At 50.8% G+C, this 56,489-nt stretch carries 60 protein-coding genes and 1 tRNA gene (2 of these 61 cut by a window edge); 44 read left to right on the forward strand and 17 right to left on the reverse strand.

The window, feature by feature from the left end; translation table 11 throughout:
- On the reverse strand, positions 1-44 hold the beginning of the coding sequence (gene narQ, locus EA58_RS01955; RefSeq protein WP_051641846.1) for a nitrate/nitrite two-component system sensor histidine kinase NarQ. It extends 1,684 nt beyond the left edge of the window; the window shows 44 of its 1,728 coding nt (coding positions 1-44); the start codon lies at positions 42-44; its stop codon lies off the left edge, out of view.
- A 226-nt stretch (positions 45-270) separates the two neighbouring features.
- Here narQ and napF point away from each other — a divergent pair, with 226 nt between their 5' ends.
- The 6 genes from napF to EA58_RS21250 are packed head-to-tail and all read left to right on the forward strand — an operon-like array spanning position 271 to position 4,933.
- Complete coding sequence (napF, locus tag EA58_RS01960) at positions 271-864, forward strand: ferredoxin-type protein NapF (RefSeq protein WP_081819528.1); 594 nt, start codon at positions 271-273, stop codon at positions 862-864.
- 3 nt (positions 865-867) lie between these two features.
- The gene (locus EA58_RS01965; protein WP_235199528.1) at positions 868-1,194 is read left to right on the forward strand and encodes a chaperone NapD; all 327 of its coding nucleotides are present in this window, start codon (positions 868-870) and stop codon (positions 1,192-1,194) included.
- A complete protein-coding gene (gene napA / locus EA58_RS01970) occupies positions 1,191-3,677 on the forward strand; it encodes a periplasmic nitrate reductase subunit alpha (RefSeq protein WP_036748371.1) in 2,487 nt (828 codons plus the stop codon). The genes EA58_RS01965 and napA overlap by 4 nt, the downstream gene beginning before the upstream one ends.
- Before the next feature lie 12 nt (positions 3,678-3,689).
- A complete protein-coding gene (locus EA58_RS01975; protein WP_036748857.1) occupies positions 3,690-4,193 on the forward strand; it encodes a nitrate reductase cytochrome c-type subunit in 504 nt (167 codons plus the stop codon).
- A gap of 14 nt (positions 4,194-4,207) precedes the next feature.
- Positions 4,208-4,783, forward strand: coding sequence for a NapC/NirT family cytochrome c (locus EA58_RS01980; RefSeq protein ID WP_036748374.1), 576 nt, complete (start codon positions 4,208-4,210; stop codon positions 4,781-4,783).
- Positions 4,784-4,795: 12 nt separating this feature from the next.
- Entirely contained in the window at positions 4,796-4,933 is a 138-nt protein-coding gene (locus EA58_RS21250) for a TIGR02808 family protein (RefSeq protein WP_081819530.1), read from the forward strand.
- A gap of 2 nt (positions 4,934-4,935) precedes the next feature.
- On the opposite strand, the gene EA58_RS01985 is transcribed toward EA58_RS21250, so the two are convergent.
- Positions 4,936-5,127, reverse strand: a complete 192-nt coding sequence (locus EA58_RS01985) for a hypothetical protein (RefSeq protein WP_036748378.1) — start codon at positions 5,125-5,127, stop codon at positions 4,936-4,938.
- 78 nt (positions 5,128-5,205) lie between these two features.
- Positions 5,206-5,547: a DUF2956 domain-containing protein gene (locus tag EA58_RS01990; protein ID WP_036748380.1), complete on the reverse strand. Its 342-nt coding sequence runs from the start codon at positions 5,545-5,547 to the stop codon at positions 5,206-5,208.
- Between the two features lie 390 nt (positions 5,548-5,937).
- Between EA58_RS01990 and EA58_RS01995 the strand changes: the two genes are divergently transcribed.
- The 3 genes from EA58_RS01995 (at position 5,938) to EA58_RS02005 (ending at position 7,985) form a co-directional block, all read left to right on the forward strand.
- Positions 5,938-6,381 carry a DUF2919 domain-containing protein gene (locus tag EA58_RS01995; RefSeq protein ID WP_036748382.1) on the forward strand — a complete coding sequence of 148 codons (444 nt, stop codon included), beginning with the start codon at positions 5,938-5,940 and terminating at the stop codon, positions 6,379-6,381.
- A 19-nt stretch (positions 6,382-6,400) separates the two neighbouring features.
- On the forward strand, positions 6,401-6,799 hold the full coding sequence (locus tag EA58_RS02000; protein WP_036748384.1) for a hypothetical protein: 399 nt from the start codon (positions 6,401-6,403) through the stop codon (positions 6,797-6,799).
- A gap of 292 nt (positions 6,800-7,091) precedes the next feature.
- Positions 7,092-7,985, forward strand: a complete 894-nt coding sequence (locus EA58_RS02005; protein WP_412177930.1) for a Dyp-type peroxidase — start codon at positions 7,092-7,094, stop codon at positions 7,983-7,985.
- A gap of 84 nt (positions 7,986-8,069) precedes the next feature.
- Here the strand turns inward: EA58_RS02005 and crr are convergent, their stop codons facing one another.
- The 5 genes from crr to cysZ form a co-directional block, all read right to left on the reverse strand.
- Complete coding sequence (gene crr / locus EA58_RS02010; RefSeq protein WP_036748389.1) at positions 8,070-8,579, reverse strand: PTS glucose transporter subunit IIA; 510 nt, start codon at positions 8,577-8,579, stop codon at positions 8,070-8,072.
- A 40-nt stretch (positions 8,580-8,619) separates the two neighbouring features.
- Complete coding sequence (gene ptsI, locus EA58_RS02015; RefSeq protein ID WP_036748391.1) at positions 8,620-10,347, reverse strand: phosphoenolpyruvate-protein phosphotransferase PtsI; 1,728 nt, start codon at positions 10,345-10,347, stop codon at positions 8,620-8,622.
- Positions 10,348-10,402: 55 nt separating this feature from the next.
- Positions 10,403-10,660, reverse strand: coding sequence for an HPr family phosphocarrier protein (locus EA58_RS02020; protein ID WP_036748393.1), 258 nt, complete (start codon positions 10,658-10,660; stop codon positions 10,403-10,405).
- A gap of 316 nt (positions 10,661-10,976) precedes the next feature.
- A complete protein-coding gene (gene cysK, locus EA58_RS02025; RefSeq protein WP_036748395.1) occupies positions 10,977-11,945 on the reverse strand; it encodes a cysteine synthase A in 969 nt (322 codons plus the stop codon).
- A gap of 239 nt (positions 11,946-12,184) precedes the next feature.
- The gene (gene cysZ / locus EA58_RS02030) at positions 12,185-12,946 is read right to left on the reverse strand and encodes a sulfate transporter CysZ (RefSeq protein WP_036748398.1); all 762 of its coding nucleotides are present in this window, start codon (positions 12,944-12,946) and stop codon (positions 12,185-12,187) included.
- 433 nt (positions 12,947-13,379) lie between these two features.
- Between cysZ and zipA the strand changes: the two genes are divergently transcribed.
- The 3 genes from zipA (at position 13,380) to EA58_RS02045 (ending at position 18,304) form a co-directional block, all read left to right on the forward strand.
- Positions 13,380-14,417 carry a cell division protein ZipA gene (gene zipA, locus EA58_RS02035; protein ID WP_051641847.1) on the forward strand — a complete coding sequence of 346 codons (1,038 nt, stop codon included), beginning with the start codon at positions 13,380-13,382 and terminating at the stop codon, positions 14,415-14,417.
- Between the two features lie 180 nt (positions 14,418-14,597).
- Positions 14,598-16,610 carry an NAD-dependent DNA ligase LigA gene (ligA, locus tag EA58_RS02040; protein WP_036748401.1) on the forward strand — a complete coding sequence of 671 codons (2,013 nt, stop codon included), beginning with the start codon at positions 14,598-14,600 and terminating at the stop codon, positions 16,608-16,610.
- A gap of 566 nt (positions 16,611-17,176) precedes the next feature.
- Complete coding sequence (locus EA58_RS02045) at positions 17,177-18,304, forward strand: porin (RefSeq protein ID WP_036748402.1); 1,128 nt, start codon at positions 17,177-17,179, stop codon at positions 18,302-18,304.
- 176 nt (positions 18,305-18,480) lie between these two features.
- On the opposite strand, the gene EA58_RS02050 is transcribed toward EA58_RS02045, so the two are convergent.
- Positions 18,481-19,116, reverse strand: coding sequence for a YccT family protein (locus EA58_RS02050; RefSeq protein ID WP_036748404.1), 636 nt, complete (start codon positions 19,114-19,116; stop codon positions 18,481-18,483).
- 277 nt (positions 19,117-19,393) lie between these two features.
- Between EA58_RS02050 and gltX the strand changes: the two genes are divergently transcribed.
- Entirely contained in the window at positions 19,394-20,818 is a 1,425-nt protein-coding gene (gene gltX / locus EA58_RS02055; protein ID WP_036748407.1) for a glutamate--tRNA ligase, read from the forward strand.
- A 75-nt stretch (positions 20,819-20,893) separates the two neighbouring features.
- On the opposite strand, the gene EA58_RS21855 is transcribed toward gltX, so the two are convergent.
- The 3 genes from EA58_RS21855 to EA58_RS02070 form a co-directional block, all read right to left on the reverse strand.
- Positions 20,894-21,067 (reverse strand): hypothetical protein, encoded by a 174-nt coding sequence (locus EA58_RS21855; protein ID WP_200872144.1) that lies wholly within the window; start codon positions 21,065-21,067, stop codon positions 20,894-20,896.
- Positions 21,068-21,349: 282 nt separating this feature from the next.
- Positions 21,350-21,426 (reverse strand) — tRNA-Arg (locus EA58_RS02065).
- A gap of 55 nt (positions 21,427-21,481) precedes the next feature.
- On the reverse strand, positions 21,482-22,624 hold the full coding sequence (locus EA58_RS02070; protein ID WP_036748409.1) for a flagella assembly protein FlgT: 1,143 nt from the start codon (positions 22,622-22,624) through the stop codon (positions 21,482-21,484).
- Between the two features lie 254 nt (positions 22,625-22,878).
- On the opposite strand from EA58_RS02070, the gene EA58_RS02075 reads away from it, so the two are divergent.
- Positions 22,879-23,514 carry a FlgO family outer membrane protein gene (locus EA58_RS02075; RefSeq protein WP_036748411.1) on the forward strand — a complete coding sequence of 212 codons (636 nt, stop codon included), beginning with the start codon at positions 22,879-22,881 and terminating at the stop codon, positions 23,512-23,514.
- A gap of 8 nt (positions 23,515-23,522) precedes the next feature.
- The gene (locus EA58_RS02080) at positions 23,523-23,951 is read left to right on the forward strand and encodes an LPP20 family lipoprotein (RefSeq protein ID WP_036748413.1); all 429 of its coding nucleotides are present in this window, start codon (positions 23,523-23,525) and stop codon (positions 23,949-23,951) included.
- Between the two features lie 81 nt (positions 23,952-24,032).
- Here EA58_RS02080 and EA58_RS02085 read toward each other — a convergent pair whose 3' ends face one another.
- From EA58_RS02085 to flgA, 4 genes are all read right to left on the reverse strand, one after another.
- Positions 24,033-24,674, reverse strand: a complete 642-nt coding sequence (locus EA58_RS02085) for a trimeric intracellular cation channel family protein (protein ID WP_036748416.1) — start codon at positions 24,672-24,674, stop codon at positions 24,033-24,035.
- Positions 24,675-24,981: 307 nt separating this feature from the next.
- Positions 24,982-25,407, reverse strand: coding sequence for a flagella synthesis protein FlgN (locus EA58_RS02090; RefSeq protein ID WP_036748419.1), 426 nt, complete (start codon positions 25,405-25,407; stop codon positions 24,982-24,984).
- 41 nt (positions 25,408-25,448) lie between these two features.
- Positions 25,449-25,760 (reverse strand): flagellar biosynthesis anti-sigma factor FlgM, encoded by a 312-nt coding sequence (gene flgM / locus EA58_RS02095; protein ID WP_036748859.1) that lies wholly within the window; start codon positions 25,758-25,760, stop codon positions 25,449-25,451.
- Between the two features lie 76 nt (positions 25,761-25,836).
- The gene (gene flgA / locus EA58_RS02100; RefSeq protein WP_036748421.1) at positions 25,837-26,544 is read right to left on the reverse strand and encodes a flagellar basal body P-ring formation chaperone FlgA; all 708 of its coding nucleotides are present in this window, start codon (positions 26,542-26,544) and stop codon (positions 25,837-25,839) included.
- A 137-nt stretch (positions 26,545-26,681) separates the two neighbouring features.
- Here flgA and EA58_RS02105 point away from each other — a divergent pair, with 137 nt between their 5' ends.
- From EA58_RS02105 to flgJ, 11 genes are all read left to right on the forward strand, one after another.
- Positions 26,682-27,599: a chemotaxis protein CheV gene (locus EA58_RS02105; protein WP_036748424.1), complete on the forward strand. Its 918-nt coding sequence runs from the start codon at positions 26,682-26,684 to the stop codon at positions 27,597-27,599.
- Between the two features lie 19 nt (positions 27,600-27,618).
- Entirely contained in the window at positions 27,619-28,449 is an 831-nt protein-coding gene (locus EA58_RS02110) for a CheR family methyltransferase (RefSeq protein ID WP_036748426.1), read from the forward strand.
- Between the two features lie 135 nt (positions 28,450-28,584).
- Complete coding sequence (gene flgB, locus EA58_RS02115) at positions 28,585-28,980, forward strand: flagellar basal body rod protein FlgB (RefSeq protein ID WP_036748429.1); 396 nt, start codon at positions 28,585-28,587, stop codon at positions 28,978-28,980.
- Between the two features lie 3 nt (positions 28,981-28,983).
- Positions 28,984-29,400 (forward strand): flagellar basal body rod protein FlgC, encoded by a 417-nt coding sequence (flgC, locus tag EA58_RS02120; protein ID WP_036748432.1) that lies wholly within the window; start codon positions 28,984-28,986, stop codon positions 29,398-29,400.
- An 18-nt stretch (positions 29,401-29,418) separates the two neighbouring features.
- Entirely contained in the window at positions 29,419-30,132 is a 714-nt protein-coding gene (locus tag EA58_RS02125) for a flagellar hook assembly protein FlgD (RefSeq protein ID WP_036748435.1), read from the forward strand.
- Positions 30,133-30,214: 82 nt separating this feature from the next.
- The gene (gene flgE, locus EA58_RS02130) at positions 30,215-31,516 is read left to right on the forward strand and encodes a flagellar hook protein FlgE (RefSeq protein WP_036748438.1); all 1,302 of its coding nucleotides are present in this window, start codon (positions 30,215-30,217) and stop codon (positions 31,514-31,516) included.
- A 232-nt stretch (positions 31,517-31,748) separates the two neighbouring features.
- The gene (gene flgF, locus EA58_RS02135; protein ID WP_036748860.1) at positions 31,749-32,498 is read left to right on the forward strand and encodes a flagellar basal-body rod protein FlgF; all 750 of its coding nucleotides are present in this window, start codon (positions 31,749-31,751) and stop codon (positions 32,496-32,498) included.
- A gap of 17 nt (positions 32,499-32,515) precedes the next feature.
- On the forward strand, positions 32,516-33,304 hold the full coding sequence (flgG, locus tag EA58_RS02140) for a flagellar basal-body rod protein FlgG (protein ID WP_036748441.1): 789 nt from the start codon (positions 32,516-32,518) through the stop codon (positions 33,302-33,304).
- A 16-nt stretch (positions 33,305-33,320) separates the two neighbouring features.
- Entirely contained in the window at positions 33,321-34,094 is a 774-nt protein-coding gene (gene flgH, locus EA58_RS02145; RefSeq protein ID WP_036748444.1) for a flagellar basal body L-ring protein FlgH, read from the forward strand.
- 42 nt (positions 34,095-34,136) lie between these two features.
- The gene (locus tag EA58_RS02150; RefSeq protein ID WP_412177931.1) at positions 34,137-35,234 is read left to right on the forward strand and encodes a flagellar basal body P-ring protein FlgI; all 1,098 of its coding nucleotides are present in this window, start codon (positions 34,137-34,139) and stop codon (positions 35,232-35,234) included.
- Between the two features lie 80 nt (positions 35,235-35,314).
- Positions 35,315-36,319 (forward strand): flagellar assembly peptidoglycan hydrolase FlgJ, encoded by a 1,005-nt coding sequence (gene flgJ, locus EA58_RS02155; protein ID WP_036748447.1) that lies wholly within the window; start codon positions 35,315-35,317, stop codon positions 36,317-36,319.
- A gap of 48 nt (positions 36,320-36,367) precedes the next feature.
- Here the strand turns inward: flgJ and EA58_RS02160 are convergent, their stop codons facing one another.
- Positions 36,368-36,775, reverse strand: coding sequence for a hypothetical protein (locus tag EA58_RS02160; protein ID WP_036748450.1), 408 nt, complete (start codon positions 36,773-36,775; stop codon positions 36,368-36,370).
- 212 nt (positions 36,776-36,987) lie between these two features.
- Here EA58_RS02160 and flgK point away from each other — a divergent pair, with 212 nt between their 5' ends.
- The 18 genes from flgK to EA58_RS20785 all read left to right on the forward strand — a co-directional run.
- Positions 36,988-38,871 (forward strand): flagellar hook-associated protein FlgK, encoded by a 1,884-nt coding sequence (gene flgK / locus EA58_RS02165; RefSeq protein ID WP_036748451.1) that lies wholly within the window; start codon positions 36,988-36,990, stop codon positions 38,869-38,871.
- Positions 38,872-38,885: 14 nt separating this feature from the next.
- Positions 38,886-40,076 (forward strand): flagellar hook-associated protein FlgL, encoded by a 1,191-nt coding sequence (gene flgL, locus EA58_RS02170; RefSeq protein WP_036748452.1) that lies wholly within the window; start codon positions 38,886-38,888, stop codon positions 40,074-40,076.
- Positions 40,077-40,396: 320 nt separating this feature from the next.
- Positions 40,397-41,545, forward strand: a complete 1,149-nt coding sequence (locus tag EA58_RS02175) for a flagellin (RefSeq protein WP_036748453.1) — start codon at positions 40,397-40,399, stop codon at positions 41,543-41,545.
- 338 nt (positions 41,546-41,883) lie between these two features.
- Positions 41,884-43,035: a flagellin gene (locus tag EA58_RS02180; protein WP_036748455.1), complete on the forward strand. Its 1,152-nt coding sequence runs from the start codon at positions 41,884-41,886 to the stop codon at positions 43,033-43,035.
- A 64-nt stretch (positions 43,036-43,099) separates the two neighbouring features.
- A complete protein-coding gene (locus tag EA58_RS02185) occupies positions 43,100-43,546 on the forward strand; it encodes a flagellar protein FlaG (protein WP_036748457.1) in 447 nt (148 codons plus the stop codon).
- A 21-nt stretch (positions 43,547-43,567) separates the two neighbouring features.
- On the forward strand, positions 43,568-44,941 hold the full coding sequence (fliD, locus tag EA58_RS02190; protein ID WP_036748460.1) for a flagellar filament capping protein FliD: 1,374 nt from the start codon (positions 43,568-43,570) through the stop codon (positions 44,939-44,941).
- A gap of 24 nt (positions 44,942-44,965) precedes the next feature.
- Positions 44,966-45,265 (forward strand): flagellar rod protein FlaI, encoded by a 300-nt coding sequence (locus EA58_RS02195; protein ID WP_235199529.1) that lies wholly within the window; start codon positions 44,966-44,968, stop codon positions 45,263-45,265.
- A 15-nt stretch (positions 45,266-45,280) separates the two neighbouring features.
- Positions 45,281-45,685 carry a flagellar export chaperone FliS gene (gene fliS / locus EA58_RS02200; RefSeq protein ID WP_036748865.1) on the forward strand — a complete coding sequence of 135 codons (405 nt, stop codon included), beginning with the start codon at positions 45,281-45,283 and terminating at the stop codon, positions 45,683-45,685.
- A gap of 229 nt (positions 45,686-45,914) precedes the next feature.
- Positions 45,915-47,378 (forward strand): sigma-54 dependent transcriptional regulator, encoded by a 1,464-nt coding sequence (locus EA58_RS02205; protein ID WP_036748462.1) that lies wholly within the window; start codon positions 45,915-45,917, stop codon positions 47,376-47,378.
- 174 nt (positions 47,379-47,552) lie between these two features.
- Positions 47,553-48,614 (forward strand): sensor histidine kinase, encoded by a 1,062-nt coding sequence (locus EA58_RS02210; protein ID WP_036748868.1) that lies wholly within the window; start codon positions 47,553-47,555, stop codon positions 48,612-48,614.
- The gene (locus EA58_RS02215; protein WP_036748464.1) at positions 48,611-50,008 is read left to right on the forward strand and encodes a sigma-54-dependent transcriptional regulator; all 1,398 of its coding nucleotides are present in this window, start codon (positions 48,611-48,613) and stop codon (positions 50,006-50,008) included. Before EA58_RS02210 ends, EA58_RS02215 begins: the two co-directional genes overlap by 4 nt.
- Before the next feature lie 115 nt (positions 50,009-50,123).
- Positions 50,124-50,435 (forward strand): flagellar hook-basal body complex protein FliE, encoded by a 312-nt coding sequence (gene fliE / locus EA58_RS02220; RefSeq protein WP_036748467.1) that lies wholly within the window; start codon positions 50,124-50,126, stop codon positions 50,433-50,435.
- 16 nt (positions 50,436-50,451) lie between these two features.
- Positions 50,452-52,188, forward strand: coding sequence for a flagellar basal-body MS-ring/collar protein FliF (gene fliF / locus EA58_RS02225; protein WP_036748469.1), 1,737 nt, complete (start codon positions 50,452-50,454; stop codon positions 52,186-52,188).
- Entirely contained in the window at positions 52,178-53,221 is a 1,044-nt protein-coding gene (gene fliG / locus EA58_RS02230) for a flagellar motor switch protein FliG (RefSeq protein ID WP_036748471.1), read from the forward strand. The genes fliF and fliG overlap by 11 nt, the downstream gene beginning before the upstream one ends.
- 18 nt (positions 53,222-53,239) lie before the next feature.
- Positions 53,240-54,055 carry a flagellar assembly protein FliH gene (gene fliH / locus EA58_RS02235; RefSeq protein ID WP_036748474.1) on the forward strand — a complete coding sequence of 272 codons (816 nt, stop codon included), beginning with the start codon at positions 53,240-53,242 and terminating at the stop codon, positions 54,053-54,055.
- Complete coding sequence (gene fliI / locus EA58_RS02240; protein WP_036748476.1) at positions 54,052-55,368, forward strand: flagellar protein export ATPase FliI; 1,317 nt, start codon at positions 54,052-54,054, stop codon at positions 55,366-55,368. Before fliH ends, fliI begins: the two co-directional genes overlap by 4 nt.
- Before the next feature lie 33 nt (positions 55,369-55,401).
- Positions 55,402-55,842, forward strand: coding sequence for a flagellar export protein FliJ (gene fliJ, locus EA58_RS02245; RefSeq protein ID WP_036748478.1), 441 nt, complete (start codon positions 55,402-55,404; stop codon positions 55,840-55,842).
- A 106-nt stretch (positions 55,843-55,948) separates the two neighbouring features.
- Positions 55,949-56,489 carry the 5' portion of a flagellar hook-length control protein FliK gene (locus tag EA58_RS20785; RefSeq protein ID WP_051641849.1) on the forward strand. It continues 896 nt past the right edge of the window, so 541 of the gene's 1,437 nt are visible here — the first part of the coding sequence; the start codon lies at positions 55,949-55,951; its stop codon lies off the right edge, out of view.

Genomic DNA, 56,489 nt, shown 5'->3' on the forward strand with positions numbered 1-56,489 from the left:
CCGTTTTTCGTCCCGACGGCTTTCAGGTTGGTCTTTGAGTACACCCCGGCTCCCTTGCGCTGAATAAAGACGTTCTGTTGTCGCTGATGTGTGACCTTTTGTGAAGGCTAACAGTGCACTTTCTTGATCTCAAACAAGCTTACCCCCGAATTACCCCCTTCGAGGTATATTCTGCTCTCAATAACCCTCATTAAACTGTGTCTATACTTTGACCAATATGTTTTGCATCCCCCGGGTCAGGCAAAACAAAGCAACCGCTGTGATGAATTTATGGCTGATTTAGCGCGACGTTTCTGGCTGAGGCGGCGCAATGCACCGCAAGCTCCCCGGCTTCCCTGGATGATCGATGAAGACGTGTTCACGGAACAGTGCACACGCTGTCAGGCATGCCTGAAGGCCTGTGAAACAGACATCATTGTCTCGGGAGATGGTGGTTTTCCTCAAGTCGATTTTCAGCGCGGAGAATGCACCTTTTGCTATCAGTGTGCGCAGGTGTGTCCGGAGCCACTGTTTCGTCCGCAGACAGAAGCGCCCTGGCAGGTACGTGCTGAAATTTCAGAAACCTGTCTGGCCTTGAACGGTGTGGAATGCCGGTCATGCGCAGAGCAGTGTGAGCCGATGGCCATCCGTTTTGTACTTCAGCAGGGCAAAGTGGCTCAGCCTGTGGTCAGCGCTGCAGACTGTACCGGCTGCGGGGCCTGTGTTTCCGTTTGCCCCGTTCAGGCGATTCAAATTTACTCAGACAATCATCACTCAGACAACTATCACTCAGACAACTATCACAAAAACAACTATCACAAAAACAACTATCACAAAAACAACTATCACAAAAACAGCGATGACCCAGACAGTCAGGTGGAATAACAGATGATGAAGCAACTCAGACAAGACGCGGAATCGCGTTTTCAGAAATCACCGTCGGCATCTTCCGGAGAGATCCATATTTCCAGCCTGGTTGTGCATGTGAAACCGGAAGGCCTTTCCCGGGTGAAAACCCGGATCAATGCCATACCGCAAGCTGAAATATACGGTGAAAGCCCGGCAGGCAAGCTGGTGGTTGTCCTGGAAACCGCAAATCACAGAGAAGTGACCGACATTATTGATGTCATTCAAGCATTTGATTATGTGCTGACGACCTTTCTGGTGTTTCACCAGGTTGAGCAGCAAGGACCTGACTTTGAGGATACACCATGAAAATGACCAGACGGGCGTTTGTAAAAGCAAACGCAGCAGCTTCGGCCGCCGCAGTGGCCGGCATTACCTTACCGGCGTCGGCAACCAACCTGATTGTCAGCTCGGATGAAACCAAGATCCACTGGGACAAAGCCCCTTGCCGATTCTGCGGAACGGGCTGTTCGGTGCTGGTGGGCACACAGCAGGGCCGGGTGATTGCGACCCAGGCCGATCCGGAAGCGGAAGTCAACCGTGGCCTGAACTGCATCAAAGGCTATTTCCTGTCAAAAATCATGTATGGCGCCGACCGTTTGACCACCCCTTTGCTGCGTATGAAAGATGGCCAATACCATAAAGACGGCGATTTTCAGCCGATCAGCTGGGATCAGGCTTTCGATATCATGGCGGAGAAATGGAAAGCGGCTCTGAAAGCCAAAGGGCCAACCAGTGTCGGGATGTTTGGTTCAGGTCAGTGGACTGTGATGGAAGGCTATGCAGCCTCGAAGATGATGAAGGCGGGTTTCCGCTCCAATAACATCGACCCGAATGCACGTCACTGTATGGCTTCGGCTGTGGTGGGCTTCATGCGGGCGTTCAATATGGACGAGCCGATGGGCTGCTATGACGACTTTGAGCACGCAGATGCCTTTGTCCTCTGGGGCTCGAACATGGCGGAGATGCACCCGATTTTGTGGACTCGGATTACCGACAGACGTCTGAGCTATCCCCATGTGAAGGTCAATGTGCTGTCAACGTACTATCACCGTTCTTTTGAACTGGCGGATAACGGCATGATCTTCCATCCGCAGTCTGATCTGGCGATTGCAAACTTTATCGCCAACTACATCATCGAAAATGACGCGGTGAACTGGGATTTCGTCAACAAACATACCCATTTCAAACGGGCGGATACTGATATCGGCTATGGCCTGCGTGATGACGATCCGCTGCAGAAAGCGGCTGCGAATCCGAATTCCGGTGCCATGCATGAGATGACTTTCGAGGAATATAAAGCCTCTGTGGCTGAGTACACGCTGGAGAAAGCGGTTGAGTTGTCTGGAGTGGAGAAAGACAAACTGCTGGAGCTGGCAAAATATTACGCCGATCCGAAGGTGAAAGTGATGTCGCTGTGGACCATGGGGATGAACCAGCACACCCGCGGCGTGTGGATGAATAATCTGGTGTACAACATTCACCTGCTGACCGGCAAGATTTCACAACCGGGGAACAGTCCGTTTTCACTGACCGGCCAGCCTTCAGCCTGCGGAACGGCTCGTGAAGTCGGCACGTTCGCGCATCGCTTACCGGCCGATCTGGTGGTGATGAATCCGAAACACCGGGCCATCGCCGAAAAAATCTGGAAGCTGCCGGAAGGGACGATCCCACCAAAGCCCGGATTCCATGCGGTGTTGCAGGATCGCATGCTGCATGACGGCGTTCTGAACGCTTATTGGGTGATGTGTAATAACAATATGCAGGCGGGTCCGAACATCAATCAGGAGCGGCTGCCCGGCTATCGTAATCCGGAAAACTTTATTGTCTGCTCTGACCCGTATCCGACCGCAACCGCACAGTCGGCGGATCTGGTTTTGCCAACCGCCATGTGGGTTGAGAAAGAAGGGGCCTACGGGAATGCAGAACGACGGACGCAGGCCTGGTACCAACAGGTTGCAGCGCCCGGTGAAGCCAAATCGGATCTGTGGCAGATCATGGAGTTCAGCAAGCGTTTCAAAATCGAAGAAGTCTGGGACGATGCACTGCTGGCGAAAATGCCGGAATACAAAGGCAAAACCATGTACGACGTGTTATTCCGCAACGGCCAGGTGGATCAGTTCCCATTAGCGCAGGCACAGGCATTGAATGACGATGCCAAAGCACAGGGCTTTTATGTGCAGAAGGGCTTGTTCGAGGAATATGCCAGCTTTGGTCGCGGACATGGTCATGATCTGGCACCGTACGATGCTTATCATCAAGCCCGTGGTTTGCGCTGGCCTGTGGTGGACGGGAAAGAAACCCGCTGGCGGTATGCCGAAGGTTCTGACCCTTATGTACCGGAAGGAAAAGGCTTCTATTTCTACGGTCAGCCAGACGGCAAAGCGAACATCATTTTTGCCCCTTACGAGCAGCCGCCGGAAGTGCCGGATGATGAATATGATTTGTGGCTCTGCACCGGCCGGGTGCTGGAACACTGGCATACCGGCACCATGACCCGGCGTGTTCCTGAGCTGTATAAAGCGGTTCCGGATGCGGTGTGTTACATACATCCGGATGATGCCCGCAAGCGCAATTTACGCCGGGGTGACGAAGTTTTGATGGCTTCCCGTCGCGGAGAGGTGCGTTGCCGGGTGGAAACCCGGGGTCGGAACAGACCGCCGGTGGGGCTGGTATTTGTGCCTTTCTTTGACGCAAGAGTCCTGATTAATAAGCTGGTACTGGATGCGACAGACCCGCTGTCAAAACAGACCGACTATAAAAAATGCCCGGTCAAAATTACCAAGGCGTAAATGGAGCTGCTCATGAAAATTACGAACAAATGGACGGGTGGGCTGCTGGTGCTGTTGCTTGCCTTGGGGACTGCCCATGCTGAGGCCGCCAGTGCCGAGGTCAGTGCAGAAAATGACGCGTTGGTGGGGGGAAATGGCGGTCTGCATTCCCTGCGCGGGCAAACGGAAATTAAAGATATTTTTCCCGGAGAAAGCTGGAAAAAATATCCGAAGGATGGCAAACCCATTGACAGTGACTATGTGTACCAGCCGCCCTTGATCCCTCATACGATACGGAATTATGAAGTGTCGCTGAATGCCAATAAGTGCTTGTCCTGTCATAGCTGGAAATATGCCAACGAAATGGGAGCCACAAAAATCAGCGTGACGCATTACCGTTCGCCGCGTCAGGGACAGGTGTTATCAGATGTCTCTCCCAGTCGGTATTTCTGTCTGCAATGCCATGTGCCTCAGGCAGATGCAACGCCTTTGGTCGACAACACCTTTAAACGTGTTGACGCTTTGGAAGAAAAATAACGACGGAGCCAGTTATGAACATCATGAAGCGTTTCTGGTGCCGTCTGAAATCGCCGAGTAAAGCTGCCGCAGGGTTGGTACTGTTTCTGGGTTTCATGGGCGGCCTGCTGTTCTGGGGGGCCTTTAACACCGGGATGGAAGCGACGAATACGGAAGCCTTTTGCTCCGGTTGCCATGCACCGATTGTGAAGGAAATTCGCTCTACGATTCATTATTCCAATCGTTCTGGTGTACGGGCAATCTGTTCAGACTGCCATGTGCCCCATGAGTGGACGGACAAAATTGTCCGGAAAGTGCAGGCTTCCAAAGAGCTGTTTGCGTTTGCGATGGGCACAATCAACACCGAGGAAAAATTTCAGGAAAGGCGGGGACATTTAGCTCACCGGGAATGGAGCCGTATGAAGAAGAACGATTCGAAAGAGTGCCGTAACTGCCACGAATTTGATTTTATGGATTATTCAGAGCAGGGGGAACGTGCGGTGAAACAGCACTCTCAGGCACTGGCAACAGGGGATAAAACCTGCGTGGATTGCCACAAAGGAATTGCACACCGGCTGCCTGACATGAAAGATGTTGAAGGCTGGCAATAAGGAGAAAGGAAGATGAGTACACTGGAATCTGTCATCTGGCATGTTTTGGGTTACGCTGCGATGCCTGTGATCATTCTGACCGGCTTCCTTGCCGTCGCCGTGGTGTCTTTGTGGCTGCTATCATTCGGGAAAGATAAACAGGAACATTAATCTTAAGCATCTCGCTGATTGGGCTGCCACCAGCTGATTGCCAGCTGAATGCTCCAGACGGCATATAGTGGCAGCCATTCAATCAGGAAGGCGGTTGGTCGGGTTGGGCCAGAGAACCAGATTTCACTCAGGTGAAGTAAAGCGATACTGGACAACCCCAACAGGCAAATCATTTGAAACACTCGCCGCGTCATCGACTTATCCTTTTAAAGTTTATGGATAAGTATAGTTGCAAATGCAAATTATTATCAAGTGGGCGGGTGTGATCCGAATCAGCTGAAAAATTGCCAGGCCAGAAAGCCACACCATGACACCGCCAAAAGCAACCAGGGTAGCAGGCTGTGTTTGATGATCACTTGTGGTTCTGCATCATCCTGGGGCGTATGACCGTGATTGACGGATGCGGCTTTTTCTTTCAGTTGCTTCTTGCGAAATTTGTCTCTTTCCCTTGCCTTTGCTTTTTGTTGTTTCTTATAGAGTTCAATCCCTTTCTGGATGCCCTGGGCGATCAGCTTGGTCTGTTCTTTGGTCTGACCGGGCTTCTGCGTGGCTCTGGCGATTTGTAGCGCCTCTGTCTGTGTCTCTGGCGATGGGCTGTTGGCTGATTTGCTCATAGCGTTCTCATTGGCGATGAATATCATGTGAAGTAAGCATTTTATCCCGGAATCCTTCAAAAGCAGGCTTTGAGATGATTTGTAGGAATTTTCCTACAATCTCGGAAGTGGTATTCAGTTGCGAAAGGATCCCAAGTCGTTCACTAAGCCTATCAAGTCAATGAAATATCATCAATTCTCAGAGAAATAGCCTGGTTCATTTCAGATATAAAAACTGATTCAGACGATTTGTTTGTTAAGTATACGTAAAAGCGTGATCGTGATTGCAGGTTAGGCAAAATATTCGTGCGTGATAACGCAGAACGAACGTCTATATCTTTGCCTATTGATCCATATCATTTATTGTCGAAAAAAATAAATACGTTGTTCAATACTCCGAGCGAAGGACAGATGTATTCGATTGATGCTTATGACAGTCATGGCCAGCTGAAACCTTCAGGCTTGTTATGGTTGAGCATGCTGTTCAGTGCAAGGGGCTGGGGCGCGTTTGTGATGGCCGGAGCAAGTCAGGCGCAGGGCGCCAATTTGTTACAGCTGTTTTTCCCCCAGACGCAGAGCCTTTATCTGTTGATGGGACTCGGTTTGCCAGCGGTTATCCTGATGTGGCTGAGTGGACTGAGACATAAAAAAAACAAAATAGTGAACGGGCTATGGCGATATGGCAGACCGATTCTGCTGATGACTTATGCCCTTGATGTTGTATTGCAAGTGTACCATCTGACATTAATGAGAGGCGCCTTTAGCTGGCCGGCAGCCGTGACGTTGCTGTTATCGCTCTGGCTGATGGCCTATCTGGTACGGAGTTCCCGGGTCAGACATACATTTGCCAATTAGCCTATGGAGAAAGTGTCTGATGAATGATTTTGGGAGAGGCGTGGTGCTTTTTAGTGCCTTACTGAGCCCACTGGCGATGGCAGACTGGTTGCTGAATGTGAACCTGGAACTGTCCAGCGCCGGTTACCATCAATCGGTCGCAACATCTTTACAGTTGCTGCCTGGTGAAGAGACGGTTATTTTTGGCTCCTCTGAAGGAGAACGACGGAAGTTTTCCGGTAGCGCTGAGTTGCTGGAAGTTTCGGCCGAGGAAGTGAAAATCGCCTTTAAGATACAGGAACAGCTGGATGACGGTGCCTGGCGCGTTCTGGCTGCACCGGTGATTTCGACAGGACTCGATACACCGGCGTCATTCGAGACCTGTGCAGACGATGCCCTCAATTCAGTGAAGTTACAAGTGGCTGTGATGTCAGCTTAATCTCGATTGCATGAGTGACCCAACAGGATAGGGAAGTCTTGTGAATCCAAGCGCCGTTTTTGCGGCGCTTTTTGTTATCTCTCCGTTCTCTCGTCAATGGCGATGCCGCCCATGCCAAGATAGCCCCTTCAATTGATTCACAATGTTACATGTAATCCTGTCTTGGCTGTTGATGATCAATATGTTTAACTCAGAACCGACTATCATCATTTTCTAGTCTTGGGCGTTGCAATATTGGGTTGCAGTGTCAGGGATTTGAAATGCAGAACGAGACAATCATGGGAGAATGAAGGTGACGCCACAAAGTGCCATATTACCAGAAGCAGGTCCGTTTTCTTTAGTCTGTGTATTCAACCTGGTCGGAAACAAAGAAAAAGTGATCCGCCAGTGCCAGGGGCTCCTGGAAACTGTGAAAAAGCTGAACCATCAGCATGTGAGTGCCGGTATTCACCTGGCTATCGGGTTTGGGAAAGGGTTCTGGCAGCAGTTTGAGCTGGGGTGCCCGGAAGATTTTGAAGAGTTTATCCCACTGGGGAGTGGTGATGTCACCGCTCCGGCGACGGGCGGGGATATTCTGCTGCATATCCATTCGAATCGGCATGACTTGAATTTCCATCTGCTGAGCTGCTTTTTACAGCCGATTTCTTCTGAAGTAGAGCTGTTGGATGAAACTCATGGTTTTCGTTATCTCGATGCCCGGGATTTAACCGGTTTTATTGACGGAACGGAGAATCCAAAAATGCAGGAAGCACGCCGTCAGGTTGCGATTATCCCAGATGGCGAATTTTCGGGTGGAAGCTTCGTGATGGTACAGCGTTTCGTGCATCAGTTGCCGGCCTGGCATGCTGTGAACGTTGACCAGCAAGAGAAAATCATCGGACGCACCAAGATTGACTCTGTGGAGCTGGATGATGTCCCAGAGAATTCTCATGTGGGTCGTGTCGATCTGAAAGAAAACGGCAAAGGTCTGAAGATTGTCCGGCACAGCCTCCCCTATGGGACGGTGAGTGGTGATCACGGTCTGTTGTTCATTGCCTATTGTGCTGAGCAGCGTAACTTCCGGGAAATGCTCAACAGCATGTATGGCGAGAAAGATGGTCAGACAGATAAGTTACTGGATTTTACCCAGGCCGTGACTGGGGGCTACTTCTTCGTGCCGTCTGAAGCCATGCTGAAGCAACTCTGATACTTTTCCGGCTAATTTTCAGAGACAAAAAAGCCGCCTCTTCAGGCGGCTTTCTCATGTTAGCTTTCAGTCTCTCAGGGAGCCTTACTTTTTGATGCGCAGTACTGGTGTTTCGCCAACAGTCACTGCACCGGACAGCTTGCTCAGCTCTTTGATTTCATCCATGTTAGAAATCACAACTGGAGTCAGTGTCGATTTAGCTTTTTCTTCCAGCACAGCCAGATCAAACTCAATGATGGTGTCGCCCACTTTCACGGTTTGACCTTCTTCTGCCACGCGGGTAAAGCCTTCGCCTTTCAGTTCAACAGTATCGATACCGAAGTGTACGAACAGCTCTACACCGTCATCAGACTCGATAGAGAACGCGTGGTTGGTTTCAAAAATTTTACCGATAGTACCGTTGACTGGGGCAACCATTTTGTTACCAGCAGGTTTGATAGCGATGCCATCACCAACGATTTTCTCAGCAAAGACAACATCAGGCACGTCTTCAATATTGACGATTTCGCCTGAAAGCGGAGCGATGATTTCAATCGCGCCAGCTTCATTGGTGTCGTCAGAAACCAGTTTCTTCAATTTGTCAAACAGACCCATAGCGTTGCTCCTAAGCGTTGTTATTCTATCTGCTGCTATCTTAGCAGATGGTTTTTTCTGCGATAAATGTCTCTACGTGTGCTTCGATTTCAGCAGCTGTTGGAAGAGCAAGGGCTTGCTCAGCCATTAGTTTTACATCAGCAAAGTTACTGTTACGAATCACTTTCTTGATACGTGGAATAGAAATCGCACTCATGCTGAACTCATCCAGACCCATACCAAGCAACAGGAGAGTTGCGCGTTCATCACCGGCCAACTCGCCACACATGCCAGTCCATTTGCCTTCCTGATGGGAAGCATCAACCACTTGCTTGATGACGGTCAGAACAGCTGGTGACATTGGGTTATACAGATGAGAAATCAGTTCGTTACCACGGTCAACAGCCAGAGTATACTGGGTTAAGTCATTTGTACCAATGCTAAAGAAGTCAACTTCTTTGGCCAGGTGGTGCGCAATTGCAGCGGCAGCCGGTGTTTCAACCATGACGCCGACTTCAATGCTGTCGTCGAATGCCAGGCCTTCTTCACGCAGTTCTGCTTTGTAGGTTTCCAGCTCGTTTTTCAGTTCACGGATTTCTTCAACTGAGATAATCATCGGGAACATGATACGCAATTTACCATGCGCAGATGCACGCAGGATCGCACGCAGCTGAGCGCGCAGGATGTCGCGGCGATCCAGGCTGATACGCACGGCACGCCAACCCAGGAACGGGTTCATTTCTTTTGGCAGATCCATGTATGGCAGATCTTTGTCGCCACCAATGTCCATGGTTCGAATAATGACTGCCTGGCCTTGCATGGCTTCTGCAACGTCTTTGTACGCCTGATACTGCTCGTCTTCAGTTGGCAGCGCATCGCGGTCCATGAACAGGAACTCGGTGCGGTACAGACCCACACCTTCACCGCCGTTGCGGTTGACGCCGTCACAGTCTTTGACAGTACCGATGTTACCGCAGACTTCGACCTGATGACCGTCCAGTGTGATTGCCGGCAGGTCTTTCAGTTTAGCGAGTTCGTCTTTTTCGGCCTGAAATTCATCGCGAATGGCTTTGAACTTCGCCATTTCACCATCAGTCGGATTGATGACGATCTGATTGTTGATCGCATCCAGAACCAGCATGTCGCCGTTCTTGACTTGTTTGGTGATGTCGTTTGTGCCCACAATCGCTGGCAGTTCCAGAGAACGTGCCATGATGGAGGTGTGTGAGGTACGGCCACCAATATCCGTGGCAAAACCTAACACGTAATTCAAGTTGATCTGAGCCGTTTCAGATGGCGTCAGATCGTTGGCCACCAGAATGACTTCTTCATTGATGGCACTCAGGTTGACGATATTGATACCCAGTGCGTTTTTCACGAAACGGTTACCGATATCACGGATATCCGTTGCACGCTCTTTCAGGTATTCGTCATCCAGGGATTCCAGCGTCATTGCCTGCTCTTCAATCACAGCGTGAATGGCGTAGGCAGCTGTCGCTTTGTTTTCTTTAATGAAGGCTATGATTTCCTCTTCAAGCTCTTCATCTTCGAGCAACATGATGTGGCCTTCAAAGATAGCTTCCTTTTCTTCACCGAAGGTCGCTCTTGCTTTTTCTTTGATAACTTCGAGTTGTTCAGAAGATTTCTGACGCGCATTGAAGAAGCACTCGATTTCTTTGTCGATCTGATCGGCTGAAACCGGTGACTTATCTAGAGTAATCTCTTCTTCCTGCAGGAGCAGCGCTTTACCAAAAGCGATACCAGGAGATGCCAGGATACCTGAAATCATAGCCTTACCTTAAAATTAACAAACAACTAGTAGGGAATTTTTGTACTGCGGCTGATTAGTGCAGTTGATCCATCAGGGCAACCAGGTGGTCAACAGCTTCTTGTGCTTGCGCACCTTCAGCAGAAATGGTGACCATAGTGCCTTTGACCAGGCCCAGTGTTTGCAGTTTGAACAGGCTTTTTGCACTGGCGCTTTTACCGTTAGAAGTAACAGTGATGTCCGCGTCAAAGCCTTTTGCTTCTTTTACGAACTGCGCAGCAGGACGAGTGTGTAGGCCGTTTTCTGCAGTAATCTCAACTTGCTTCTGATACATTTTTCACCCCGATTCTTGATATCGTCTAATGTAATAATCATGCACTGAAGGTAATCTTAATCCCAATAGCCAAAGCTTGCTAATTTAGGTGTTTAATTTCACATTCATTACATTGATTTAGTGTCGTTCTGGGTTCCATTCTAAGTGGTTTATCACCCAGCAAACATCGACCAGGTCAATTTTTGCCCCTTTATTTCGATGCTGAAAATAAAAGCGTGGTCGATTTATATTAAAGGTAAGGTCAAAAAGCAATAAAAAAGCCCCCGATGGGGGGCTTGACATTAACAATTGCTTATCAAAAATGGCAATTTTGTGATCACTGTTGGGTTTCTTTTTCAGTAAAGATGCCTGCAAATAGTGCAGTTGATAAATAACGCTCACCTGAGCTTGGTAACACGACAACAATGTTCTTCCCGGCGAATTCCGGACGTTCTGCAATTCGGTTGGCAGCGACAACAGCTGCACCCGAAGAGATCCCCGCCAGAATGCCTTCTTCTTCCATCAGACGACGAGCCATTTCGATCGAATCTTCAGAGCTGACGCGCTCGACTTCGTCGATCAGTGCCAGATCCAGGTTGCCCGGAATGAAACCCGCACCGATCCCCTGAATTTTGTGTGGCGCAGGCTTAATTTCTTCGCCGTTCAGAGCCTGAGTAATCACAGGGGATTCAACTGGCTCTACGGCCACTGTGGTCATCGCTTTCCCTTTCTGTTGCTTGATATAGCGGCTGACACCAGTCAGCGTACCGCCGGTACCGACACCAGAAACGAATACATCGATCTCACCATCCGTCGCATCCCAAATCTCTGGACCGGTTGTTTTTTCGTGGATCTCAGGGTTAGCCGGGTTGTCAAACTGCTGTAGCAGCAAGTACTTTTCCGGATTTGAGGCAACAATTTCTTCTGCCTTCTCAATGGCACCTTTCATCCCCTTCGGTGCTTCGGTCAGAACAAGGTTGGCACCCAGTGCTTTGAGAAGTTTACGACGCTCCAGGCTCATACTCTCTGGCATGGTGAGGGTGAGTTTGTAACCCCGGGCAGCGGCAACAAATGCCAGCGCAATCCCAGTGTTCCCACTGGTTGGTTCAACCAGCTCCACACCTTGTTTCAGAACACCACGTTTTTCCGCGTCCCAAATCATATTGGCGCCGATACGGCATTTGACACTGAAACTTGGGTTACGGGCCTCAATTTTGGCCAGAACATTACCTTTGCTGACTCGGTTCAGGCGTACCAGCGGGGTATTACCAATGGTCAGAGAATTATCTTCGTAAATCTTACTCATGCTTGTCGTTCCTTGGTGACACGTTATCAACAGATGATAGTCCAAGCATAATCGCTGCCTGTATATTGGAAAGTAATTTATTGTTATATCTTAGAGTTATAAGAAAAGGTGTGAACAGGGCCACCGAATTTATCGTTAGACCGTCGTGGGAAGGGATGGCGTCGTGTGGAGGAATCGATAGAGGAAGCGAAACAGCTTACCTCTATCTGTGTTATTGCCGTTGGGGAGGGCGCAGCCAGTTAGAGGCTAATCATCGGTTTTCGATAGTGATCTACCCACATGGCGGTTGCGCCGCAGACTGCAACTGGCATGACGAACAGGTTCAGAATGGGCGTCATGGTACATAGCATGACCAGGCTGCCAAAACTCAGGGATTTACCCCGGTACTGTTTCAGTGCATCCCGCATCGTAATAAAAGGGATTTTGTGATTATCAAACGGGTAGTCGACGTATTGAATGGTCATCATCCAGGCACTGAATAAAAACCACAGGACAGGCCCGAGGGTTTGTCCGATTGCCGGGATCCACAGCAAGATCAGCAATCCGATCGCTTTGGGCAGGTAGTATTTCAGTTTGACCCATTCGCGATGCAGAATGCGGGGTAAATCTTTCAGCATATCCTTCAGCCCACTGTCTGGTGGCGTTTCACCGGTGAGTTTGGCTTCCAGGTGTTCGGCCAGCAGCCCATTGAATGGCGCGGCAATCCAGTTTGCGATTGTGCTGAAAAAGTAAGAAAGTACCACCAGCAGGGCAATCGCCAGCAATGGCCAGAGCAAATAAGAGAGCCAGTCCAGCCAGCCTGGTAACCCTTCCAGCCAACTGGTAATCCAATCATCCAGTCGTGTCAGAACGAAACCAAAGGCAGCGCCAAAAAGCAGTATGTTGACCAGTAAGGGGATGACCACAAAGCGGCGGGTTCCCGGCTGCATCGCCAGTGAAATGCCACGGAAAAAATAGCCCGCGCCACCGATTGGGGTTGTATTTAAAGCAGTATTTGGCATTGCCAGTCTCCTTAAGAACTATCCTGTTATTGTGTATTCAGGCGACAGGATATTGATGCAGGCATAGTAACGGTTTCTTTTGGGTGTAATCAATCTGCCGTCATAGACCCGGCGAGCTGGAGATGCCAGTCAGTTGATGGAATTTTGTGCTCAGATGCACTATATGACATCAATCACAACTTTGAACTTCTCTTTAGGATTTGAGTTTTGATACATTAGGACGATACCTTCGTGAGATAGGGTTCCAGGACAACAAAACCGATCCTGGTTACAACAAAAATTTCTCAGGTGTGGCACGCTCAGTCAGGTCTGCCCCGAAGCCCGATGTTTCAGCCCAGTGCTTTAGCCAGTGCTTTAGATAGACAGATACACAGTTTCAGGCCGACTTTGTCAGGTAAATTGTCAGGTAAACAAGTTATTCAGAGTACTCATAATGCAGGAATTGCGTCTGGTTCTAATTATTGTCGGAGTGCTGGCTATCTCTGCACTTCTGTTGCACGGGTTGTGGTCGAGCCGGAAGGACAAGCCCGCCAAGTTTGGTGAAAAGCCAATTGGTCGTCTGGACGAAGGCAAGATGAAAGATAACGAAGGGTTCGATCAGGACGGTATCGGTTCTGTCCGGGTCATCGCCAATGGGGCAGAACCGGAAGGGCCTGCCAAACGCCCGGCGCGTAAAGAGCCAGAGCTGCATTTTGGTGATGAACTGGCCATCGATCCTTTATTCGATTCCCCATCGACCCCTGTGACAGCAAAAACGGAAGAACATTCTTCCGAGATCGTTCCGGGCTCGCAACCTGAGGCGGCCGCTTCGGTACAGGCATCGGTTCCTGTACAGGAAACGGTTATCCCTGAGGTTGAAGATCAGGCAGAACCTGGCGTTGCCCAGCCTCAGGTACAGCTGGAGCCGCAATTGATTTCCACAGAGCAACCTATCACGAAACCGGTCGCTCAGATACAACAAGCTGAGGGTGGCCAGATTGAGGACGTTCAGGTTGAACCGGAACAGCCGATGGCCCCAGAGATGGTGACTGAACCCGAGGTGCCGGCAGAAGAGGCCAAGACTGAGCCGGATTTTCTGGTGCTGAATGTACATGCCCGTGGTGGCGAATTACTGACCGGTGTGAAGTTATTCCAGTGCCTGGAAAGACATCATCTGATTTATGGCGAAAATTCTGTTTATCATCGCCATGCTGATCTGGCCGGGACAGGTCCTGCCCTTTTCACTGTGGCAAATATGGTCAGCCCTGGCTACTTTCCTCAGGATCAACTGGAAGATTTTGCCACGCCTGGGGTTGCCTTCTACCTGATGCTGCCTTGTCATGGTCGTGCAGATGATAATTTCAATCTGATGCTGCAAACGGTGCAGCGTATTGCTGATGACATGGGGGCCGATATTCTGGATCATGAACGCAATCTGATTACGCCGCAGCGGTTGAAAGCATACCGGGAAAAAGCTAAGCAGTATCTGTGATGATACCGTTTGCGTTGTGAATACGTTTTAGGGCCCCTGATTGGGGCCCTAAATGTTGAGAATAAAGCATCAGAAACGATCGGGTTGTGTGACTGTCAGCCGTGGGCATGACAGGCTGGCCGGCAATTCAGGGGCAATACCCGATGGTTTTTGCGACAAGAATTGATGTAGGAAAAAAGAATGACAGACATCCAAGTAAAGTTGGCATCTCTGCGTGAACAGCTCACTTACCATGGTTATCTTTATTACGTAGAAGATAACCCAGAGTTACCGGATGCTGAATATGATCGCCTCATGCAGGAGTTACTGAAGCTGGAAGCTGAGCATCCGGAACTGGTGACACCAGACTCACCAAGCCAGCGTGTGGGGGGAGAGCCTCTGGCTGCATTTACTCAGGTGAGCCATGAATTACCGATGCTGTCTCTGGACAACGCATTTTCTGATGAAGATCTGACAAACTTCAACCGTCGTCTGACGGAGCGTTTGGCCGCCAGTGCTGTGGTCTCTTATTGCTGTGAACCGAAGTTGGATGGCCTGGCGGTCAGTCTGATGTATGAAAATGGTGTGTTGGTCCAGGCCGCAACACGTGGTGACGGCACGACCGGTGAAAATATTACGGCGAATGTCAAAACTATTCGGGCCATCCCGCTGAAACTGAGAGGGGATAACTGGCCTGCACGCTTAGAAGTGCGTGGTGAAGTGTTCATGCCCAAGCAGGGCTTTGAAGATTTGAATGCCCGGGCTGTGAAGAAAGGTGAGAAGACTTTTGCCAACCCGAGAAATGCTGCGGCAGGTAGCCTGCGACAGCTGGATCCACGAATTACGGCGACACGTCCTCTGAGTTTTTACGCCTATTCGGTTGGTGTGGTTGAAGGGGCAGCACTGGCCGGCAGTCAGTATGAGCGTTTGTGCCAGCTGAAAGGCTGGGGATTGCCGATGTGTCCGGAAACACGTTTGTTGCACAGCCTGGAAGATGTGATTGATTTTTATCAGGGGATTGGCGAAAAACGTCAGCAACTGAGTTATGAAATTGATGGCGTTGTGATCAAAGTTGATGACCTTGTCCAGCAGCAGCAGCTGGGTTTTGTTGCCAGAGCGCCGCGCTGGGCGATTGCCTATAAGTTTCCGGCTCAGGAAGAGCTGACGGTACTGAACAACGTTGAATTTCAGGTGGGCCGTACGGGGGCGATTACCCCGGTCGCGAAACTGGAGCCGGTTTCTGTTGGTGGCGTGACAGTGAGCAACGCAACCCTGCACAACGCCGATGAAATTGCCCGCTTGGGGGTCATGGTTGGTGATACGGTGATTATTCGCCGGGCTGGCGATGTGATTCCACAGGTTGTTTCGGTTGTGTTGTCCCGCCGGCCAGAAGATGCTCAGCCAATCGAATTTCCGTCTGAGTGCCCGGTGTGTCAGTCTGCGGTGGAACGTGTAGAAGGCGAGGCTGTTGCCCGTTGTTCGGGTGGGCTGATCTGCCAGGCGCAGCGTAAAGAAGCCCTGAAACATTTTGTGTCGCGCAAAGCACTGGATGTGGATGGTTGCGGGACGAAGGTGATTGAGCAACTGGTTGATAAAGAGATGGTTGCCACCCCCGCCGATCTGTTTAAGCTTTCTGCCGGCAAGCTGACGGGGTTGGAACGTATGGGACCGAAATCGGCGCAGAAGCTGGTGGATGCTTTTCAGGCGGCAAAAACGACGACATTGCCAAGGTTCCTGTACTCACTGGGTATTCGTGAAGTGGGCGAAGCAACCGCTGCGAACCTGGCCAATCATTTCCTGACGCTGGACGCGGTGATGGCTGCTTCTGAAGAGCAATTGATTGAAGTGCCGGATGTTGGCGCTGTAGTGGCGGCACATGTCTATAACTTCTTCCGTGAAGCGCACAATCGGGAAGTCATTACAGATTTGCTGGCCCAGGAGATTCAATGGCCGGAGATTGAAAAACCGTCCGAAGATGTTGCGTTGCCTTTGGCGGGCAAAGTGGTGGTACTCACCGGAACCTTGTCTCAACTGAGTCGTTCAGATGCCAAAGCAGCACTTCAGGCGCTGGGCGCGAAAGTGACTGGCAGTGTTTCTAAAAAAACAGATTTACTGGTTGCAGGTGAAGCGGCGGGTTCGAAACTGGCTAAAGCTCAGGAACTGGGCATTGAGATTTGGGATGAATCGGATCTAATTGCACAACTCAACAGCTGAGTCTTTATTCTTGCTGTAAAATCTGAAAAAGCCCGTCAAACTGGTGACGGGCTTTTTTATACCCGCCAAAAAGTGCACTTTTTTTTCTTCATATTTTTTATATGGCACCTGATTTTTTTTAATTTCTTTTATGAATATAAAAGTGAGCTTATATGGTGGTAATTATATAAGAGGCCGTTTCTTACATGAAAATGAAACCAATTTCGCAACATGCAAAAAAATACAATCAAGATCTCACTAATAATAATAATGTTTTTTTAATTCATTGTATTTAAAGGATTTAATTCGATACCTGAAAGCGTTTTAGTGGAATCATGACTAGGATCACTGATACTGGATAAATTTGCACTGAATCATATTTTTTTAATGAAAAATTAACTTTCTGATTGATGTTTTGCGTCGCGAAAGTAGTCTTAAGCCTGAACTGAATCAGTTCTCAACCAAACAAAAATATGATTGCGCAAACTCACAATAAGTTTGACTGACATATTGGGGAGAAAAACCTGACGTCAACGGCGGCCAACCTTTTTGACGCAGGTTCACAGCTAGATTTTTAGGAGTTTTCCATGGGTAATGTGTTTAAGCGTTCGCTATTAGGATTAGCCGTTGCATCAGCTGCAGTGGCGACGACTGCTCAGGCTGCACCGGCAACAGATACGGTGGATCTGTATGGTCAGGTTGCGGTTTCAGTCTGGCAACTCGGCGAAGATGAAATTGCAGATGGCAATCAGCCGCTGAAAGTTGAAAACGAATCCCGCTTTGGTCTGCGTGGCTCGAAAGAGCTGGCTCGTGGTCCAAATCTGATCTGGCAACTGGAAGGCGGTAACGTGGGTGACGATGGTACAGGCTCTGGTCTGGGTGTTCGTGATACTTTCGTTGGTGTGAGTTTTGACGACGGTGGTAAAGTACGTTTAGGTCGTATGTTGACCCCGCTGTATGAAGTGATCGATTGGCCATATTCAGGTCAGCGTGCCGGTGCAATCTTCGATGGTGGTGGTGATGTTGTGGGTGGTGCGCGCTATGACCGCCAATCCAATATGGTTCGTTATGACTCGGGCAATTACAGCGGCTTTACGTTTAATGTCGCTGCTGGCCGTGGCACAGAGAAAGATAAAGATTCAAATTTCTATGGTGTTGGCGCTCACTACGCGACAGGTCTGTTGACGCTCCATGCTGCTTATGAGATGGGTTCCGACCGTTCTGTCAGCGCATCCTCAACATTTTATCGCGCATGGTTAGCTCAGCAGGGCGGTAATACACCGAAGTTCGATGAAGTTGAAGGGAGCACGACCTCAGATACCGATGCTTACCTGTTGGGCTTTGAACTGAATCTTGGTGATTTTGGCCTCTATGGTGCGTATAAGCATGAAGCGGCTGATTATGAAGATGGTAAATTTAAGGTCGATGGTAGTGAGGTGACCTTTACGGATATGGACATCGAGCAGGGCAGCTACTCTGTTGGTGTGGTTTACAATGGTGTAGAGAACTGGCAGTTCAAGGCGAACTATGCTGCAAACCTGGAAGCTGATGTCAAAGGTAAGGCTTTCTCTGGTAGTGAAGACTACATTGTTTCAACCAACGTGACGTACTTCCTTGATGATTCTGCAATCACTTACTTACGCCCATACATGATTTCCAAAGACGACTCAGATGCTGAGTTTGGCTGGGGATGGGGTGTCGAGTACTACTTCTAATTGCTGAGCGACAACTGCCTTTTTCATTTGACCGGCCTCTTGGCCGGTCCTTTTGTTTTGATGGCATCGTAAATAAGAGTCAAGAAATCGGCAGGTTTAGCGTGCTTGCAATGCATGAAAAAGCACCCAAATGGGTGCTTTTGCTTATTTAAGTAGAATTAATACCGCAATGGCGATTAATTCATATTTTGTACGGCCCAGCTTAAGAAGGCTTTTTGAGTTTCAGGCGTGGCTTGCTTAAACCAGTATTGCAGCATTTTTTCAGCTTCCGGGTTGCTGGAAACGTTTTCTTTCGGGTTGGTGGTATTCGCTGGTTTTGCGGTGTGTTTGAGAGAGGCGATGCGTTCTGTACGGTTGTACTTTTCAGTCAGGTCGACAAAATCAGGTGAAAGGGTAAACCCGACGGCTAATTTGTCTGACTTCACCTCAATTGGATGTCCTTGTTCCAAAATACTGAAGTGAGGGGATTGGTCATATGCCTGGCCTTGAGCCAGCGTGTTGATTTTCGGCACCTCAAGCGTCAGCGTTGTGTTTTTGGCATCGAACAGAGCAACAAGAGGGACTGAATCGTATTTGGTCTTGAGGCTGCCAGATTCCATCACAATTTTACCGATCCGAAAAACGACCTGGTTCTGGCCATCGGGTAAAGTCAGGACCGGCTGATGATTAAAACCCAGTGATGAGTAGCCGGCATCCTGCTCATTCACGACCAGCAGATGGACGCCTTTCGGCAGCTCCAGGTTGACCTGTGCAATCGATGGGGTGGTAAAAGCCAGCAGCGCTGACGACAGGAATAAATTTTTTAATTTCATTGAGGCAATCCTTTAGCGCTTGTGGGGATCCAAGAATTTATTTGCAAAAATACAGTTTACTGGAGTGGTTAGCCTGGTAAAGCACTAAAAATGTCAATATTGAGGAATCTGAAGCGGGTCACTTTCGTGCTATCTCCTTACAGCCTGCTTACATGACAGACATCAATCGCAGGTTGAGGATTGCCGTGTCAGTGGTAGAATGCCGCTATTGCAGACTGCGTAAAGTCTTACATCAGTTTACGCCTATCGTTTGAATCATTTGTTTGAAGGTCTTTTCATGACGGTTAAAACTCGTTTTGCTCCCAGCCCAACAGGCTTCCTGCACGTTGGTGGTGCCCGTACTGCGTTGTATTCCTGGTTGTATGCCAAACACACCGGTGGTGAATTTGTGCTGCGGATTGAAGATACGGATCTGGAGCGTTCAACGCAGGAAGCCATCGATGCCATTATGGAAGGCATGGAGTGGCTGGGTCTGAACTGGGATGAAGGTCCTTACTATCAGACAAAACGATTTGACCGTTATAACCAACTGATCGATCAGTTGCTGGCGGAAGATAAAGCCTACAAATGCTATTGCCCTAAAGATCTGCTGGATGAAATTCGTGAAGAGCAGATGGCCGCGGGCCTGAAACCGCGCTACGACGCGAATCACCCTCGTATTATTGAAGCCAATGCCGCAGCAACTGCTGACTCTCCTTTCGTTATCCGTTTCCGGAATCCGAAAGAAGGCAGCGTGGTATTTGACGATCACATTCGTGGCCGTATCGAGATCAGCAACAGTGAGCTGGACGACCTGATCATTCGCCGGACAGATGGCAGTCCGACGTACAACTTCTGTGTGGTTGTGGATGACTGGGATATGGAAATTACCCATGTGGTTCGTGGTGAAGATCATATCAACAATACGCCGCGTCAGATTAACATCTACAAAGCGCTGGGTGCGCCGGTGCCAGAATTTGCACATTGCGCCATGATTCTGGGTGACGACGGTGCCAAGCTGTCTAAGCGTCATGGTGCCGTGAGCGTGATGCAGTATCGTGATGACGGTTATCTGCCAGAAGCGCTGCTGAACTATCTGGTGCGCCTGGGTTGGTCTCATGGTGATCAGGAGATCTTCACGCAGGAAGAAATGATCAATCTGTTTAGCCTGGATGATATCAGTAAGTCAGCTTCTGCATTCAATACCGATAAGCTGCGCTGGTTGAATAACCACTATATCAAGACGTCTGATCCTGAGTATGTGGCCAAGCACCTTCAGTGGCACCTGGATCATCAGGGCATTGATACTGCAGGTGGCCCGGCCGTGACAGAGGTGATTCAGTTGCTGGCTGAGCGTAGTGATACGCTGGTTGAGCTGGCAGCCCAGTCTCGTTACTTCTTTGAAGATTTCTCTGCATTTGACGAAGCGGCTGCGAAGAAGCACCTGCGTCCTGTTGCCAAAGAAGCGCTGGCGCTGGCCAAACAGAAAGCCGAAGCTCTGGATAACTGGCATACTGAGTCGCTGCATCAACTCATTCAGCAAACCTGTGAAGAGCTGGATGTCGGCATGGGGAAAGTGGGGATGCCACTGCGCGTTGCCGTGACCGGTCAGGGGCAATCGCCATCCGTTGACGCTGTCATGAATCTGGTTGGTAAAGCGCGTGTGATCGCACGAATTCAGATGGCTCTGGACTACATTGCACAGCGCGAAGCGAACGCCTGAGTCATATCGTTCGCCTGAAAAGTGTTGAGAAGCGGAGGTTTTTAACCTCCGCTTTTTTTGTACTTGGATCGTGCGCTATTTGTGCTGACGTTCATAGGTGTCTACACAAACCCAAAAGTTTTGTGCACCGGCACAGTACTGCATGGCATCTTTCGGGATTTGAGTTGGTGTTCCGGACAATGTATAGGCGAGCGAATTAAAGCTGATGGCCAGCAGCGCTGCCGTGATAAACATTGCGAACTTTTTCATAGCTCTCTCCTTTTATGACGACGGAAAGTCACCCACGAAAAGCGAACCTTCATGCGGTATGACGCTGAATTTTGTGGATCACTCTGCCTTTATCACTAATAGCCTAGAACAAGATCATATTTTTCAATTATTAAAAAGAGTCGGAATCATTTCATGGATATAAACTGAATGGCCGATAAAAATTTCAAGATGAGTTGAGATAACAGCATTGTGTCTCATGGCTGAGAATTAGATCGGGCTAAAAAAATTTTTGGCGTTGCTTGAGAGATGCTGGCAAGGAAATGGCGCTCCCTGCAGGAGTCGAACCTGCGGCCTTCCCCTTAGGAGGGGGACGCTCTATCCTACTGAGCTAAGGGAGCCTTCCTGAAATAGCAGGAAGGCCATTATACGCAAAAGTTGAGACTTTTTAACCCTTTAGTGCCTGCGTTGCGGTTGCTTGGTCAGTAAATCACCAGGTTGAATGCTGGCGGCAAGCTCATTTTGCTGAACGCTGAGTTCGGCCGAGCTTTCATAGACGCGATCGACAATTAAGGTAATCTGCGTTTCAACCATTCGGTTGCGGGAAATTCCATACTGATCAATGAAGCCTGCAGTGTGCCACAGTCTCAGGAGATCCCCCTGCTTCACACCATGTGCTCTGCCGACGTTGACCTGAACCTGATTCCCGTGTGCATTCACGACTTCCGGCAGACTTGCACGACAGGCCAGAGATGATTCCAGATCCAGCATGATGTTCCGGCCTGCCCGTTGTAAGGCTGCGCCATAGGGCGACACCCAGAAGCGGGCACTTTGGGTATCTACCTGGCTGATCCGTGAAAATGGCCATTCAGCCACTTCCCGGTACTTGCGCTGAACCAGCACTTCACCGGTTTTGCCGTCCATGACCTGAACTTCTACTGAGAACTGGCGGTTAATCTTGTCGCTGGACAACAGGCTTTGATCCAGCGTTGAGGTCAAATCGGTAATCTGGCCACTGACGATGTACTGAGCGTCATAGTCTTCTGCCAGCATCATCATTGCACTGGGGTTATCTGGCTGAACAGGGACTGCACTGGTGCCAGTGACCACAAAACTTTGGGACTGTTTACCGATTTGCCGCTTCAGCAATTGGGTAAAATCTTTGCCCACCTGATAAATGCCACCGAGTGCAGCCTGTTGAGGAATGGCTAGTGAGAAGTCACTGATCAGCATTCCTTTCTTATACTGGATGTTGTGGCAACTTTTTGCCGAGGGGTAAATATCGACCCGCGCCGTGACGTAATAATTGCCGTCTTTGATGAAACTTTTGCTGATCTGAACATGACGGACTTCAGTGCCATTGAACTGATAGTCCTGCCGATCTTCCTGCAAGTAAGGTTTCAGGTTGGAAAAGCTGGAAAAATCGGCGCCTGCGTAATGCATGGCGCGGTATACGGCGTCTTCAACCGCATTTGTCCGGGCTGATGACTTACTTTCCAACACAATTGCCTGACCAGTCACTTCAAACCAGGCGGCCTGCACTGGCAAAGCGGTAAGGATCCCCAGACCCAGAAGGGCTTTCCTGAGCGTCTTTTTCATAGATTTTCCAATTTCTGGCGTTTTCGGTACGATAATTGCTATGTTTTGTCTGTCGTTCAGGTTGAAGCCACACAAGGTTCAAGCCAGTTAGCCTAACAGCTTTTTACATTGCCAACATCCTGAGTCGCATGCTGATGTATGCAAAGAGTGTTCCTAAAAAGTCAAAATGGGAGCGCGGCGATGAAAAGTCATAAAGTTTTCGAGATAGCGGACGATAAAAGGCCATTGTCTCGTTTCTTCCGGAGCAGGGTAGAATGAAAAAATGGACCATCTTGCTGTTGTCGCTGCTGACAGCATCATGTACTTATTCACCAGTTTATAATGGTAAAGAGAGCTATACCGGCAGCAATTTCTTGCTGACGGAGACGCCTCGCCATACCATAGACTTCTTTATTGAAGGGATGACTAAGCAGCTGGTGGCGTCAAACCAGTATCTGACGGCAAAAACGCCGCTGGCGGTGACATCCTTTGTTGATATCCAGCAGATGAATGAAACCAACTGGCTGGGTAATGCGGTCTCTGAAGGCTTCATGTACCATATGCAGCAAATGGGTTTCACTGTGGTCGACTATAAGGCGACCGGGGCGATTCGTGTGACGCCGGAAGGGGATTTTTCCCTAAGCCGGAACTGGAAAGAGCTGGCTTCCGAGCAGCCTGTTGATTACGTGCTGACCGGGACGATGCTGCGTCAGGGTGGCGGCGTGCTGATTAATGCCCGTGTCATTGGAATGCGTTCGCGGGTTGTGATTGCCAGTGCGCAGGGCTTCCTGCCGGAAGACCGGATTGGCCGTGACCTGGATACACTGAATAAAATGCGTCTGGAGAATGGATTGCTGATCCGTTCTGAAGCGACAAAATTTGAGAATAACTCAATTATTTTAAAACCTTAGGAGTCACTATGCGGTTTTGGTGGATGGCTGTTTTGCTGATTACCCTGTCTGGTTGCCAACCATTAACGGAATTTCGCAACGTTAATCTGATTACTGCGGTTGGGTATGCCTCGATTAGCGAACAGCGAGGCCAAACCATCGAAGAAAAGCGGATCCGAGCGATGCGTGCATCCAAGCTGGACGCTTACCGTGAATTGACTGAGCAGGTCTATGGGATGCGAATCAGTGCCAGAGCTGGCCTGACGGACCAGCAACTGGGCTCTGAAGAAACGGATGGTGCGGTTGATGGTGTGATCCGTGGCGCGGAAGTGGTTCGTAGCTACCCGGTAGGGGATAGCTATGTGACTGAAATGCAATTAGATCTCGGTAAAATGGAACGGATGAAACAGCAGGGTGAGGTTTATCATGTGCCTGCAAACCAGTCTGTGATGTTCTGATTCTCGAAAGTATCTACAAAAAGCGGCAAGGTGATGCAAAACCTTGCCGCTTTTTTATGTTTGCCGAAAGGAAAGTTCGAATTAGCTTTTGGCTTCTTCCTGCGCTTTGTCTTGCGCGTCATCAATTTTGAAAACCGGTAATTGCCAGCGATACTGCATTGCCGCAAGGCGTAACAGGAAACCGGTGACCAGCGTCACGCCAATGGCGATGTTTTCCGGGACTGCAAAATACAGCTGGGCCATGTACAGGCCCGCGGCAATAAAGGCGACGGAAGCATACAGCTCTTTATGCAGGACCAGCGGCGTCCGGCGGCAAATCAGATCGCGTAACAGGCCGCCAAATACGCCAGTGACGACAGCCGCCATCAGACAGATGATGATCGGCTGCTCCATGTTCATGGCTACCCGGCATCCCAGAATGCTGAAAACGATCAGACCCAGAGCATCTAACACAACGAAGACTTTATGGAAGCGCACCACTAAAGGTGCAATCCAGGTGGTCACTAAACCGGCTACACAGGTAATCAGCAGGTACTGTGGGTTTGCAATCCAGTTCAACGGGTAATGACCCAATAAAATATCCCTGACTGTGCCGCCGCCAATCGCAGTTGCACTGGCAACCAGCATCACACCAAACCAGTCCATGTGGCGTTTGCCGGCCGCTAATGCGCCTGTCATCGCTTCTGCAGTGATGCCGACAATATATAAAACGGTTAATAGCATGAAAAATCAGACTCTTAATGAAAAGTGAGGAGAACAGATCGCCATGGTAAATGTGATTTGTGTCAATATCCAATGAAATTTTTCAGTGTTTTCATGAGATGTCGTAATCCTGACACTGCGGTGGAGAGTGAACGGGGGGAGTTCATGATTGGCTGTAATATTCATGCTCATGCCATCATCAAAATGAATGCAGCAATGTTATGAATAGCGCTGAATCTACTGGATTGTTATCGGGTAAAAAGCTCGGAAAGGATAATGGCGCTATCGAGTCAATTTATTGACACTTGCGCCAGGCCAGATTGGGTCTTCAGGCTTTCAGATTCGTTCCGATGGAACGCAGGTTCTGAGCGACGCCTTCTTTGTTGTAGGTCTGATGATGTCCCAGACTTTGCTGAAAGAGATTATTCAGTTTATGAAAGCTGAGCTGAGCGCGTTGCAGCGCGGCACCATTGAGTTCATTGTGGTGCATGCATTCGCTGAGCAGGTTCTGAATGGTGTCGACCTGACGGGTGAAGTCAGGATTTTCTTTCAGTTGGTTGCTCTGGCTATGGCGGGCAATTTGCTGATCCTGGAGCTGAATTTTATCGACCAGCTCTTTTTTATCTTTGGCAAACCGGGTGATGTCGCCAGACTGACGTTTCACAATGGCCTCTCTTTCCTGTTCCAACAGGCGTAAGAGAGCCTCAAGTGTGGCATGTTGCTGGGCAAGTAGTTGTTCAATGGTCGGCGACATAGGTCAAACTCCGGCAAAACTGCGGCGAGCGACTGATCATATCAGAGCCCGCGCAGTTCGTCCTCAAAACGCATCATATTACTTGCCAGACGATCTGCATCGACTTTGTAGGAACCATTGCTAATCGCATTTTTGATCGCTTCGACCTTGTTGCGGTCGATACTGGGTTCAGCTGCCAGCTGCTGATGGATTTGACCAACGGCACGGGCCTGTGAACTGAGAGAAACGGCGTCCCTTGGGGCGTGACTGGTTTCTTCTCGGGTTTCAGTCCTGCTCTGATTGGTATTGGTACTGCTGCTGTTACGCAGATTGGCCAGAAGCTGACCGCTGCGCAGGGAATCAATACTTGCCATAATCATGTTGCCTTAAACAGATATTCATCGGTAATGCCCTGCTATCGGCAAGGCTCTGTATAACTTTAGCATTTTTTTAATATCTGACGGTGACTTCGCCAACGGCTGTAATCGTCGCACTGACGATGCGGCGGGACTTATTGTTTTGCACCCGGATTTCTTCACCCAAGGAGCCGTCCGATAAGGCGGTTCCTTTGGTGACAATGTTCAGGCCACTCTGACCGGCTTTGATGATGACCGAATCATTCCTGCACACCAGGCAGATATCATTGCCTTCAACGGCTTCGCCCATATTGATGTTTCGTTTGACCGTTGAGCCGATAATTTGCTCCGGGTATTCAAAAACAATGCTTCGCTGGAAGCGAGTTTCAACCTGGTCGACTTTCAGGTCAGATGCATGAATCACGGCACCACGGGCCAGCGGCCGGGCAGCAACCACACGAGGGAGTAAGAGGCTCACCTGCACTGGCACATAGACCTGCCAGCCTGAAGTTGGGCAACTGATGAGTACAGTGACGTTTCCGTTGAGCGACTGTTTTCCGGGCACTGAACGATTCAGGGGTTCCTGGCAGTCTCCGATGCGTAGACGGTTGTCCAATTCTGCAGCGGAAATTTGCAGTTCCCCCCGCTCTGGTCTGAGCACCAGGCTGCGGATGTGATCTGTTGCTGCCTGGCGCACATTACTGAGCATATTATCGCTAGCAGCAATTGCATTCGCGCTTAAGAAACCGCAGAGTATGCCGATAAAGATCAAACAGAGTGTTAAATGTGTTCTTTCGGTCACGATTTTTGCTCTTTTTAGGTCGCTTTCAGGGGCTACAATTGCACCATGATAGGGGATTTTGAGTCGGATTACTCGTTTATCCTTCAAAATTGTCTATTTTAACAACAATTCAATTCGACAACTTTGGAGTCAGGTATATGTCGGGGATTTTGGATTCTGTGAATCAGCGCACTCAGCTTGTGGGACAAAACCGTCTGGAGCTGCTGACCTTCAAGCTGAACCGCCGTCAGCGCTACGGTATCAACGTCTTCAAGGTGAAAGAGGTACTTCAGTGCCCGAAGCTCACAGCGATGCCAAATCTCCATCCGCTGGTCAAAGGAATCGCTCACATCCGTGGTCATACCATTTCTGTGATTGATATGAGTCTGGCAACGGGGGGTCGTCCGATTGAAAACACAGAGAATTGTTTTGTGATCATCTCCGAGTTTAATCGCTCTGTGCAGGGTTTTTTAGTGTCCGCTGTTGAGCGAATCATTAATATGAACTGGGAGGAAATTCTGCCGCCACCGAAAGGGGCAGGAAGTACCAATTATCTGACTGCGGTGACAGAAATTGATGGTGAACTGGTTGAAATTCTGGATGTCGAGAAAATTCTGGATGAAATTTCGCCAAGAACCACTGAAGTCTCTGAGTCACTGCGCGAAGAAATGCTTCATGAGAATCCGGTCACGCGCCGAGTTTTGGTGGCAGATGACTCCAGTGTTGCGCGTAAGCAGGTACAACGAGCCATCAAATCGATTGGTTGCGAATGTATTCTGGTGAAGGATGGCCGAGAGGCGCTTGAAAAGTTACGCGCAATGGCGAAGGAAGACAGTATTTATAATCAGCTTGATTTGGTCATTTCGGATATTGAGATGCCGGAAATGGATGGTTATACGCTGACAGCGGCCATCAGAAATGATGCCAATCTAAAAGATTTACATGTTATCCTGCACACCTCGTTGAGCGGGGTATTTAATCAGGCCATGGTCGACCGAGTTGGCGCGAATGCATTTATTCCCAAGTTCAATCCCGATGAACTGGGTGCAGCGGTCAAAGCGGCCATGCCTGGATAAACTGACGTTAGAGTAGTAGATGACAGCCATAACAATTAAAGACCAGGAATATAGAGATTTTTGCCGTTTTTTAGAAGGACAATGCGGTATCGTTCTTGGCGACAGCAAACAGTATCTGGTTCGGAGTCGCCTGAGTCCTTTGGTTAGCCGTTTTGGCTTGGCGTCGCTCTCGGAATTGCTGCAGAATGTTATTTCCGGCCGGAACCGTGAATTGCGGGTTGCGGCTGTAGATGCCATGACGACCAACGAGACACTGTGGTTCAGGGATAGTTATCCCTTTACGGTGCTGGCAGAGAAAATTTTGCCTGAACTGGCGAACCATAAGCGTCCGATCCGAATCTGGTCGGCTGCAAGTTCTTCGGGTCAGGAACCGTATTCCATTGCGATGACGGTGCTGGAGACGCAGCAGCGTCGTCCGGGTATGTTGTCGCTGGGCACTCAGGTGACAGCAACGGATATCTCACAAACCATGCTGGATATGTGCCGAACCGGGGTTTATGACAGTCTGGCGCTGAGTCGTGGGCTGTCTCCGGAGCGCCGGCAGGCTTTTTTTGAGCCAATCGGCAATGGCCGGATGCGCATCAGCAGTAAAGTGAAGCAGATGGTGAACTTCCGTCCGCAGAACCTGAAAGACAGTTATGCACTGTTGGGTAAGTTCGACGTGATTTTCTGTCGTAACGTGCTGATCTACTTTGCCCCGGAAATGAAAGCCAAAGTTTTGAATCAGATGGCAGCCAGTTTGAATCCCGGCGGTTATCTGTTACTGGGTGCATCAGAATCACTGACGGGTCTGACAGACCGTTTTGAGATGGTCCGCTGTAATCCCGGGATCATCTACAAACTGAAATAAATATGAAGGGCCCGTTTCGGGCCCTTTTGCTATGCCTGCATTGCCGAATGCGTTCCTTGGTATAGAAAAACCCCTTCCTATTAATGTTGGCACGCCCTTTGCAGTTATTTCTGCAAGTTATTCAGGAGGCAGACGATGGCCATTTCTTTTGATAAAGCACTCGGTGTACACCAATACACAGTCGGCGTCCGCGGCAAACGGGCGGAAACCCTTGCCAGCAATATCGCCAATGCCAATACACCAGGCTATAAAGCAAAAGATCTGGACTTCCAGCGTGCCTTGAATGCGGCAACATCAGAGGCAAAGATTGGCCTCAGTCGCACCAATCAGCGGCATATTGCTGCCTCCACAACGGTGATGGGCGAACAGAAATACCGGATTCCAAACCAGCCGGATACGGGGGATGGCAACACGGTTGACGCCCAAGTGGAACAAAATCTGTTTATGCAAAACGCGCTGGAATATCAGGCATCGCTGGATTTTCTGGGCTCAAAATTCAAAAACCTGAGCAAGGCATTAAAAGGGGAATAATCAATGAGTTTGTTTAACGTTTTTAATGTCACCGGGTCGGCAATGAGTGCAGAATCCGTGCGTTTGAATACCACAGCCAGTAACCTGGCGAACGCCAATACCGTCAGCAGCTCAGCGGCGGAAACGTATAAAGCCCGTCAGCCGGTCTTTGAAGCGGCGTTACAAAGTGCCAGTTACCAGCGTGATGAAAGTGTGCCTGTGCGGGTGAAAGCGATTGTTGAGAGTCAGAAACCTCTGACAGCGGAGTATAACCCGTCGCATCCTTTGGCAAATGCTGAAGGCTATATCTACAAACCAAATGTGAATGTGATGGAAGAGATGGCAAACATGATCTCAGCTTCACGTTCCTACCAGAGCAATGTTCAGGTTGCAGATGCGAGTAAGCAGATGCTGATGCGAACACTGCAGATGGGCCAATAAGGGTAAGGAGTGACTGACATGACCGGTATTAAAGGCGCAGGTCAAAGCCCTTTGTCCTATGTTGACCAGCTCAAAAGTATGCAGGAGAAAAAACTGCAGTCTGAGCAGAAAGTCACGGGACAACAAGAGCTGAAGCAGGAAGATTTTCTGTCGCTGCTGACCAAACAATTGTCGCAGCAGGACCCGTTCAAGCCTGTTGGGAACGATCAGATGATCGCACAGATGGCGTCGTTTGCCACGGTTGACGGCATCAGCAAAATGAACGACCAGTTTGGCGGCCTGAATGCGGCTATGACCTCAAATCAGGCGCTACAGGCATCTTCATTAGTGGGGCGTGACGTCCTGGTACCAAACCCGACGGCTTCGAAAAACGTGGAAGGTGGCATTACCGGGATGGTTAAGTTACCGCAATCACTGAACAGCCTGATTGTCCGCGTTGAGAATGCCGCTGGTGAACTGGTTCGCTCCTTTGATATGGGGGCAAAACCTGCCGGGGACCACCGTGTTGCATGGGATGGCAAAGATGACAACGGCAACATGTTGCCAGCCGGTCAGTATCAGCTGAAAGTCGGCGGCTTTGCCGACGGCAAGAGTACCGAATTTGATGTATCGACTTATGCCAATGTGAACAGTGTGCTGCTGGGCAATGGTGATGGTAACGTCATGCTGAATCTGGCGGGCTTTGAATCCCCGATCAAGCTATCCGACGTGCTGGAAGTCGGTCAGGCATAACAAAATATACAGCGCCTGCCGGCAGAGGGTACGGCAGGTGAGATAAGACATACGCTGTACACAGAATTCAGGAGAGTTACCCATGGGTTTTAATGTCGCACTCAGTGGTCTGGGCGCAGCTCAGAAAGATCTGAACACCACAAGTAACAACATTGCCAACGCCAATACTTACGGCTTTAAAGAGTCGCGGGCCGAATTTGGCGATGTGTACTCCCGCTCAATTTTTTCTAATCCGAAAACCACCACGGGTGGCGGTGTACAGACCTCAGTGGTTGCGCAGCAGTTCCATGAAGGTTCCAGTATTTATACCAATAACCCAATGGATCTGCGGATTTCCGGAACCGGCTTCTTTGCGGTTGCTGATCAGCGTCTGGAGCCGAACAACAACAGCTTAACCCGGAACGGTGCATTTCACCTGAATAAAGACAACTACATTGTCAACTCAGAAGATCAGTTCCTGCTGGGTTACGGTGTGGATCAGGAAACCGATCAGGTGGTTTCTTATGAACCGCAGGCACTGAAAGTGCCGGATCAGTTTGGTCAGCCAAAGGCGACCAGTCAGGTTGATATCGGTGTGAACCTGCCTGCAAATGGTGATCCAAAGGACATCAACCAGTTTAATTTCGAAGATCCGGATACGTATAACAAGTCAACGTCGGTGACCATGTATGATTCACTGGGTCAGCCGTACAAAATGACCAGTTACTATGTGAAGGACAACACACAGCCAAACCGCTGGGCAACCTTCTATACAGTCACCGATGCCGATGGTGAAAAACCACTGGATATTGACGGTGGTGCAGCGACCAATGTTGCCGGTCATGCCGGTGCCTATGTCGATTTTAACTTCGATGGAACTGTGGCGCAGATCAACGGTGGTGATCCGATGGTCTCCGAGAATTTTGCTGCTGCCGGGATCAGCATGAACGGTGCAGACGCCAGTCAGACCCTGAACTTCAATTTTGATGCCCCGACGCAGTATGCTGCACCGTTTGAAGTGCGCAGATTCAGTGAAAATGGTGCAACCACCGGTTATTTGTCGAAAGTTGACGTTGATGCGAAAGGATCGATTGTTGCGACTTACAGTAACGGCGAAAACATCACGCTGGGTCGTGTGGGTATGGTCCGTGTGCCGAACGAGCAGGGCCTGCTGAAAAAAGGTGGCACGCAGTGGGACGTGAGTCAGGATTCAGGTGCTGCTGTCTGGGGTGAAGCGACTTTTGGTGCATTCGGCTCAGTTAAAAGCGGTACGCTGGAACAGTCGAACATTGATATGACGCAGGAGCTGGTGGATCTGATCACCGCTCAGCGTAATTTCCAGGCTAACTCCCGTGCGCTGGAAGTGGATAACAGTCTGCAACAGACTATCCTGCAAATCCGCTAATCGAAACTGTTACAGATTGCCGCCTGACTTCCGACAGGCGGCAATGTTTGTCCTTTCTTATTTCTTTCTGTTGTCATTTCTTTGGCGCTTTGACCGCCATGATTCTGGGTGCTGGGAAGCTGATCCCAGTAATTCTCTGATCTTTCACCGCTTTGAATACCATTTCAAATGGTTTCCTAAAACTGGTACGCATATTGCTTCTATTGATGCAGTACTGATTGGGAGACTCAAAATGGATCGTGCACTGTATTTGGCAATGAGTGGCGCTAAGCAGGATATGCATGGCTTGCAGCTTCATGCCAACAACCTGGCCAACGTTCGGACCACAGGCTTTCGCGCTGATTTAGAACAGGCGCGCAGCATGCAGGCGTTTGGCGAAGGCATGCCGAGCCGAGTATTTACCATGACTGAAAGAGCAGGGCAGGATTTTGCCCAGGGCGCTGTGATGACCACAGGCCGTGACCTCGATGTTGCCGTTGAAGGGCAGGGTTGGCTGGCGGTTCTGGATGCGACTGGACAGGAGTCCTATACCCGGGCCGGGCACCTGAAAATTGACCAGACGGGTTTGCTGCAAAACAGTAATGGCAGCCTGATGGTCGGTGAAAACGGCGGCCCAATTTTTATTCCGCTGCCAGTCAGCAAAATTGAGATTGGGAAGGACGGCACTGTATCTGTCCGCCCACAGGGCGCGCCAGCCGATGCGATGGAAGTGGTTGATCGCATCAAGATGGTGAGACCCGACAACAGCGAATTATTTAAAGACGTTGATGGTCTGTTTAAATCAAAAGTGCCGGCACAGATGTTTGATGCCGATGCAGAGGTCACGCTGCTCAGCGGCGCGCTGGAAGGCAGTAATGTGAATGCCGTTGGCGAAATGACCAGTATGATCGATCTGCAGCGTCACTTTGAAATGCAAGTGAAGTTAATGAAAACCGCAGAGGAAATGGACCAGGCGTCTTCTTCTCTGCTGCGTTTGGGCTAATGAGGAAGGAATAACACATGCATCCAGCACTATGGGTCAGTAAAACCGGTCTTGACGCGCAGCAAACCAATATCTCGACCATTTCGAATAACCTGGCGAACGCCTCAACGATCGGTTTCAAAAAGAGCCGTGCGGTTTTTGAAGATCTGTTTTACCAGAATATTAACCAGCCTGGCGGTCAGTCCAGCCAGGACACAACATTGCCATCCGGTCTGATGCTTGGTGCGGGTGCCAAGGTGGTTGCAACGCAGAAGGTGCACACCCAGGGCAACACCCAGACGACCAACAACGCGATGGATATGATGATCGAAGGGGATGGCTTCTTCCAGATCTTGCTGCCGGACGGCAATATCGGTTATACCCGAAACGGCCAGTTTACGGTGAACCAGGAAGGTCAGATGGTGACCTCTGGTGGCGGTTATCTGCTGCAGCCTGAAATTGTCGTCCCTGAAGATGCTGTGGCAATCACGGTCGGGACTGATGGTGAAGTATCGGCCCGAATCCGGAACCAGCAGGAAAATGTGGTGCTGGGTCAGCTGACCACGGTGGATTTCATCAACCCGGGTGGTCTGGAGCCGATTGGTCAGAACCTGTTTTTGCCAACGGGTGCCAGTGGTGATCCGCAGGAAGGCGTGCCAGGACTGGATGGCTTCGGTCAGATTCGTCAGTCGATGCTGGAAACCTCTAACGTGAATGTCACCGAAGAACTGGTCAACATGATTGAAGCCCAGCGTGTGTACGAAATGAACTCGAAAGTGATTTCGACTGTCGACCAGATGCTGAGCTACGTGAACCAGCAGCTTTAATCAAGGGGCAAGGGCAATGAAAAGGAACTGGCTGTTCACCGCGCTGATACTGACACTGACTGGCTGTGTGCAGATGCCTGATCGGCAGAATGAGCTGGCACAGGCGACCACCAATGTTGATGCTGTGGAAGGGAAGCAGGAGTCACCGAAGGGCGATCTGATTGATTTGGTTCGTCGTCGCGAAGACCCGCAGGCGGGTGATCCGGCCTGGACCGGTGTTCGCCCTCAGGAAAAGCCGGCTCACTATGCGACGGCAACCGGTTCTCTGTTCAGTCAGGCCCTGGCCCAGGATATGTACGATGATACCCGCCCGCGTGGCATCGGTGATATTGTGACCGTGTTGCTGGCGGAGAAAAATAAAGCCAATAAAAGTGCCAGTACCGATGTCGGCAAATCGACGGATCTGAGTATGGATCCACTGACATTGGGTGGCCAGGCGCTGTCAATTGGTGATCGCGACATCTCCTACAGTGTGAGTAACGAGAACAAATTCACCGGTAATACTTCTGCTGATCAAAGTAACAGTATTCAGGGTTACATTTCGGTGGAAGTTGTGGATGTGCTGGCAAATGGCAACCTGCTGGTCCGTGGCGAAAAGTGGCTGACCCTGAATACCGGCGATGAATATATTCGCGTGAGTGGCACGATTCGCCCGGATGATATCTCGCAGGAAAACACCATTGAATCAACCCGGATTGCCAATGCCCGAATTCAGTATTCAGGCACGGGTGACCGACAGGATGTACAGGAGCAAGGCTGGCTGGCCCGCTTCTTTAACGTCAGCCTGTAAATTGCTTTTTGACCGATGAACCGCTACCCGACGATGAGAACAATGACCGTGACCAGAACAATGCTATGGGCAGGACTCGCCCTGTTAATGGCTTTCCCTTTGCAGGCAGCCCGAATTAAGGATGTTTCTGAAGTCGCCGGGGTACGGAGTAACCAGTTGTCAGGCTATGGTCTGGTGGTAGGTCTGCCGGGAACCGGCGAAAGCACGCCGTTTACCGATCAGAGCTTTAATGCCATGCTGCAAAACTTCGGCATTCAGTTGCCGGCTGGCACTAAGCCGAAGACGAAAAACGTGGCTGCTGTGGCCGTGAGCGCAATTTTGCCGCCCTTTACCAAACAGGGTCAGCATATCGATATTACGGTGTCTTCCATTGGCTCGGCGAAAAGCCTGCGTGGCGGCACGCTGTTGCAAACCTTCCTGCGGGGTCTGGACGGCAAAATTTATGCGGTGGCTCAGGGCAGCCTGGTCGTCGGCGGTTTCAGTGCTGAAGGTCTGGATGGCTCCAAGCTGGTGGGGAATAACCCGACAGTGGGCCGGATTGCGAATGGCGCGATTGTCGAACAGGAAGTGCCGAACCCGTTCAGTCGTGGCGATCATCTGACGTTTAACCTGTTTGAATCTGATTTCACCACAGCTCAGCGTATGGCGGATGCCATCAACCAGTTTTTAGGCCCGGACATGGCTGCACCAGTGGATGCCACCTCAGTGCGTGTCCGTGCACCGCGTGATGTCAGCCAGCGTGTGGCTTTTCTCTCAACCATTGAGAATCTTGAATTTAACCCGGCAGATGGCTCGGCAAAAATTATTGTGAATTCACGAACCGGAACCATTGTGGTCGGTCAGCATGTGAAACTCAAACCGGCCGCGATTACACACGGCGGGATGACGGTCTCGATTGAAGAAAACCCGACGGTCAGTCAGCCCAACCCGTTTTCCGGTGGAGAGACGGTTGTTGTACCCGATTCACAAATTCAGGTCACCGAAGAAGATTCTCGTATGTTTAAGTTCAATCCGGGGATTACGCTGGATGAGCTGGTTCGTGCGGTGAATCAGGTCGGGGCTGCCCCTTCTGACTTGATGGCCATACTTCAGGCGCTGAAACAGGCTGGAGCCATCGAAGGGCAACTGATCATTATTTAATTCATGTTGCGTGCGGTCATACTGGGCTACACGCGAACACAGACCTCAACACAGACCAAAGACGACACAGATTACTGACGATGAAATCGACGGATCCTGGCTTTATCAACGACCTTGCGAATCTTGACCGCCTGCGGGCAGGCATTAAGGGCAAAGGCGACAAGGAAAACCTGAGGGCAGCAGCAGAGCAGTTCGAAGCCCTGTTTACCCAAATGCTGTTTAAGTCGATGCGTCAGGCAAATGAAGTGTTTGAGTCTGATCTGATGAGCAGTTCGAACACCAAATTTTTTGAAGAAATGCGCGATCAGCAGATGTCCAGTGAGCTGAGTGCCCGAGGTTCGCTGGGGCTGGCTGATTTGATTGTTGAACAACTGGCCGCACTGGATAAGCCACCGGCAACACCGGAAGCGCAGGCCAAAGCCGAGGAAGAAAAAGCGGCGAACTTTGAGGCACTGCAAAAGTCTCGTCAGGTTTCAGCAAATGATGTGCTGGCGAAAGTGTTTGCACAGCAAGAGACTGAGCAGCCTTCCAAAGACAAAGCGACCCTTGCTGCTTCAGCTACAGCAGCGACTGAAAACAGCGTGGTTCTTCCACCGCTGCGTCAGCCAAAAGATAAACCTTTTGCTTCACCGCAGGATTTCGTTTCTCGCATGCGTCCGTTTGCTGAAAAAGCTGCAGGTCTGCTGGGCACAGATCCGGCCGTCCTGATTGCACAGGCGGCACTGGAAACCGGCTGGGGTAAAAAGGTGGTTCGCAATGCGGCCGGAGACAGTAACAACCTGTTCAATATTAAAGCGGATCAGCGCTGGGCCGGGAACAAAGTTGCCACCCAGACGCTGGAATATCATGACGGCATTCCGGTTCAGGAGCGTGCCGCTTTCCGTTCTTACAACAGTTACGAAGACAGCTTTAACGACTACGTTCGTTTCCTGAACGACAACCCGCGTTATGCCGATGCACTGGCTTCACCGGAAGACCCGCGCCGCTTTATCCGTAATCTGCATAAAGCGGGTTACGCCACGGATCCGAAATACGCCGACAAGATCATCAATGTGATGGATACGGTTCGGAAACTGATGAAATAACAGGATTGCCGCTGCGTTCCGGCAGCGGCAATCTTTATCCTGCTTCTTTTATCCTGCTTCAGCGAACCCATGCGTGATTTGTGGTTTTTTCAGCTGTTCAAGCGGGACTTCCTCAAACTTGTCTGTTGTGATTCTTCGCATGATGCATCCCGGCCCCGGAAGATTGGTGATACTGAAATCAGGCACTTCATACGGATTGGCAAAGAGCAGGGTTTGAGCACAGTCCATCATGAGTGGATTCCCTGAATCATCCAGTGTTTCAAACCTGCCTGTGTTGATGTATCGGTGGCCATCCGGTCCCAGCATCACTTTGGTTTCCGGATCCTGATAGAGCAGGAAGGTATCAACAAAGAGTGGATTGCCATCCGGATCATAGGCATTGGGCAAATCTTCAGCCTGGGTCAGAGCTGACAGGAGCGCCAGCGTTATCGTGATGGTCAGTTTCATTTTCAGCATGATTTATTTTCGCCATTAAATGCGCACGGGTTCATATTTGTTCAAGCGATGTCATCCGTCAAATCTTTGTGTTCAGGATTTTTCCGGCAATGATTTGCCTTGAGCGAACCGGAATGAATCAAACCCCTTTAAAAACAATGTTCTGAATGTTGGAACGATTTTTGCAGAATATCTGCCAGTGAAGTAACTCCCTGAGGTTTTCTGGAGGCGCAATGGCGTTCGACTTGCTCAGTTTGGGCTCTCAAGGTGTGTTAACAGCGCAACGGCAGCTGAATACCACCAGCCATAACATCAATAACGTCAACACGGAAGGTTATAGCCGCCAGTCTGTGGTGCAGGAGACGAACGATCCGTTCTGGTCTGCCGGCAATAACTACGGGACGGGCGTGCATGCGGCAGAAGTTCGCCGCGGTTATGATCAGTTTGCCACCAACGAGCTGAACCTCACCACCACCAACCACAGTTATGCGACTGAGCGTGACGGCCAACTGGAACGGCTGGATAAGCTGCTCGCCAATAGTGCCAGTCAGGTGCCGCAGGACATGAACCAGTGGTATGACGCGGTGAAAGCCATGGCAGACAGCCCGAGCGATCTCGGTGCCCGGAAAGTCGTGCTGGAAAAGGCGAAGATGGTTGCGGCGGGCCTCAATGATACCCATCGGGTACTGGCTGAGCAGAAAGATGTCACCAACGACGTGCTGGCAAAGACGCTGAACCGGGTGAATGACATCGGTCGTGAGCTGGTAGAAATTCATGAGGCGTTGCTGAAAACCCCGAATGGCGGTGCAGATAATGATCTGATGGACAAACATCAGACGCTGATCAATGAACTGTCGACCTATACCAAGGTCACGGTGACCCGCAAAAATACTGAAACTTTTAATGTCCTGATCGGTACCGGTCATACGCTGGTCTCTGGCACCCATGCCAGTGAGCTGAAAATGATCGATGGTGATCCGGATCCGCAACAGACCCGACTGGCGGTCGTGGCGGGTAAATCGCTCAAGGCTATCAGTTCCGATGATATTGGCGGCAAACTGGCGTCCTTGTTTGAATACCGCGACAAAACCTTGCCGCAGGTGATGGATGAGCTGGGCAAAATGGCCGTTGGCTTTACCGATTCTGTGAACCAGTTACAGTCGCAAGGGCTGGATCTGAACGGACGTGTGGGTGAGGTCATGTTTACCGACGTGAACGCGCCGGAAGTGGCGGCTTCACGTGCCTTGATCCCGCGAGGTTCCAGTGCTCAGGTCAGTGTTTACATTGAGGATCTGAGCAAGCTGAAAGGCGGTGAGTATGAGTTGGGCTTTAACGGCAGTCAGCATACGCTCAAGCTGCCGGATGGCTCAACGCAGACGGTGATCCCCAGTGGTATCCCCCCAAGTTTCAGTGTGGATGGCGTGCGGATAGAAATTGCCGCTCCGATTGCCAACGGTGACAAGATACTGCTGCGCCCGACCCGCAATGCTGGCCGGGATGTTCAGGCAGTCATGACAGACCCGGCAAAAATTGCCGCCCAGAGTTACAACAGCTCAGCGACACAAACCCAGGGTAAGGCCGCCTTTGCAATCACTTCCGCAGGACCGCTGCGTGAGTTCCAGGTCGCGGTTTCTCCGGATGCCTCGCAGTTTGCCGTGCTCGACATGCAGGGCAATGTGCTGCAGCCGCCACTGCCATATCCACCGAATGGCCCGGTGGCTGTCGGGGGCACCAGCTTTACCCTGAGTCATGGTGCTATCGGAGGTGATGTGTTTGCGGTGAACCTCAATGCGGCAACCGGTGATAACGGCAACCTGATCAAAATGCAGGATCTTCAGAATATGAAGGTCATGAATCAGGGCCGTTCCAGTGTGATTGATGTCTACGAAGGGCTGAATACCGAGATGGGTGTCCAGCGCGCTTCGGCGGCACGGCTGAAAGAAGTCGGACGGCAGGAAAAAGAAGCGGCGCAAAGCCGTGTCGCTGAGATTTCCGGCGTGAACCTGGATGAAGAGGCCGCGAACATGATGAAGTTCCAGCAAGCTTATATGGCGTCGTCGCGCATTATGACGGTGGCCAATGAAACCTTTAATACATTGCTGAATGCCGCGCGATAAGGAGTTAAAACCGTATGATTAGCCGAATTGCCAGCTTTCATAACTATCAGTCCGTGGCGAACGATATGACCCGCCAGCAGGTGAAAGTGGCGCACAATCAGGAACAACTGGCGTCCGGGAAGCAGTTGCTGACCGCCGGTGATGATCCGGTTGCCTCGATTTATGTACAGAATTTTTCTCAGCAGAATACGGAAATTGATCAGTCACTGCGTTCCATTACGCTGGCACGCAATCGCCTGAACAGCGAAGAAGTGGCGATCTCCGATGCAGAAACGCTGCTGGACGATGCCAAGCGTAAGGCGATGTCTATGGTGAACGGTTCGTTGTCAGATGACGATCGGATTGCACACATGCAGGATCTGCGCGGTCTGTTCGACTCGTTCATGCATTTGGTGAACACGCAGGATGAATCCGGTAATTTCGTGTTTGCCGGTAACCAATATGACAAGCAGCCCTTCTTCCGGGACGGTAACGGTACTGTCAGTTACGTCGGTGACAGCTATCAACGGATGTCCAAGGTGTCATCCAATGTTGAAGTTCCGGTAAATGACCCGGGCGATAAGCTGTTTATGGAAATTGATAACCCGTACGGCGATTACCAGCCGGACTATGCACTGCAGTCCGGATCGTTGTTACTGCTGTCTCATGCACGGAATGACAACCATAGCGACAATGCCAGCTATACCATTGATTTTACCCAGACCGGCACCGGTGCGGTGTACGATCTGTATCAGGATGGGCTGCTGGTCGACAGCCAGCCGTTTGATCCGAAACGTGGGATTGAATGGGGCACGCTGTCGGTTCAGCTGGAAGGTGAAGTGACGGATGGTGATCAGATTACCCTGAAGCCGCAGGAAAAGTTCAACCTGTTTGACTCGTTTAAACGCGGAATTGAAGTCTCTGCATTTGCCCCCTCAGATGCGTCGGCGACGGCAGAATTGCATCAGGTCGCAGAAGAGTTTTCTCAGGCGTTCAAGCATATCAACCGGGCACGTTCAGAAGTGGGAACCCGTCTGCAGACACTGGATCGTCAGGAAGACATGCATCAGGACTTTAAAGTCGTGATCAATAAAGCCCGCGGCACCATGGAAGATCTGGATTACGGCAAAGCCGTGATCGAGCTGAATGAAAACATGCTGGCACTGCAGGCGTCACAACAGGCCTTTGCGAAAGCGAAAGATCTGACATTGTTTAACTATATCTGATCCGGAAAGGATCCGATCCGGCCTCGGGTTGCCATCAAACAAGGGGCGGGGAACTGAAAAAGCATTTGCCGGGCGGCAATCCTTGTTTGCCACGGTTTCAGTAAGAAAGGCATCGCTTTGCCGCTCTAGTCAGAAATCGGAAGAAAGTACGACTAAGTTTCTGAAAATAAATGGTTTAAAAATTGGCACAATAATTGCTTTATTAATATTGTGATTTATATGAACAACATTTTTACTAACGCTGGTCCCGCTTCACTCTCTGATGGGTTGACGTTGCGGGTAGCTGTTTCGCTAACAGCGAAAAGTCAAAGGAGAGCAAAATGGGTGTAACAGTAAACACCAACGTGTCTGCCATGACTGCGCAGCGCTACCTCAACAAAGCATCTGAGGGCCTGAGTCAATCAATGGAGCGTCTGTCTACGGGCAGTCGTATTAACAGTGCGAAAGATGATGCTGCAGGTCTGCAGATCTCGAATCGTCTGATTGCGCAGACCCGTGGTCTGAACGTTGCGATGCGAAATGCCAACGATGGTATCTCAATCGCACAGACCGCAGAAGGCGCGATGCAGGAATCTACCAGTATCCTGCAACGCATGCGTGACCTGTCTCTGCAATCCGCGAACGGCGCGAACTCTGACAGCGACCGTGTTGCGATTCAGGAAGAGATCACAGCACTGCAGGATGAGCTGAACCGTATCGCAGAAACGACCTCTTTCGGTGGTCGTAAACTGCTCAACGGCACCTTCGGTGAAGCCGCCTTCCAGGTGGGTGCGGATGCCGGTGAGGCCATTGTTGTGGGTCTGGACAGTGTGCGTGCTGATGAGCCGCAAATGGGTGGCAGCCTGCTGGTGTCAACCAACGCGATTAAACCAGATGCGACACTGTCTGCTGATACGAGCATTGAACTGAGTGTAACGGCAAAAGACGGTACGGTTACGCCAGTGACCATCGGTCTGATTGGCGGTGACGATGTGGAAGAGATCGCGACTCGTATCAATGGTCAGAACAGCCTGGTCAATGCATCTGTGACTGAGAAAGGCGAGCTGCAGCTGGTTTCCAGCGATGGTACAGTTGGCGTGACCAATGGTGCGATCAGCATGCTGAACACAGACGGCACGATCACCGCGGGTGACATCGCAGGTACTGCGACTGATATCACAGTGTCTCAGATCAACGTGTCTACAGCGGGTGGCGCACAGCGTGCGGTACCACTGATTGATTCCGCGTTGCAGTACATTGACAGTATGCGCGCAGATTTGGGTGCGAAACAGAACCGTCTGTCACACACCATTAACAACCTGGCCAATACCTCTGAAAACGTGTCTGCGTCGAACAGTCGTATCCGTGATACCGACTTCGCGAAAGAAACGACAGATATGACGAAGAATCAGATCCTGCAACAGGCGAGTACTTCAATTCTGGCTCAGGCCAAGCAGATTCCTCAGTCTGCACTGAACCTGCTTCAATAAACAAAGTTTCACTGCGGTTGAAACGGCAAAGTGGCAACGCTTTGCCGTTTTTTTTTGCCTGGTTGATCGCAATTTTTTGTCATTAAAAATATCAAAAATTCAGTAAAGTTTTTTCTCCTGCCGCCGATAACCTTTATAGAACAAGAAAGTGCATTGCTTCGGAACATCAGTCGAATTTATCTTGTGTTCAGAATCACACTTTTTTGCCCAGTAAAAAATTTCAAAAAAAACCTAAAGCTTTCTTCACCCATGCCGTTAAAGGTGATGTACGAAGAATAACTCGGACTTGCCGGCTGAGCTGGTCAAGCCACTAAGAAACACAAGTAAGGAGAATTACTATGGCAGTTACAGTCAATACTAACGTTTCTGCAATGACCGCTCAGCGTTACCTGAACAAAGCTAGCGATAACACAGCAGCTTCTATGGAGCGCCTGTCGACCGGTTCACGCATCAACAGTGCAAAAGATGACGCAGCAGGTCTGCAAATCTCTAACCGTCTGATGACTCAGAGCCGTGGCCTGGATGTTGCAGTACGTAACGCCAACGACGGTATCTCAATGTCACAGACCGCTGAAGGTGCGATGCAGGAAACCACGAGCATCCTGCAACGTATGCGTGACCTGTCTCTGCAATCAGCAAACGGTTCGAACTCTGATGGCGACCGTAAAGCGATTCAGGAAGAAGTCACTGCACTGAACGACGAACTGAACCGTATCGCTGAAACCACGTCTTTCGGTGGCCAGAAGCTGCTGAACGGTACTTTCGGTACACGTGCGTTCCAAGTGGGTGCTGACTCAGGTGAAGCTGTACAGATTACGCTGAAAAACATGCGTTCTGACGGTGCTGACATGGGTGGTAGCCTGCTGGTTTCTACCAACGGTGTTGCTGACAAGAACTCTACTCTGGATGCAGACACAACCATCGAACTGAGTGTGACTGATGCAGACGGCGTTGCGACTGCTGTAAGCATTGACCTGGTTGGCGGCGATGACATCGAAGAAATCGCAACTCGTATCAACGGTCAAAACGATCAAATCAACGCTTCTGTGACTGAGAAAGGCGAACTGCAACTGTTCTCTTCTAACGGTACAGTTGGTGTGACCACAGGCACAATTGCAATGACTGATACTTCAGGCAACGCTGTTGATGCATCGCTTGCTGGTACTGCTGCGAATGTGACTGTTTCTCAGCTGGATGTGAGCACCATTGGTGGCGCACAGCAAGCCGTTTCTATCCTGGATGGTGCGATGCAGTTTGTTGACTCTCACCGTGCAGAGCTGGGTGCGAAACAAAACCGTATGGATCACACCATCAGCAACCTGAACAACATCAACGAAAACGTGACTTCTTCAAACAGCCGTATCCGTGATACTGACTTTGCGAAAGAAACCACGAACCTGACGAAGAACCAAATCCTGCAGCAAGCGTCTACTTCTATCCTGGCGCAAGCTAAGCAGGCGCCTCAAGCGGCACTGAGCCTGCTGGGCTAATCCGTTCAATGAAGCGGCAGGGGCAAGCCCTTGCCGCTTTTTTCGATCAAGAAGGTATCAGACCATGGACGTTAAATCTGTATTAAACCCTTCATTTCTCTCCCGCTTTTCTTCATCAGGCACTAAATCTACTGTTGGCACGGATGTTGCAAAACCTTCTACAGGTCAGTCGCAAGATAATTCTTTGACGGTTCAGGCCCAGAGCCCAAGCGCAACAAACGCATCCTCACCCAGTGATGTCAGACGCGTGGAGCAAACTGCAAAGCTGGAAGAACATCGTCAGCTACAGCGCCAGCAATTGGAAAAGCTGGTGGAAAGTATTGAAGATTTTATTGGCTCAATGAACAAAGGCCTGGCATTCCGTATCGACGAAGAATCCGGACGTCAGGTTGTCACCGTGTATGAAAAAGAAAGCGGTGAGGTGGTTCGCCAGATCCCTGATGAAGACATGCTGGTTTTATCCCGTCAGATCGCCTCGTATACGACTGGCCTTCTGACGACAAAAGTCTAACGGTTACAGGTTGAGGTTTAGATGAATATTGGCGCAATGGGTACGGCTTCCGGCTTGGATATCAATACCATGGTCGACAAGATCGTCGCTGCTGAACGGGCGCCAAAAGAAGAGCGTATCAATCAGCGTCGTGATCAGGCAAATGTCGAGCTGAGTGCTTACGGTCGTTTAAAAGGCGCTCTGGATGGTATGAAAAGCCTGATGGCGGAATTCCGTCAGGACAAAGCTTTATCTGCGCGTACGGCATCATCTGACAACCAGGACATGGTTTCGGTTCGCGCCAGCCATGAAGCCCAGCCGGGACGTTATACGGTTGAAGTCAAACAACTGGCGACCGCGCACAAGATTGCCTCGCTGGCTGTCGATGACAAAGTGGCACTCGGTGCCGGAAAAATGACACTGTCTGTGGGCGGTCAGTCTTTTGACGTTTCCATTGACAGCAATGAAAGCAAGCTGCTGGATGTCGTGCGGCAAATCAACCGCCATCCCGATAATCAAGGGGTATTGGCATCAGTGATTCAAGACAGTAATGGCGCGCGCCTGGTGCTGACCTCAGACAAAACCGGCGAGCATAATCCGCTGAAAGTCATGGTCGATGCAGCACCTGGCAGTCCATTGCAACAGTTTGCTTTTGACAGCAGCCAGCCGGCCAGCCCGATGCTTGAAATGCAGGCCGCAGCTGATGCAAAAGTATTGATTGATGGTTTGGCTGAAGTGAGCAGCGAGACCAACACCCTGAAAGATGCCATTCCAGGCTTGGATATGGATCTGAAACAACTGTCGGCTGAGAGTGAAAAGCCTCAGGCGGTGATTGAAGTGGGTTATGACCGGGACAGAGCCGGTGCTCAGATTGAACGTTTCGTGAATGCCTATAATCAGTTTTACGACACGGCGATGGAGCTTGGGAAATTTGACCCGGGCACACAGGATAAAGGACCACTGGTGGGTGACAGTATGCTGCGTTCATCGATTCAGCAGCTGCGAAATGCTTTCAGTACACCACTGGAAGATGGTCCGGCCAGTATCCAGACACTCAGCGAATTGGGAATCACAACCTCAATGAGTGGTCATCTGGAAATCGACTACGATAAGTTGGATAAGCAACTGAACCGGAATTTTGCCGACGTTGGCGAGTTTTTTGGCAGTCGAAAAGGATTTTCCCGCCGTATCGAAGATCTGCTGCACGCCTATACTGGGGCAACCGGCAGTATTTCGAACCGTGAGAAAAGTATTAACGAGCAGGTATTGAAGCTCAATACTGAAGAGCGTGACCTGGACCGCCGGATGGAAAGTGTCTATCAGCGCACCCATGACCAGTTTGCGGCAATGGATCATGCCATGGGGCAGATGCAAAGCCAACTGGGTTCAATGATGAGTATGATGCCGCAAATGTAACGGCAGAGAACGGGAGGGAAGGCAATGTCAGTCAAGATGATGCAAACCCTGGCCGACATTGATCAGCAATTGAATCAGCTGATTAATGATGGCTCAGACATTGATGTGGAGCAGCTGCATCAGCTGCTGGCGGATCGCCAGACAGTGCTGAACGATCTGAAGGCGATTCCGGAGTTGTTGGACAAAGAGAGTTGGCAGGAAGCCATCAACAGAACTTCAGATTTGCTGGCAAAATTACGCGAACGACGTGAATTGTCGGCAAATCAATTGAAACGGTTGCAGCACGGACAACGTTCGGTGCAGACATATAATCAATTTCGCTAAGGTAACATCATGGTCATGAGAGGAAATCTACAGGCTTATAAGCGAGTCTCCGTAGACAGTCAGTTAACATCTGCATCGCCGCATCGCGTGATTCAAATGCTGATGTCTGGTGCCGTAGAGCGCTTAATTCAAGGCAAAGCGGCGATGGAACAGGGTTCAATCTCCATCAAAGGTGAGCGCCTGGGCAAGGCGTTGGATATCGTGATCAGTCTGCGTGGCTGCCTGTCTTTTGAAGACGGTGGCGAGGTCGCAAAGAATCTGGATTCACTGTATTTATACATGATTGAAAAAATCACCACAGCGAACCAGAGCAACGACAGCACGCATGTTGACGAAGTGATCGAGATGTTGAGGGAAATTAAATCTGCCTGGGATCAAATTCCTCCTGAGTATCACAATATTACACAGATGGAGTATTAATACGTTTATTACTCCCGCGTAAACGTTCTCACCTCAAAACGCAATTTAGAGAAGCATAGCCAATAAATTGCGTAACGCAGTACATTCCGTGGCACTGGGCTCACAGCTTTTCACTGTGCCCGGTTGCCAAGTCCTGTTCTTTTATTACAATGGACAGCAATTAATCGTTGGTTGCTGTTCCGTTCGAATACGCCATAAGAATAGATAAAGACAGGCAAGTATCACTTCTATGCAAGGTTTAGCGAAAACCCTCGTCATTGATGACGACCCGCAGCACCGCCACGATCTCAGCGTGATCCTCAACTTTGTCGGTGAGCAGCATGAAGCGATATCCACCGATGAAGCTGACAATACACTGTGGGATCAACCCTGGGGTGCCTGCTTAATCGGTCATATCCATTCTGTGAAGAAACAGAATCAGGTGCTGGAACAACTGCGTCAGCGGTATCAAATCCCTGTACTGACCATGCCCGAGCTTGAAAAAGCGGTTTCCGGTATGCCAAATTTTGTTGGTGTGCTGGCGCATCCGCTGCATTACACACAGCTCATGGATGCACTGCGTCACTGCCAGGAATTTCAAGGTAAACACAGTTTCCAGGTGCCGCAACTGGCGCGTAAAAATACCCTTTTCCGCAGCATGGTCGGACGCAGCGAAAGTATCAGCCAGGTCCGTCATCTGATTGAACAGGTGGCCGGAACAGATGCGAATGTGCTGATCCTGGGTGAGTCCGGCACGGGCAAAGAAGTCGTTGCCCGGAATATTCACTACCATTCCTGCCGTGGAAAAGGGCCATTTGTGCCAGTGAACTGTGGCGCGATCCCGCCGGATCTACTGGAAAGCGAGTTGTTTGGTCACGAAAAAGGGGCGTTTACCGGGGCGATTTCTGCCCGAAAAGGCCGCTTTGAACTGGCTGAAGGCGGTACGCTCTTTCTGGATGAAATTGGCGACATGCCCATGCCGATGCAGGTTAAGCTATTACGGGTGATCCAGGAGCGCTGTTTTGAGCGTGTTGGCGGGAATCAGTCGATTAAAGCGAATGTCCGGATCATCGCCGCGACACATCGCAACTTGGATCAAATGATTGCTGAAAATCAGTTCCGCGAAGATCTGTATTACCGGTTGAATGTATTCCCGATTGAAACGCCGTCATTGCGTGAGCGTCTGGAAGATATCCCGTTGCTGCTGCAGGAATTACTGACCCGAATGGAAGCTGAAGGCGCGAAGCCGGTTCATTTCACGCCAAGGGCGATCACTTCTCTGATGGAACACGACTGGCCGGGCAATGTGCGGGAACTGGCGAATCTGGTTGAGCGTCTGATGATTCTCTATCCGGGGGAGATGGTCGATGTGAATCACTTGCCGGTGAAATATCGTTACTGTGAGCTGCCTGATTTCCGTCCGGAAGAGCGCACCATGTCGGTTGAAGATGAAGAGCGTGCCTTACTGGCAGACGTCTTTTCCAGTGGCTATCAGGAATCGGATGAGAATTTTGGCTTCAGCGATTTACCGCCTGAAGGATTGAACCTTAAGGAAATGCTGGCCGAACTTGAAGTGGATATGATTCGTCAGGCGCTGGAAGCACAGGCCGGTGTGGTGGCTAGAGCAGCAGACATGCTGGGTATGCGGCGAACAACGCTGGTGGAAAAAATGCGCAAGTACAATATTTCGACTAAAGAAGTGAACAATGCTTAATTGCCGCCAGGGCTGAGTTTGTCATTTTATTGCCCTGTCAGAGGAGCGGTGTCAAATTTATGACATCGCTCTTTTTTATTTCTGTCGGTTAACGCATTGATTTTATGTGGTTATTTTTGGCATAAAACATGCTTGGTTCTTATCAGTTAGGGAATCGTGTCAAAAGGTGTCAAGGTGGAAGAAGGACAATCAGTCTCCCCGCTGGGAAACCTCAGTCAGCAGGTCAGTCGTTACAAGCAAGTTCTTGAAGTGATGCCGACAGGCGTGATCTTGCTCGATGGGATGGGAAAAGTATGTGAAGCCAACCCCGAAGCTGTCCGCCTGTTAGGAGAGCCGCTGGCAGGAGAGCGCTGGGTGGCTGTCATCCAGCGTGCATTCGCACCGCAGGAAGATGATGGTCATGAAATCTCTTTACGCAGTGGCCGTAAAGTGAAACTGGCGATTTCAGCATCAGACAGCGGGCAGTTGATTGTGATTACGGATATGACGGAAACCCGTCTGCTCCAGTCCCGGTTCAGTGAAATGCAGCGTCTATCGTCACTGGGGCGAATGGTCGCGTCACTGGCGCATCAGGTTCGGACGCCCTTGTCCAGTGCGATGCTGTATGCCGCCAACTTATCTTCACCGCAACTGACCCCCCAGACACGGGACAGGTTCCAGAGCAAGTTGATGGACCGGCTGCGTGACCTGGAAAAACAGGTCAACGACATGCTGCTGTTTGCCAAAGGCGGCGATAACAAAGTCGTTGCGGCTTTTACGCTGGAAAATCTGTTCAATGAACTGGATGCCATGATTGAAGCACAGGTGGTGGCGAGCCAGGTGGATTTTTCCATTGAATGTGATGATGAAAGCCCTTGTATTCTGGGGAATGTCAACGCGCTGGCCAGTGCGATTGGCAACCTGATCACCAATGCGATTCAGATGTCAGGCAAGCAGTGTACCGTCAGCCTGTCGGTTCTCTGCGAGGATGACACGATCCACCTGAGTGTGAAGGATAACGGACCGGGGATCGAGCCTGAAATGCAACAGAAAGTCTTTGAACCTTTTTTCACCACCCGACAGCAGGGGACTGGCCTTGGACTGGCGGTGGTTCAAATGGTCGCAAAGGCGCACAACGGTGGCCTCTCTCTGTTTTCCATACCGGGAGACGGTGCCACATTCACGCTGAGTCTACCGATGGCTGCATACACAGAGCCTGATAATCATGAACTGACAGTAACAGGAGAAGGGCGATGACAAGCCGGGTACTGATCGTTGAGGATGACGAAGGACTGCGCGAGGCCCTGGTCGACACACTGGCACTCGCCGGTTATCAATGGCTGGAAGCAGAAAGTGCGGAGCAGGCGCTGTTGCTGCTGAAGTCGGATAAGGTCGATATTGTTGTATCCGATGTTCAGATGGCTGGAATGGATGGGCTGGGCCTGTTACGCAATATCAAGCAGCACTGGCCTAAACTGCCGGTTTTGCTGATGACGGCGTATGCCAATATTGAAGATGCCGTTGCAGCCATGAAAGATGGTGCCATTGATTATATGGCGAAGCCATTTGCACCGGAAGTCCTGCTGAATATGGTCAGCCGCTATGCACCGGTGAAAGCGGAAAGCAGCCATGCCGTGGTGGCGGATGAAAAAAGCCTGAAGTTACTGGCGCTGGCTGAGCGTGTAGCCCAGACAGATGCCAGTGTCATGGTGCTGGGGCCGAGTGGTTCCGGGAAAGAAGTGATGTCCCGCTACATTCATCAGCACTCGACACGATGCGATGGCCCATTTATCGCCATTAACTGTGCCGCGATTCCTGACAATATGCTTGAAGCGACCTTGTTCGGCTATGAGAAAGGGGCCTTTACCGGTGCGGTTCAAGCCTGTCCAGGCAAGTTCGAACAGGCACAGGGGGGCACCATTTTGCTGGACGAAATCAGCGAAATGGATCTGAACCTGCAGGCGAAGTTATTGCGTGTGCTGCAGGAACGTGAAGTGGAAAGGTTAGGGAGCCGCAAGAGCATCAAACTGGATGTGCGTGTGCTGGCAACCAGTAACCGCGATCTGAAGCAGTATGTGGCGGAAGGAAATTTCCGGGAAGACCTTTACTACCGCTTAAATGTGTTTCCACTTGTTTGGCCGGCACTGGCGGAACGTCCGGGAGATATTTTGCCGCTGGCCAGCCATCTGGCTGAGCGACATTGCCAGAAACAGGGATTACCTGCGCCTGTTTTCTCGAAAGAGGCACAACACCGACTGTTACAGTACAACTGGCCTGGCAATGTCCGTGAGCTGGACAATGTGGTGCAGCGCGCCCTGATTCTGGCAGGAGAGGCTGAAATCGGCGGAGAACACATTCTGCTGGAGGGGCTGGACTGGATGGACGCGCAAGGATTGCAGCAGGCAGTTACGACCGCAGTGCCGGTCGCACCGACTGCCAGCGAGCCTCAGTTTATTCCGGTTCCCGCCGGTGTGAGTTCAGAAGGATTGGGCAGTGAGCTGCGTGAACAGGAGTTCGCGATTATTCTCGATGCGATTCAGGCCTGTGAAGGAAAACGCAAAGAAGTAGCCGAGCGTTTAGGCATCAGTCCGCGTACCTTACGGTACAAATTGGCCAAGATGAGAGACGCCGGAATCGAGATCCCAGTTTGACCATAAAAGATGAAATAACAGATTAATTTCATATTTTTGGCGTTAAGCTTGCACAACTTTATCTTTTAAAGCGCGATGGCTATTCAATCGTCAAAAAGTAGCACGGAGATAACAAATGAAAGTCAACGGATTTCTGTCAGAAATGCAGGCATTGAAAATGGAGGCGACGAATACCTCCCGTCCGGCGACCGGCGCGCAGGTGAGTGCCGATTTTGGTGCTGCCCTGCAAGACGCCATCCAGAATGTGAACGGTCTGCAAAAGACGTCCAGTGAACTGAGCAGCCGTTTTGATCAGGGCGATCGCAGCGTTTCGCTGTCTGACGTGATGATCGCCAGAAACAAATCCAGTGTAGCCTTTGAAGCAACGGTTCAGGTTCGAAATAAGCTGGTTGAAGCTTATAAAGAACTGATGAACATGCCGGTTTAATTCAGGAATTAAGTGAGTGTCGGAACAAACATCCAACGAACTCGCCGTAGCGGGTAATGCACCAGCCCCGATCGTTTCCGATAGCGATCTGGAGCTGCAAAATCCGGATCTTGAAGAAAAGAGTGCCACGCGTGTTGACAGCATGCTGGGCAATCTTGATTTGCTGCGTCAGGTGATTTTGGTGCTGTCGGTGGCGATTTGTGTTGCCTTGATTGTACTGGTGGTGGCCTGGCTGAAAGAGCCGGAAATGCGGCCATTAGGAAATTTTTCCACGGAAGAGTTGATTCCGATCCTGGACCATTTTGACCAGAAGAAGATCGAATATCAGCTAGATGGCAATACCATTCGTGTCCCAGCGGATCAGTACGGGGCGATGAAATTAGAGCTGACCCGTGCCGGGCTGAACAATCCGACTGCAGAAGGAGACGACATCCTGCTGCAGGATATGGGCTTTGGTGTTTCTCAGCGTCTGGAACAAGAGCGCCTGAAGCTTAGCCGTGAGCGTCAGCTTGCGCGGGCGATTGAACAAATCAGCCAGGTGCGCAAAGCACAGGTCTTGCTGGCGATGCCGAAACAGAGCGTTTTTGTTCGCCATAATCAGGAAGCCACCGCCAGTGTTTTCTTAACCCTGAGTACCGGCGGTACGCTGGGACAGCAGGAAGTGGATTCGATTGTTGATATGGTATCGACCGCGGTGCCGGGCCTGAAGCCTAGCCGTGTGACCGTGACCGATCAACATGGTCGTCTGCTGAGTTCAGGCACCGAAGACCCGGCAGCCACGGCGCGCCGCAAAGAATACGAGCTGGAGCGGAAACAGGAACAGGCACTGCGTGAAAAGATTGATGCAATTCTGATCCCTGTACTCGGTCTGGGCAACTATACCTCGCAGGTTGATGTCTCAATGGATTTCAGCGCGCAGGAAGAAACCCAGAAGCGTTTTGACCCGAATACACCGTCAACCCGAAGTGAATACACGCTGGAAGATTACAACAATGGACGTGCTGTCGCCGGGATTCCGGGGGCGCTGAGTAACCAGCCGCCGCAGGATTCGTCGATTCCGCAGGATGTGATCGATCTGCAAACCGGGAAGGGCGGCGATGGCTCTGTCCACCGTGAAGCCACGCGAAATTTCGAGCTGGATACCACGATTCGTCACAAACGTTCGCAAACTGGCACGATTAGTCGTCAGACGGTTTCTGTGGCCGTGAACTATAAGCCACAGGTGAATCCGGAAACGGGTGAAGTGACCCGAATTCCTGTGACCGAAGCGGAACTGGCGAAAATCCGTCGTCTGTTGATGGGCGGTGTCGGCTTCCTGGAAGGCCGAGGCGATATGCTTGAAGTGATTTCCGTCCCGTTTGCCACGCAAGAGCAAGAGCGTGTGGTCGACATGCCAATCTGGGAACATCCGAATTTCAATACCTGGGTTCGCTGGTTGGCGGCTGCGCTGGTGATTGTTGCGATTCTGCTCATTCTGGTGCGACCTGCGATGCGCAAGCTGCTGTATCCGAATCAGGCTGCCGATGGTACGCCACTGGATGAAAATGGTATGCCAATTCTCGCAGACGGCGATGAGCTGATTGGCGCTGATCTGGATGGCGTTGAGGGCATTGACCTGACGAACAGTAATCTGGAGCTGCCAAATCTGCACAAAGATGATGACTTGCTGAAAGCCGTGCGTGCACTGGTAGCGAATGAGCCGGATCTGGCGGCGATGGTAGTGAAGAACTGGGTATACGAAGATGGCAAATGAAGTCGCGACTACTGAAGAGAAGCCCTTTGACATTGAGAGTCTCAGTGGCACGGAAAAAGCGGCAATATTACTGCTCAGCCTGAATGAGCAGGATGCTGCTTCGATTATCCGCCATCTGGAACCGAAACAGGTTCAGCGGGTGGGTGGTGCCATGGCCAGCATGAAGGAACTGAGCACGGAAAAAGCTTCGGCTGTTCACCGTCAGTTCCTGACCGATATTCAGAAATACACCAGCATTGGGATGGGCAGTGCGGACTTTGTCCGCAATACCCTGATTGCGGCCCTGGGTGAAGATAAGGCGAACAACCTGGTCGATCAGATCCTGATGGGCAGCGGCTCCCGGGGTCTGGATTCACTGAAATGGATGGATCCACGCCAGGTGGCCAGTATCATTCTCAACGAACACCCGCAGATCCAGACAATCGTTCTGTCTTACCTGGACCCGGAGCAATCGGCAGAGATTCTGTCTCAGTTCCCGGAGCGGGTTCGTCTGGATCTGATGATGCGGATTGCCAACCTGGAAGAAGTTCAGCCTGCGGCACTGCACGAGCTGAACGATATCATGGAGAAACAGTTTGCCGGTCAGGCTGGTGCTCAGGCCGCGAAGATTGGCGGCATGAAGGCTGCAGCCGATATCATGAACTACCTCGACAACAACATCGAAGGTTTGCTGATGGAGCAAATCCGCGAGAACGACGAGGAAATGGCGGTTCAGATCGAAGATCTGATGTTCGTGTTCGAAAACCTTGCCGAGGTGGACGACCGGGGTATCCAGAGTCTGCTGCGCGAAGTGCCGCAGGAACTGTTGCAGAAAGCCCTCAAAGGTGCCGACGATATGCTGCGTGAGAAGATCATGCGCAACATGTCCAAGCGTGCTGCTGATTTGCTGATGGACGATCTGGAAGCCATGGGACCGATTCGTGTGTCTGACGTGGAAGCGGCACAGAAAGAAATTCTGTCGATTGCCCGTCGTTTAGCTGAAGCCGGTGAGCTGTTGCTAAATGGTGGCGGTGGTCAGGATGAGTATCTCTAATTCAGTTGGGGAAACAGAATGACGATGGAACGCCGTCGCGGCTTTGTGCGTTTGAGTGGTCATCAGGCTGAAGAACTGGAACGCTGGGCGTATCCGGATTATACCGAAGCTGAACAAGCTCCGGCGGATAATGCGCTGAATTATGATCCCAGCTGGCGGCCAGTGGTCATGGATACTGAAGAGCCTGAACCGCAGCCACTGACAGCCGCTGAGCTGGAAGATATTCGTCAGTCCGCTTATGAAGAAGGACTGGATGAGGGCCGGGCAGCCGGACATGCCGAAGGTTTTGAAACGGGCCGTCAGGAAGGCGTGGCCACCGGTCATCAGGAAGGTTTGGCTGCTGGCCATGAAGAAGGGCTGGCCGCCGGTCAGGCGGAGATTGAAACACACGTTGCCAGCCTGACGAACATTGTGAATCAACTGGCTGAGCCTTTACGGCAGGTCGATCACGAGGTCGAGAGCCAGTTAGTCAACATGGTGCTGCTTTTAACCCGTGAACTGATCCGGGTGGAAGTTCAGACGAACCCGCAGGTCATCCTGTCGACCGTCCGTGAGGCTGTGGCCGCTTTGCCGCTGGCTTCGCAGCAACTCACCCTCCAGTTACACCCGGAAGATCTGGCGCTGGTACAGTCGGCTTACGGCCAGCAGGCGCTGGAAGACCGTCACTGGCAGTTACTGGCAGAGCCGGGGCTGTCTCGTGGGGATGTTCAGATTGAGGCTGGAGATTCCAGTGTCGATTACCGGATGGAAGACCGTATCCGACATCTGCTGTCGCAGTTCCTGGGGATGAATAACCGTCCGGCTGATGAGGCACCACAGGAGTCTGGGGAATGACCCTGGCACAACGTCTGGCGAGCTATCAAACAGAGTCGCTGGCCAATCGACCTGTCGCCTCCGGGCGGCTGGTTCGTGTCGTTGGTCTGACCTTAGAAGCCATTGGTTGCCGAGCACCGGTTGGCAGTGTCTGCCAGGTCGAAGCCATTCAGGGCAACATTGAAGCCGAAGTCGTTGGCTTTAGTGGTGAGACCCTTTTCCTGATGCCAAGTGAACAGCTGACGGGCGTGATGCCGGGCGCGAAAGTGACCCCATTGATGAATGATGGTGGCCTGCCGGTCGGTCCTGAGTTACTGGGCCGGGTGATTGACGGTATGGGCAATCCGCTGGATGGTAAAGGCCGTCTCTACACCGCGTCACGAGCTTCTCTGAATGCTGAGCCGATCAATCCCCTTGCACGTAAACCGATTCATGAACCCCTGGATGTGGGTCTTAAGGCCATCAATGGATTGCTGACCGTTGGTAAAGGCCAGCGGATTGGCCTGTTTGCCGGTTCCGGTGTGGGTAAATCCGTCACGCTGGGTATGATGACCCGAGGCACGACGGCTCAGGTTGTCGTCGTGGGTCTGATCGGTGAGCGTGGCCGAGAGGTGAAAGAATTTATTGACGAGATCCTGGGCGAAGAAGGTCGCCAGCGCTCCGTCGTTGTTGCAGCACCGGCAGATGCCTCGCCGTTGATGCGTTTAAAAGGTTGTCAGACAGCCCTGACCGTCGCCGAGTATTTCCGCGATCAGGGGCTGGATGTTTTGTTGTTGATGGATTCTCTGACCCGTTTTGCCCAGGCACAACGGGAAATTGCGCTGTCGATTGGCGAACCACCCGCCACCAAAGGTTATCCGCCTTCCGTCTTTGCTAAATTACCGGCACTGGTGGAACGTGCGGGCAATGGCGGTGAAGATCAGGGCTCGATTACCGCATTTTTTACGGTGCTGACGGAAGGGGATGACCTTCAGGATCCGATTGCGGATGCCTCACGGGCGATTCTTGATGGCCACATTGTTCTGTCTCGTGAGATGGCGGATGCCGGTCATTATCCGGCCATTGATGTGGAACGTTCAGTCAGTCGGGTCATGCCTGCGATTGTCAGTGAAGAACAGATGGTGATGTCGAAAGCGGTTCGCCAGATTTTGTCCATTTGCCGTAAAAACCAAGAGCTGGTGGCCATTGGAGCCTATAAGCCCGGCTCTGATCCGGCCATCGATCAGGCGTTTACACTGAAACCCCGGTTAGATGCTTATTTACAGCAAGGGATGAAAGAATCTGTTCCTTATGAAATGTGTGTGAATATGCTGCGTTCAACGCTGGGAGCCTGATGATGACTGGCTCGCAAGCAACGGGAGGCGATGATGTCTGAACGGGCGTTGGAGCTGATTCTTGAGCAGGCAAAAGAAAAGGAACATAACGCTTTTCTGGCGCTGGAGCAGGCGAAACGAGATCTCGATGGTTTTTATTTGCAGCGAGAGCAAATTGAAAAGTATCGCTTTGACTATTGCCGGCAGCTCACGGAGCGAGGGCAGAATGGCCTGACCGGCAGCCAGTTCAGCCACCTGCATAAGTTTCTGGGGCAGTTAGATGAAACGCTGGCTCAGCAGGCTGCAGCAGGCAGAGAATTCGAGCGTCAGGTTGAGCAGTGTGCGGACATCTGGCAAGAAACCCGTAAAGCGCGGAAGTCTGTCGAATGGTTGCTGGAGAAAAAAGGGGCTGAACGAGAACAGCGTTTAGCCCGACAGGAGCAAAAACTGATGGATGAGTTTGCCACCTTACAGTCTGCCCGACGGATGCGTTGAGCATTCATTTTGTTGAGCATCCTTTCTAATAAGTGGTTCGTTTTTTGCATGACTCACCTTAGCGCGACGACTTGGAACGTCAAATAATTGTCAAAGTAAGGTGGATATGAAACCGTCCAGTAGCATTGCTGTCGATTTTGGTTCGTCTGGAACTGCTCTTCGACCGGGGAAGACGGCTCAGCCTGATAGCCGTGAAGAGCAGGGCCTGCCAGGTTTTTCATCCAGTCTTGAGTCTGCTGTCCGTCATGACAAAAAGGCTGAGAGTGGGCGTCAAAAAATTGAACCTTCATCGACCCAGACTTCGAAATCCCGCCAACAGCCAGCCAGTGAATCTCGGGTCGGGAGCGGCAAGCGGCAGGAGCAGGCAAACGAGGTCAACGGCAAAGAAAAAATGAAGTCTTCAGACGAGACGAAAGGCTCGGATGAGCAGACAGAAGTGGCCTCTGAAGGCAATGAAGATAAAATTCGGGCGGATGCGGAAGCGCTCCTCGACAGACTGAATGCATCCAGCCAGCAATTACAAACGGCAAAGGATGGCAAAGATTTGCCACCGGATGCAGAAGCGCTGGAAGGGGAGGGGGCTGAGGCGGCTTTACTGGTTGGCGGAGCTGCCATGCAGCTATCGCAATCCGGTGTGCAGGGTGGCG

The sequence above is a fragment of the Photobacterium galatheae genome, from assembly GCF_000695255.1.
GTDB classification, from domain to species: Bacteria; Pseudomonadota; Gammaproteobacteria; order Enterobacterales; family Vibrionaceae; genus Photobacterium; species Photobacterium galatheae.

What these genes read in the sequence shown, in the direction of transcription:
- napF (WP_081819528.1), top strand. Translation starts at nt 271, where the DNA reads ATGGCTGATTTAGCGCGACGTTTCTGGCTGAGGCGGCGCAATGCACCG.
- EA58_RS01965 (WP_235199528.1), top strand. Translation starts at nt 868, where the DNA reads ATGATGAAGCAACTCAGACAAGACGCGGAATCGCGTTTTCAGAAATCA.
- napA (WP_036748371.1), top strand. Translation starts at nt 1,191, where the DNA reads ATGAAAATGACCAGACGGGCGTTTGTAAAAGCAAACGCAGCAGCTTCG.
- EA58_RS01975 (WP_036748857.1), top strand. Translation starts at nt 3,690, where the DNA reads ATGAAAATTACGAACAAATGGACGGGTGGGCTGCTGGTGCTGTTGCTT.
- EA58_RS01980 (WP_036748374.1), top strand. Translation starts at nt 4,208, where the DNA reads ATGAACATCATGAAGCGTTTCTGGTGCCGTCTGAAATCGCCGAGTAAA.
- EA58_RS21250 (WP_081819530.1), top strand. Translation starts at nt 4,796, where the DNA reads ATGAGTACACTGGAATCTGTCATCTGGCATGTTTTGGGTTACGCTGCG.
- EA58_RS01985 (WP_036748378.1), bottom strand. Translation starts at nt 5,127, where the DNA reads ATGACGCGGCGAGTGTTTCAAATGATTTGCCTGTTGGGGTTGTCCAGT.
- EA58_RS01990 (WP_036748380.1), bottom strand. Translation starts at nt 5,547, where the DNA reads ATGAGCAAATCAGCCAACAGCCCATCGCCAGAGACACAGACAGAGGCG.
- EA58_RS01995 (WP_036748382.1), top strand. Translation starts at nt 5,938, where the DNA reads ATGTATTCGATTGATGCTTATGACAGTCATGGCCAGCTGAAACCTTCA.
- EA58_RS02000 (WP_036748384.1), top strand. Translation starts at nt 6,401, where the DNA reads ATGAATGATTTTGGGAGAGGCGTGGTGCTTTTTAGTGCCTTACTGAGC.
- crr (WP_036748389.1), bottom strand. Translation starts at nt 8,579, where the DNA reads ATGGGTCTGTTTGACAAATTGAAGAAACTGGTTTCTGACGACACCAAT.
- ptsI (WP_036748391.1), bottom strand. Translation starts at nt 10,347, where the DNA reads ATGATTTCAGGTATCCTGGCATCTCCTGGTATCGCTTTTGGTAAAGCG.
- EA58_RS02020 (WP_036748393.1), bottom strand. Translation starts at nt 10,660, where the DNA reads ATGTATCAGAAGCAAGTTGAGATTACTGCAGAAAACGGCCTACACACT.
- cysK (WP_036748395.1), bottom strand. Translation starts at nt 11,945, where the DNA reads ATGAGTAAGATTTACGAAGATAATTCTCTGACCATTGGTAATACCCCG.
- cysZ (WP_036748398.1), bottom strand. Translation starts at nt 12,946, where the DNA reads ATGCCAAATACTGCTTTAAATACAACCCCAATCGGTGGCGCGGGCTAT.
- zipA (WP_051641847.1), top strand. Translation starts at nt 13,380, where the DNA reads ATGCAGGAATTGCGTCTGGTTCTAATTATTGTCGGAGTGCTGGCTATC.
- ligA (WP_036748401.1), top strand. Translation starts at nt 14,598, where the DNA reads ATGACAGACATCCAAGTAAAGTTGGCATCTCTGCGTGAACAGCTCACT.
- EA58_RS02045 (WP_036748402.1), top strand. Translation starts at nt 17,177, where the DNA reads ATGGGTAATGTGTTTAAGCGTTCGCTATTAGGATTAGCCGTTGCATCA.
- EA58_RS02050 (WP_036748404.1), bottom strand. Translation starts at nt 19,116, where the DNA reads ATGAAATTAAAAAATTTATTCCTGTCGTCAGCGCTGCTGGCTTTTACC.
- gltX (WP_036748407.1), top strand. Translation starts at nt 19,394, where the DNA reads ATGACGGTTAAAACTCGTTTTGCTCCCAGCCCAACAGGCTTCCTGCAC.
- EA58_RS21855 (WP_200872144.1), bottom strand. Translation starts at nt 21,067, where the DNA reads ATGAAAAAGTTCGCAATGTTTATCACGGCAGCGCTGCTGGCCATCAGC.
- EA58_RS02070 (WP_036748409.1), bottom strand. Translation starts at nt 22,624, where the DNA reads ATGAAAAAGACGCTCAGGAAAGCCCTTCTGGGTCTGGGGATCCTTACC.
- EA58_RS02075 (WP_036748411.1), top strand. Translation starts at nt 22,879, where the DNA reads ATGAAAAAATGGACCATCTTGCTGTTGTCGCTGCTGACAGCATCATGT.
- EA58_RS02080 (WP_036748413.1), top strand. Translation starts at nt 23,523, where the DNA reads ATGCGGTTTTGGTGGATGGCTGTTTTGCTGATTACCCTGTCTGGTTGC.
- EA58_RS02085 (WP_036748416.1), bottom strand. Translation starts at nt 24,674, where the DNA reads ATGCTATTAACCGTTTTATATATTGTCGGCATCACTGCAGAAGCGATG.
- EA58_RS02090 (WP_036748419.1), bottom strand. Translation starts at nt 25,407, where the DNA reads ATGTCGCCGACCATTGAACAACTACTTGCCCAGCAACATGCCACACTT.
- flgM (WP_036748859.1), bottom strand. Translation starts at nt 25,760, where the DNA reads ATGGCAAGTATTGATTCCCTGCGCAGCGGTCAGCTTCTGGCCAATCTG.
- EA58_RS02105 (WP_036748424.1), top strand. Translation starts at nt 26,682, where the DNA reads ATGTCGGGGATTTTGGATTCTGTGAATCAGCGCACTCAGCTTGTGGGA.
- EA58_RS02110 (WP_036748426.1), top strand. Translation starts at nt 27,619, where the DNA reads ATGACAGCCATAACAATTAAAGACCAGGAATATAGAGATTTTTGCCGT.
- flgB (WP_036748429.1), top strand. Translation starts at nt 28,585, where the DNA reads ATGGCCATTTCTTTTGATAAAGCACTCGGTGTACACCAATACACAGTC.
- flgC (WP_036748432.1), top strand. Translation starts at nt 28,984, where the DNA reads ATGAGTTTGTTTAACGTTTTTAATGTCACCGGGTCGGCAATGAGTGCA.
- EA58_RS02125 (WP_036748435.1), top strand. Translation starts at nt 29,419, where the DNA reads ATGACCGGTATTAAAGGCGCAGGTCAAAGCCCTTTGTCCTATGTTGAC.
- flgE (WP_036748438.1), top strand. Translation starts at nt 30,215, where the DNA reads ATGGGTTTTAATGTCGCACTCAGTGGTCTGGGCGCAGCTCAGAAAGAT.
- flgF (WP_036748860.1), top strand. Translation starts at nt 31,749, where the DNA reads ATGGATCGTGCACTGTATTTGGCAATGAGTGGCGCTAAGCAGGATATG.
- flgG (WP_036748441.1), top strand. Translation starts at nt 32,516, where the DNA reads ATGCATCCAGCACTATGGGTCAGTAAAACCGGTCTTGACGCGCAGCAA.
- flgH (WP_036748444.1), top strand. Translation starts at nt 33,321, where the DNA reads ATGAAAAGGAACTGGCTGTTCACCGCGCTGATACTGACACTGACTGGC.
- EA58_RS02150 (WP_412177931.1), top strand. Translation starts at nt 34,137, where the DNA reads ATGACCGTGACCAGAACAATGCTATGGGCAGGACTCGCCCTGTTAATG.
- flgJ (WP_036748447.1), top strand. Translation starts at nt 35,315, where the DNA reads ATGAAATCGACGGATCCTGGCTTTATCAACGACCTTGCGAATCTTGAC.
- EA58_RS02160 (WP_036748450.1), bottom strand. Translation starts at nt 36,775, where the DNA reads ATGCTGAAAATGAAACTGACCATCACGATAACGCTGGCGCTCCTGTCA.
- flgK (WP_036748451.1), top strand. Translation starts at nt 36,988, where the DNA reads ATGGCGTTCGACTTGCTCAGTTTGGGCTCTCAAGGTGTGTTAACAGCG.
- flgL (WP_036748452.1), top strand. Translation starts at nt 38,886, where the DNA reads ATGATTAGCCGAATTGCCAGCTTTCATAACTATCAGTCCGTGGCGAAC.
- EA58_RS02175 (WP_036748453.1), top strand. Translation starts at nt 40,397, where the DNA reads ATGGGTGTAACAGTAAACACCAACGTGTCTGCCATGACTGCGCAGCGC.
- EA58_RS02180 (WP_036748455.1), top strand. Translation starts at nt 41,884, where the DNA reads ATGGCAGTTACAGTCAATACTAACGTTTCTGCAATGACCGCTCAGCGT.
- EA58_RS02185 (WP_036748457.1), top strand. Translation starts at nt 43,100, where the DNA reads ATGGACGTTAAATCTGTATTAAACCCTTCATTTCTCTCCCGCTTTTCT.
- fliD (WP_036748460.1), top strand. Translation starts at nt 43,568, where the DNA reads ATGAATATTGGCGCAATGGGTACGGCTTCCGGCTTGGATATCAATACC.
- EA58_RS02195 (WP_235199529.1), top strand. Translation starts at nt 44,966, where the DNA reads ATGTCAGTCAAGATGATGCAAACCCTGGCCGACATTGATCAGCAATTG.
- fliS (WP_036748865.1), top strand. Translation starts at nt 45,281, where the DNA reads ATGAGAGGAAATCTACAGGCTTATAAGCGAGTCTCCGTAGACAGTCAG.
- EA58_RS02205 (WP_036748462.1), top strand. Translation starts at nt 45,915, where the DNA reads ATGCAAGGTTTAGCGAAAACCCTCGTCATTGATGACGACCCGCAGCAC.
- EA58_RS02215 (WP_036748464.1), top strand. Translation starts at nt 48,611, where the DNA reads ATGACAAGCCGGGTACTGATCGTTGAGGATGACGAAGGACTGCGCGAG.
- fliE (WP_036748467.1), top strand. Translation starts at nt 50,124, where the DNA reads ATGAAAGTCAACGGATTTCTGTCAGAAATGCAGGCATTGAAAATGGAG.
- fliG (WP_036748471.1), top strand. Translation starts at nt 52,178, where the DNA reads ATGGCAAATGAAGTCGCGACTACTGAAGAGAAGCCCTTTGACATTGAG.
- fliH (WP_036748474.1), top strand. Translation starts at nt 53,240, where the DNA reads ATGACGATGGAACGCCGTCGCGGCTTTGTGCGTTTGAGTGGTCATCAG.
- fliI (WP_036748476.1), top strand. Translation starts at nt 54,052, where the DNA reads ATGACCCTGGCACAACGTCTGGCGAGCTATCAAACAGAGTCGCTGGCC.
- fliJ (WP_036748478.1), top strand. Translation starts at nt 55,402, where the DNA reads ATGTCTGAACGGGCGTTGGAGCTGATTCTTGAGCAGGCAAAAGAAAAG.